General features: G+C 67.9%; 47 protein-coding genes and 1 riboswitch (2 of these 48 running past the window's edge). Of the genes, 27 read left to right on the top strand and 20 right to left on the bottom strand.

Annotated features, from left to right (window positions below):
• The 3 genes in view from Q0P60_RS06240 to Q0P60_RS06230 are tightly spaced (each overlapping or abutting the next) and all read left to right on the top strand, a layout consistent with a single transcriptional unit that may run on beyond the window.
• Positions 1-5,218: the 3' portion of an Hpt domain-containing protein gene (locus Q0P60_RS06240; protein ID WP_294989803.1), read on the top strand. The gene continues 1,391 nt to the left of window position 1, outside the view; the window shows 5,218 of its 6,609 coding nt (coding positions 1,392-6,609); the start codon falls outside the window, past its left edge; its stop codon occupies positions 5,216-5,218.
• Positions 5,205-6,545, top strand: a complete 1,341-nt coding sequence (locus tag Q0P60_RS06235) for a chemotaxis protein CheB (RefSeq protein ID WP_294989800.1) — start codon at positions 5,205-5,207, stop codon at positions 6,543-6,545. The genes Q0P60_RS06240 and Q0P60_RS06235 overlap by 14 nt, the downstream gene beginning before the upstream one ends.
• Positions 6,542-7,006: a chemotaxis protein CheW gene (locus Q0P60_RS06230; RefSeq protein WP_294989798.1), complete on the top strand. Its 465-nt coding sequence runs from the start codon at positions 6,542-6,544 to the stop codon at positions 7,004-7,006. Before Q0P60_RS06235 ends, Q0P60_RS06230 begins: the two co-directional genes overlap by 4 nt.
• Positions 7,007-7,142: 136 nt before the next feature.
• Here the strand turns inward: Q0P60_RS06230 and Q0P60_RS06225 are convergent, their stop codons facing one another.
• Positions 7,143-7,880, bottom strand: coding sequence for a 16S rRNA (uracil(1498)-N(3))-methyltransferase (locus Q0P60_RS06225; protein WP_294989795.1), 738 nt, complete (start codon positions 7,878-7,880; stop codon positions 7,143-7,145).
• Positions 7,871-9,262, bottom strand: coding sequence for an adenosylmethionine--8-amino-7-oxononanoate transaminase (gene bioA / locus Q0P60_RS06220; protein ID WP_294989792.1), 1,392 nt, complete (start codon positions 9,260-9,262; stop codon positions 7,871-7,873). The genes Q0P60_RS06225 and bioA overlap by 10 nt, the downstream gene beginning before the upstream one ends.
• A gap of 77 nt (positions 9,263-9,339) precedes the next feature.
• On the opposite strand from bioA, the gene nudE reads away from it, so the two are divergent.
• From nudE to gcvH, 9 genes are all read left to right on the top strand, one after another.
• Positions 9,340-9,903 carry an ADP compounds hydrolase NudE gene (gene nudE, locus Q0P60_RS06215; RefSeq protein WP_005418435.1) on the top strand — a complete coding sequence of 188 codons (564 nt, stop codon included), beginning with the start codon at positions 9,340-9,342 and terminating at the stop codon, positions 9,901-9,903.
• Entirely contained in the window at positions 9,900-10,703 is an 804-nt protein-coding gene (gene cysQ, locus Q0P60_RS06210; protein WP_294989789.1) for a 3'(2'),5'-bisphosphate nucleotidase CysQ, read from the top strand. Before nudE ends, cysQ begins: the two co-directional genes overlap by 4 nt.
• Positions 10,704-10,716: 13 nt before the next feature.
• Positions 10,717-11,556 (top strand): nucleoside triphosphate pyrophosphohydrolase, encoded by an 840-nt coding sequence (gene mazG, locus Q0P60_RS06205; RefSeq protein WP_294989786.1) that lies wholly within the window; start codon positions 10,717-10,719, stop codon positions 11,554-11,556.
• Positions 11,553-11,879: a YnfA family protein gene (locus Q0P60_RS06200; RefSeq protein WP_294989782.1), complete on the top strand. Its 327-nt coding sequence runs from the start codon at positions 11,553-11,555 to the stop codon at positions 11,877-11,879. Before mazG ends, Q0P60_RS06200 begins: the two co-directional genes overlap by 4 nt.
• A 68-nt stretch (positions 11,880-11,947) precedes the next feature.
• The gene (locus tag Q0P60_RS06195) at positions 11,948-12,250 is read left to right on the top strand and encodes a DUF962 domain-containing protein (RefSeq protein ID WP_294989778.1); all 303 of its coding nucleotides are present in this window, start codon (positions 11,948-11,950) and stop codon (positions 12,248-12,250) included.
• Between the two features lie 66 nt (positions 12,251-12,316).
• Entirely contained in the window at positions 12,317-13,276 is a 960-nt protein-coding gene (locus Q0P60_RS06190) for an SPFH domain-containing protein (protein WP_294989775.1), read from the top strand.
• A 1-nt stretch (position 13,277) separates the two neighbouring features.
• Positions 13,278-13,718, top strand: coding sequence for an NfeD family protein (locus Q0P60_RS06185; protein ID WP_294989772.1), 441 nt, complete (start codon positions 13,278-13,280; stop codon positions 13,716-13,718).
• A 176-nt stretch (positions 13,719-13,894) separates the two neighbouring features.
• Positions 13,895-15,007, top strand: a complete 1,113-nt coding sequence (gcvT, locus tag Q0P60_RS06180) for a glycine cleavage system aminomethyltransferase GcvT (protein ID WP_294989769.1) — start codon at positions 13,895-13,897, stop codon at positions 15,005-15,007.
• Between the two features lie 93 nt (positions 15,008-15,100).
• Positions 15,101-15,496 carry a glycine cleavage system protein GcvH gene (gcvH, locus tag Q0P60_RS06175; protein ID WP_294989766.1) on the top strand — a complete coding sequence of 132 codons (396 nt, stop codon included), beginning with the start codon at positions 15,101-15,103 and terminating at the stop codon, positions 15,494-15,496.
• Between the two features lie 294 nt (positions 15,497-15,790).
• On the opposite strand, the gene Q0P60_RS06170 is transcribed toward gcvH, so the two are convergent.
• Positions 15,791-16,162: a hypothetical protein gene (locus Q0P60_RS06170; protein WP_294989763.1), complete on the bottom strand. Its 372-nt coding sequence runs from the start codon at positions 16,160-16,162 to the stop codon at positions 15,791-15,793.
• 111 nt (positions 16,163-16,273) lie between these two features.
• On the opposite strand from Q0P60_RS06170, the gene Q0P60_RS06165 reads away from it, so the two are divergent.
• A complete protein-coding gene (locus Q0P60_RS06165; RefSeq protein ID WP_100473639.1) occupies positions 16,274-16,792 on the top strand; it encodes a histone in 519 nt (172 codons plus the stop codon).
• Between the two features lie 119 nt (positions 16,793-16,911).
• Here the strand turns inward: Q0P60_RS06165 and Q0P60_RS06160 are convergent, their stop codons facing one another.
• On the bottom strand, positions 16,912-17,805 hold the full coding sequence (locus tag Q0P60_RS06160; protein WP_294989758.1) for a LysR family transcriptional regulator: 894 nt from the start codon (positions 17,803-17,805) through the stop codon (positions 16,912-16,914).
• A gap of 114 nt (positions 17,806-17,919) precedes the next feature.
• Here Q0P60_RS06160 and Q0P60_RS06155 point away from each other — a divergent pair, with 114 nt between their 5' ends.
• Positions 17,920-18,678: an SDR family oxidoreductase gene (locus tag Q0P60_RS06155; protein ID WP_294989755.1), complete on the top strand. Its 759-nt coding sequence runs from the start codon at positions 17,920-17,922 to the stop codon at positions 18,676-18,678.
• Between the two features lie 99 nt (positions 18,679-18,777).
• On the opposite strand, the gene Q0P60_RS06150 is transcribed toward Q0P60_RS06155, so the two are convergent.
• Positions 18,778-20,178 carry a serine hydrolase domain-containing protein gene (locus tag Q0P60_RS06150; RefSeq protein ID WP_294989752.1) on the bottom strand — a complete coding sequence of 467 codons (1,401 nt, stop codon included), beginning with the start codon at positions 20,176-20,178 and terminating at the stop codon, positions 18,778-18,780.
• A gap of 285 nt (positions 20,179-20,463) precedes the next feature.
• Here Q0P60_RS06150 and Q0P60_RS06145 point away from each other — a divergent pair, with 285 nt between their 5' ends.
• Positions 20,464-21,792, top strand: a complete 1,329-nt coding sequence (locus Q0P60_RS06145; RefSeq protein WP_294989749.1) for an MFS transporter — start codon at positions 20,464-20,466, stop codon at positions 21,790-21,792.
• Between the two features lie 76 nt (positions 21,793-21,868).
• Complete coding sequence (locus Q0P60_RS06140; RefSeq protein ID WP_294989746.1) at positions 21,869-22,219, top strand: DUF1304 domain-containing protein; 351 nt, start codon at positions 21,869-21,871, stop codon at positions 22,217-22,219.
• Positions 22,220-22,299: 80 nt separating this feature from the next.
• On the opposite strand, the gene Q0P60_RS06135 is transcribed toward Q0P60_RS06140, so the two are convergent.
• The 3 genes from Q0P60_RS06135 to Q0P60_RS06125 all read right to left on the bottom strand — a co-directional run bounded on the left by Q0P60_RS06135 (position 22,300) and on the right by Q0P60_RS06125 (position 26,240).
• A complete protein-coding gene (locus Q0P60_RS06135; RefSeq protein WP_294989743.1) occupies positions 22,300-22,773 on the bottom strand; it encodes a hotdog fold domain-containing protein in 474 nt (157 codons plus the stop codon).
• A gap of 75 nt (positions 22,774-22,848) precedes the next feature.
• Positions 22,849-25,326, bottom strand: a complete 2,478-nt coding sequence (locus tag Q0P60_RS06130) for an acyl-CoA dehydrogenase (protein WP_294989740.1) — start codon at positions 25,324-25,326, stop codon at positions 22,849-22,851.
• Entirely contained in the window at positions 25,323-26,240 is a 918-nt protein-coding gene (locus Q0P60_RS06125) for an alpha/beta hydrolase (protein WP_294989738.1), read from the bottom strand. Before Q0P60_RS06125 ends, Q0P60_RS06130 begins: the two co-directional genes overlap by 4 nt.
• 141 nt (positions 26,241-26,381) lie before the next feature.
• On the opposite strand from Q0P60_RS06125, the gene Q0P60_RS06120 reads away from it, so the two are divergent.
• Positions 26,382-26,981 carry a TetR/AcrR family transcriptional regulator gene (locus Q0P60_RS06120; RefSeq protein ID WP_005410690.1) on the top strand — a complete coding sequence of 200 codons (600 nt, stop codon included), beginning with the start codon at positions 26,382-26,384 and terminating at the stop codon, positions 26,979-26,981.
• Between the two features lie 231 nt (positions 26,982-27,212).
• Positions 27,213-30,170, top strand: a complete 2,958-nt coding sequence (locus Q0P60_RS06115) for a TonB-dependent receptor (protein ID WP_294989733.1) — start codon at positions 27,213-27,215, stop codon at positions 30,168-30,170.
• 210 nt (positions 30,171-30,380) lie between these two features.
• Here the strand turns inward: Q0P60_RS06115 and Q0P60_RS06110 are convergent, their stop codons facing one another.
• Both Q0P60_RS06110 and Q0P60_RS06105 read right to left on the bottom strand, forming a co-directional pair.
• Entirely contained in the window at positions 30,381-31,196 is an 816-nt protein-coding gene (locus tag Q0P60_RS06110) for a hypothetical protein (protein WP_294989933.1), read from the bottom strand.
• 149 nt (positions 31,197-31,345) lie between these two features.
• On the bottom strand, positions 31,346-32,248 hold the full coding sequence (locus Q0P60_RS06105) for an Hsp33 family molecular chaperone HslO (protein ID WP_294989730.1): 903 nt from the start codon (positions 32,246-32,248) through the stop codon (positions 31,346-31,348).
• Between the two features lie 77 nt (positions 32,249-32,325).
• Here Q0P60_RS06105 and mtgA point away from each other — a divergent pair, with 77 nt between their 5' ends.
• Genes mtgA through Q0P60_RS06090 form a run of 3 tightly spaced genes read left to right on the top strand, consistent with a single transcriptional unit; the run spans position 32,326 to position 34,535 of the window.
• The gene (gene mtgA / locus Q0P60_RS06100) at positions 32,326-33,069 is read left to right on the top strand and encodes a monofunctional biosynthetic peptidoglycan transglycosylase (protein WP_294989727.1); all 744 of its coding nucleotides are present in this window, start codon (positions 32,326-32,328) and stop codon (positions 33,067-33,069) included.
• Positions 33,070-33,124: 55 nt separating this feature from the next.
• Entirely contained in the window at positions 33,125-34,144 is a 1,020-nt protein-coding gene (locus tag Q0P60_RS06095) for a glycosyltransferase family 2 protein (RefSeq protein WP_294989724.1), read from the top strand.
• Complete coding sequence (locus Q0P60_RS06090) at positions 34,104-34,535, top strand: CBS domain-containing protein (protein WP_012511858.1); 432 nt, start codon at positions 34,104-34,106, stop codon at positions 34,533-34,535. Before Q0P60_RS06095 ends, Q0P60_RS06090 begins: the two co-directional genes overlap by 41 nt.
• Positions 34,536-34,942: 407 nt before the next feature.
• Here Q0P60_RS06090 and Q0P60_RS06085 read toward each other — a convergent pair whose 3' ends face one another.
• The 4 genes from Q0P60_RS06085 to Q0P60_RS06070 all read right to left on the bottom strand — a co-directional run bounded on the left by Q0P60_RS06085 (position 34,943) and on the right by Q0P60_RS06070 (position 40,350).
• The gene (locus tag Q0P60_RS06085; RefSeq protein ID WP_294989720.1) at positions 34,943-36,916 is read right to left on the bottom strand and encodes an AsmA family protein; all 1,974 of its coding nucleotides are present in this window, start codon (positions 36,914-36,916) and stop codon (positions 34,943-34,945) included.
• Between the two features lie 83 nt (positions 36,917-36,999).
• Entirely contained in the window at positions 37,000-37,638 is a 639-nt protein-coding gene (locus Q0P60_RS06080) for a hemolysin III family protein (RefSeq protein WP_005418403.1), read from the bottom strand.
• A gap of 156 nt (positions 37,639-37,794) precedes the next feature.
• Positions 37,795-39,399 carry a peptide chain release factor 3 gene (locus tag Q0P60_RS06075; protein WP_294989715.1) on the bottom strand — a complete coding sequence of 535 codons (1,605 nt, stop codon included), beginning with the start codon at positions 39,397-39,399 and terminating at the stop codon, positions 37,795-37,797.
• 66 nt (positions 39,400-39,465) lie between these two features.
• Positions 39,466-40,350, bottom strand: a complete 885-nt coding sequence (locus Q0P60_RS06070) for a M23 family metallopeptidase (RefSeq protein WP_294989712.1) — start codon at positions 40,348-40,350, stop codon at positions 39,466-39,468.
• A gap of 156 nt (positions 40,351-40,506) precedes the next feature.
• Positions 40,507-40,625, top strand: a riboswitch (SAM riboswitch).
• On the opposite strand from Q0P60_RS06070, the gene Q0P60_RS06065 reads away from it, so the two are divergent.
• The 3 genes from Q0P60_RS06065 to Q0P60_RS06055 all read left to right on the top strand — a co-directional run bounded on the left by Q0P60_RS06065 (position 40,619) and on the right by Q0P60_RS06055 (position 44,033).
• Positions 40,619-41,734: a homoserine O-succinyltransferase gene (locus Q0P60_RS06065; RefSeq protein ID WP_345780317.1), complete on the top strand. Its 1,116-nt coding sequence runs from the start codon at positions 40,619-40,621 to the stop codon at positions 41,732-41,734. It overlaps the preceding riboswitch by 7 nt.
• Before the next feature lie 2 nt (positions 41,735-41,736).
• On the top strand, positions 41,737-42,966 hold the full coding sequence (locus tag Q0P60_RS06060; protein WP_294989930.1) for an O-succinylhomoserine (thiol)-lyase: 1,230 nt from the start codon (positions 41,737-41,739) through the stop codon (positions 42,964-42,966).
• On the top strand, positions 42,963-44,033 hold the full coding sequence (locus tag Q0P60_RS06055; protein WP_294989706.1) for a homoserine dehydrogenase: 1,071 nt from the start codon (positions 42,963-42,965) through the stop codon (positions 44,031-44,033). The genes Q0P60_RS06060 and Q0P60_RS06055 overlap by 4 nt, the downstream gene beginning before the upstream one ends.
• A 67-nt stretch (positions 44,034-44,100) precedes the next feature.
• Here the strand turns inward: Q0P60_RS06055 and Q0P60_RS06050 are convergent, their stop codons facing one another.
• Positions 44,101-45,096: an alpha/beta hydrolase gene (locus tag Q0P60_RS06050; protein ID WP_294989703.1), complete on the bottom strand. Its 996-nt coding sequence runs from the start codon at positions 45,094-45,096 to the stop codon at positions 44,101-44,103.
• A 127-nt stretch (positions 45,097-45,223) separates the two neighbouring features.
• Positions 45,224-46,606 carry an L-serine ammonia-lyase gene (locus Q0P60_RS06045; protein WP_294989700.1) on the bottom strand — a complete coding sequence of 461 codons (1,383 nt, stop codon included), beginning with the start codon at positions 46,604-46,606 and terminating at the stop codon, positions 45,224-45,226.
• 99 nt (positions 46,607-46,705) lie between these two features.
• Between Q0P60_RS06045 and Q0P60_RS06040 the strand changes: the two genes are divergently transcribed.
• The gene (locus Q0P60_RS06040; protein WP_294989697.1) at positions 46,706-46,936 is read left to right on the top strand and encodes a glutaredoxin family protein; all 231 of its coding nucleotides are present in this window, start codon (positions 46,706-46,708) and stop codon (positions 46,934-46,936) included.
• 75 nt (positions 46,937-47,011) lie between these two features.
• On the opposite strand, the gene Q0P60_RS06035 is transcribed toward Q0P60_RS06040, so the two are convergent.
• Genes Q0P60_RS06035 through Q0P60_RS06025 form a run of 3 tightly spaced genes read right to left on the bottom strand, consistent with a single transcriptional unit; the run spans position 47,012 to position 48,803 of the window.
• Complete coding sequence (locus tag Q0P60_RS06035) at positions 47,012-47,584, bottom strand: YceI family protein (RefSeq protein WP_294989694.1); 573 nt, start codon at positions 47,582-47,584, stop codon at positions 47,012-47,014.
• A 3-nt stretch (positions 47,585-47,587) separates the two neighbouring features.
• Positions 47,588-48,160, bottom strand: a complete 573-nt coding sequence (locus tag Q0P60_RS06030; RefSeq protein ID WP_294989692.1) for a cytochrome b — start codon at positions 48,158-48,160, stop codon at positions 47,588-47,590.
• A 10-nt stretch (positions 48,161-48,170) separates the two neighbouring features.
• Positions 48,171-48,803, bottom strand: a complete 633-nt coding sequence (locus tag Q0P60_RS06025; protein WP_294989690.1) for a YceI family protein — start codon at positions 48,801-48,803, stop codon at positions 48,171-48,173.
• A 165-nt stretch (positions 48,804-48,968) separates the two neighbouring features.
• Between Q0P60_RS06025 and Q0P60_RS06020 the strand changes: the two genes are divergently transcribed.
• Both Q0P60_RS06020 and Q0P60_RS06015 read left to right on the top strand, forming a co-directional pair.
• Positions 48,969-52,514 carry an ATP-binding protein gene (locus Q0P60_RS06020; RefSeq protein ID WP_294989687.1) on the top strand — a complete coding sequence of 1,182 codons (3,546 nt, stop codon included), beginning with the start codon at positions 48,969-48,971 and terminating at the stop codon, positions 52,512-52,514.
• Between the two features lie 95 nt (positions 52,515-52,609).
• On the top strand, positions 52,610-56,137 hold the full coding sequence (locus Q0P60_RS06015; RefSeq protein ID WP_294989684.1) for a hybrid sensor histidine kinase/response regulator: 3,528 nt from the start codon (positions 52,610-52,612) through the stop codon (positions 56,135-56,137).
• A gap of 280 nt (positions 56,138-56,417) precedes the next feature.
• Here the strand turns inward: Q0P60_RS06015 and mdtD are convergent, their stop codons facing one another.
• Positions 56,418-56,745 carry the end of a multidrug transporter subunit MdtD gene (gene mdtD, locus Q0P60_RS06010; RefSeq protein WP_294989681.1) on the bottom strand. Its footprint extends 1,082 nt past the window's final position, so the window shows 328 of its 1,410 coding nt (coding positions 1,083-1,410); the start codon falls outside the window, past its right edge — the gene reads right to left on this strand; its stop codon occupies positions 56,418-56,420.

Below are 56,745 nucleotides of genomic sequence, written 5' to 3'. Positions count from 1 at the left end.
GCCCGACTTCACTTTCGATCCGCCTGCGACCGCAGCGGCGCCGGCGCGGATCGACGACGGCCTGATGTTCGGCGTGCCGGGTGCGGCTGCACCGCTGGCCCTGCATGACGACAGCGAGGCCCCCCTGGTCTTCGCCGCCTCCAGCGCGCCTGCGCCGGAGGTGCCGCAGTGGGATCTGGCGCCGTTCTATCCGGACGCCGATCCGCACGCTGCGGCCGACGATGAACGCAGCCCGACCTTCGCCAGCTTCGATCCGGTCAGCTTCGAACAGGACGGGGTGGAGCAGGGCGGCGCAACGCAGTGGACGCTGTCGGGGGCTGTACCCGTGGCACCGGCCGATACGGTTGCCGTGGAGGTTGAAGACGCCGCCGTTGCGATCGTGCCTGCCGAGGCCGGCTTCGGTGCCGCGCCAGCGTTCGACCCGGTGGCCGCCGAGCACGATGCCGTGGCCGCAGGCGACGACGTGGTGTTCCGCTTCGACGCCGATGCGCTGGACAACGCCGACGACGTGCTGTCGCTGCACGCGATGGAGACGCTGTCGCTGGAGGATGACGCCGAGCTGCATCCGTTGCTGGAGAGCGTCGACGCGGCTGCGCCGGCAGCGTCGGTCGACACTGCAGTCGTTGCCGATGCCGATGGGGTTGCCGTGGAGGCGTCGCCCGACGTGGCCGCAGCGGTGGCCGACGTCGCCGTGGATGCGCCGGCAGCGGCGGTGTCGGTGATCGATATCGACACCATCGCGCCGATCGATTTCAGTGAAGCCGATGCGCAGTTCTTCGCCGAGCTGAGCGCGGCCGCCGCGGACTTCAATCCGCAGGCAACGGCCGCTGCGGCGCCGGCACCGATCACCGCGGAGACCGCGGCGAGCGCTGAATCCGGCTTCGAGGCGGGCTTCGATGACGATGCCGAGAACATCGACGAGGACATCCGCGAGGTGTTCCTGGAGGAGTTCGACGACGAGCTGGCCAACCTTGGCACGCTGCTGCCGGCGTGGCGCATGCAGCCGGACAACATGGACCGGCTGCGGCCGATCCGGCGCATCTTCCATACCCTCAAGGGCAGCGGGCGCCTGGTCGGTGCACGCACCCTTGGCGAGTTCGCGTGGAAGGTCGAGGGCATGCTCAACCGCGTGCTCGACGGCAGCCGTCCGCCATCGCCGGCGGTGCTGGCAATGGTCGACAACGCGCATGCGGCGCTGCCGCAGCTGAACGCTGCGCTGCGCCACGGCCAGCGGATCACCGTGGACCTGCAGGCGATGCAGGCCATCGCCGATCGCGTCGGTGCCGGTGAGGAAACCTACTACGTGCCGCTACCGGTCGCGGCCGCACCCGCGGCGGCGCCGGCCGCGGCCGAAGGCGAGGACGAGATCAGCCGCATCCTCGAAGCCGAAGCCATCGCATCGGTGCAGGCCGAGGCTGAGCCGGAACCCGCGCCTGACGCGCCGGGAACCCCGGCCAACATCGACAGCGTGCTGCGCGAGATCCTCGAAGCCGAGGTGGAAGTCCACCAGGCGACCCTGCAGGAGTGGCTGCGCTCGGCGCAGCAGGCGCCGCTGCCGGTCAGCGATGCGCTGCTGCGCGCGGTGCACACCATGAACGGCGCCTTCGCGATGACCGAAGTGCCGGAGATCACCGCCGTCACCGGCGGTGCGGAGTCGTACATCAAGCGTGCACTGGCCGCCGAGGTGGTGCCCGGTGACGAGGGCGTGGCCGCACTCGATGCGACCGCGCAGGCGATCACCGCGACCATGGAAGCGCTGCAGGCCGAACAGCCGCGGATCGCGCCGCAGGAAGCGCTGGCGCAGCGGCTGCAGGCGCTCGCCGGTGAACTGCCGGAAGCGCGCTGGCCGATGGTCGGACTCGAAGACGAAGACGAAGCGCTGGAGACCGACGCGGAGCTCGAGCCCATTGGCGATCGGGCAGATGCGATTGCGCCGGCAGATCCAGCGCAGGTGGCCGCCGAGCCGCCGCTGGAAACGCTTGCAGACGATCACGGGACGCTGGAAGCCAGCGCTGTGGTCGACGCCGGCCTCGATGCCGCTGAACTGACCGGCAGCGATGATCTTTCGCGCTACTTCGACGCGGGATGGCCGGCCGTGCCGGGCGAAGGCGAGCCCGCTGCGGCGGACAGCGCAGTGCTTGAATCGATCCAGCCGGAAGCACACGCGGGGGCTGTTGCCGAGGCAGAGGCGAGCGCCACGCTCGCAGGTGTCGAAGACGCCGAGTTGACCGTGGCCGATGACCTGTCGCCGTACCTGGATGCCAGCGCATTGCCGGTGGACGATCGCGACGCGGATGAGCTGCCGGTATCCGAGGTGCTGGACGCTGGCGCGATCGACCTGAATACGGACGTGTCCGTGGACCTGGGCGAGAACGACGACAGCGACTTCGACGACGCTGCTGCACTGCCACTCGACAGCGAGCTGTCGAGCCTGCAGGATGAAATGGCTGCGCCGGGTTTTGCAGAACCGGTCACGCTGGCAGCCGCGCTCGAGGCCGGCCTGCACGTGATCGACGAAGAGCAGACCCTGGCCGACGACGGGCAATGGCCCGTACTCGGCCTGCAGGCCAGCGAACTCGCGCCGGGCGAGGCGGAAGCCTTTGCCGAGGATGCGGACGTCGGCGGGGAGGCGGCGGTCGGCGAAGGAGAGAGCGCTGGCCAGCCGTCCCCGGCGACGGTGGATACATACGCTGCGGTGGCAGCGGCGCAGGACGACGCTGCGCCGGTGCGCTTCTTCGAACTGGAGGAGGCACCGGGGCAGGGCGCTGCTGCGGATGGCATCGACACCGAAGCCGCGCTGGCCACCCAGGCGCCCGAGCAGGCGTCGCCGGTGGCAGAGGCCGACGATGCCGGCGCCGAAACGCTCGACTTCAGCGTGTATGACCGTGAGCTGGTCGACATCTTCGTCGAGGAAGGCAAGGACCTGCTCGACCACTGCGACGGCCTGATCAGCGAACTGCGCGATGCGCCGCAGGACCGCGAAGTGCTGGCCGGCCTGCAGCGTGACCTGCACACCCTGAAGGGTGGCGCACGCATGGCCGGCATCAACGCGATCGGTGATCTCGGCCACAGCATCGAATCGCTGCTGGAAGCGGTGGCCGCTGGCCGTACCGACATCGAACGGCGTGACGTGCAGCTGCTGGAGCGTGGCTTCGATCGCCTGCACCAGCTGCTGACCCGCACCGGTGCGCACCGCGTGGTGGAACCGGCGCAGGACCTGGTCGAGGCCTTCGAGGTCCGCACCACCACCGATATCGCGGCGGCCTCCGCGGCCGCGCGCGCGGCCAGCGAGACCGACGCCGCACCGGTGCAGGGTACCGTTGCACCGGCCACCCCGGCCGACGCACCGCTGTCGGCACCGCTGCCGGCCGAGGGCGCGGTCGATGAAGATCCGTTGGCGCGCCCGCAGCAGGAACAGGTGCGCGTGCGCGCCGACCTGCTCGACCGCCTGGTCAACCACGCCGGTGAAGTGGCGATCTACCGCTCGCGGCTTGAACAGCAGCTGGGTGCCTTCCGCGGCGCAATGGGCGAACTGGAGCGCACCAATGCGCGACTGCGCGACCAGCTGCGCCGACTCGACCTGGAAACCGAGGCGCAGATCGTCGCCCGCTACCAGCGCGAGCAGGACCAGGCCGACCAGAAGTTCGATCCCTTGGAACTGGACCGCTTCTCCACCCTGCAGCAGCTCAGCCGCGCACTGAACGAGTCCGCGGCCGACCTTGGCGGCCTGCAGGGCGTGCTCGATGATCTGTCGCGCCAGTACGATTCGCTGCTGCAGCAGCAGTCGCGGGTCAGCTCGGAGCTGCAGGATGGCCTGATGCGCGCGCGCATGGTGCCGTTCGACGGCCTGGTGCCGCGCCTGCGCCGGGTGGTCCGCCAGTCCGGCATCGACACCGGCAAGCAGGTCCACCTGACCCTGGAAGGAACCCACGGCGAACTCGACCGCAACGTCCTCGACCGCATGGTCGCGCCGCTGGAGCACATGCTGCGCAACTCCGTGGCCCACGGCCTGGAAGCGCCGGAACAGCGCCGCGCCGCCGGCAAGCCGGAGGAAGGCGAGATCGCCATCCGCCTGCACCGTGAAGGCTCGGAAATCGTGCTGGAAGTGGCCGATGACGGTGCGGGCCTGGACCGCGAGGCGATCCGCCGCCGCGCCATCGACCGTGGCCTGCTGGCCGCCGATGCGCAGCCGGGTGAGCAGGAACTGGATAACCTGATCTTCGCCTCCGGCTTCACCACCGCCGACCAGGTCAGCCAGCTTGCAGGCCGCGGCGTCGGCATGGACGTGGTGCGCAACGAAGTGCGCCAGCTCGGCGGCTCGGTCGACATCCAGTCGGTGCGTGGCCAGGGCGTGCGCTTCACCCTGCGCCTGCCGCAGACCCTGGCGGTCACCCAGGCGGTGTTCGTGCAGATCGGCGAAACCACCTTCGCGGTACCGGTGGCTTCGGTCAGTGGTATCGGCCGCCTGTCGCGCGAGCGTTTCGAAGCGGCTGACAGCAGCTACCGTTACAGCGGCGAAGACTATCCGCTGTACGACCTCGGCAGCCTGGTCGGCCAGGCCCCGGCGCGCGCCGATGGCCAGGCCCAGGTGCCGCTGCTGCTGGTCCGCGCCGGCGACCTGCGTGCCGCCGTGGCGATCGACCAGGTGCTGGGCAACCGCGAAATCGTGGTCAAGCCGGTCGGCCTGCAGATCGCGTCGGTGCCGGGCATCTACGGCGCCACCATCACCGGCGATGGCCGCGTGGTGGTGATCCTGGACGTGGCACCGCTGGTGCGCCGCTTCCTCGCCAACCCGACACTGCCGGTACTGGCCAATGCGCCCCGCCAGGAGCGCCAGGTGCCGCTGGTGATGGTGGTCGACGATTCGCTGACCATGCGCAAGGTTACCGGCCGCATCCTCGAGCGCCACAACTTCGAGGTCAGCGTCGCCCGCGATGGCGTGGAGGCGCTGGAGCGCCTGGAAGAACGCGTACCGGACCTGATGCTGCTGGACATCGAGATGCCGCGCATGGATGGCTATGAACTGGCCACGGTGATGCGTGCCGACCCGCGCTACAAGGATGTGCCGATCGTGATGATCACCTCGCGCAGCGGCGACAAGCACCGCCAGCGCGCCTTCGAGATCGGTGTCCAGCGTTACCTGGGCAAGCCTTACCAGGAACTGGACCTGATGCGTAACGTGTATGACCTGCTGGGGATCGCCCGTGTCCGTGAGTGAAGCCCAAGCGGCCCCGGCCGTTGCTCTGCTGGCCCGCCCCGGTGCGGCACGCGAGCGCCTGCGCGAAGCACTGTCGCACGCCGATGTGCAGCTGGTGCTGGAAGATGATCCGAACGGCCTGGAACCGCAGCTGCTGCAGGATGCCCGCCCGCAGATCGTGGTGATCGCACTGGAGGCGGCGATCGAGGATGCACTGGAGCGGCTTGAGGTCGTGCTGTCGGCACCGGGCCTGACCCTGGTGTTCGACGAGGCCGAACTGGCGGCACGCCGCGACGGTTGGGAAGCCCAGCGCTGGGGTCGCCACCTCGCCGCCAAGCTGCATGGTCACCAGCAGGTGCTGCCGCCCGGAGCCGAAGAGGAGCCCAGCCTGCAGCTGGAGCCGGGCCATCCGGCGCCGGCGCCGGCGCCGCGCGAGGAAGCCCTGCAGCCGCATCTGGAGCAGGCACTGAGCTGGGCCGACGAGGTCCCGGCAGACAGCCTGTATTCGCCGCCGGCGCAGCTGCATGAGCCGATCGCGCTGGAACAGGCGCTGGCGGCGCTGCAACCGGTCGTGCCGGAGCCGTTGGCGGCTCCGCCGCTGCCCGCGCAGCCGCTGGCCCCGCCAGCAGCAGAGGCCGCGCCGCCGATCTCCTTCGATCACACCGCATGGTCGCTGGTCGAGGACGTGGTGGACGCACCGGCCGCTGCAGCCGGCGCTACCGCAGCGGAAACTTCGCCGTCTTCCTTCGCCATCGATCATCTGAGCCTGGTCGATCTGGATGCCGCTGCACCCGCAGGCGCACGCGCGGCATCGCTGCTGGTGCTGGCCGGCATCGGCGGACCGGATGCGTTGCGGCGCCTGCTCGGCGCGCTGCCGTCTGCGCTGAGCGTGCCGGTGCTGGTGCACATGCGCCTGGATGGCGGGCGCTACGGCAACCTGGTCAAGCAGATGGCACGGGTGTCGCCGTTGCCGGTGCAGCTGGCCGAGGCCGGCCTGCGCGCGGTTCCCGGTGAGGTGCACGTGCTGGCCGACGACATCGGTGTGCGCGTGGCCAGCGATGGCCTGCATTTCGTCAGCGACGCGCAGGGCATCTCGCTCGCTGCGCTACCGGCCGAAGAGACCGCGCTGGTGCTGCTCAGCGGCGCCGACCTGGCCCATGTCGGCCCGGCGCTGGACCTGGCCGCAGCGGGCGCATGGGTGGCCGGGCAGGTCGGTGAAGGCTGTTACGACCCGGCCGCGGCCACCGCCGTGGTGGCGGCCGGCATGGTGGCCGGCGAACCGCAGGACCTGGCGCAGGCCATTGCTGTGCGCTGGGGCGAGCAGGATGACAACGGAGAAGCCCCATGAGCTACGCCAGCAATGACGAAATCCGCGGCGTCCTGATCCAGGCCGGCAACGAGCGCGTGCTGCTGCCCAATGCCACGGTGGCCGAGATGATGTCGCGGGTGCCGGTGCAACCGGTGGCCGATGCGCCGCGCTGGCTGGTTGGCGAGATCGGCTGGCATGGCTGGCAGGTGCCGCTGCTGTCGTTCGCACGCCTTTCCGGGCTGGGCGAGGAAGCGGTGGGCGGCCACAACAAGGTGGTGGTGCTGAAGGCGCTGAGCGGCAACGCGCAGCGTCCCTACTACGCGCTGCTGACGCAGAACTTCCCGCAGCTGATCTCGGTGCCGCGCGACGGCCTGCTGGCCGATGCCTCCGAGGAAACCCTGCCGCAGACCGTGCACATGCGCGTGCTGCTGGGTGAGCAGAGCGCGCTGCTGCCGAACCTGGACGCGCTGGAAGCCGCGCTGGATTCGCTGGCCGGGTAACGCCGGCCAACGGCCGGCACCGAGCCTACGCTCGGCTGCCGCCCGGGATGCGCGGGTCGGGTAGTGCCGGCCGCTGGCCGGCAACCTCATCATTCCGTGGATGCCGGCCAACGGCCGGCACGACCACGAATCCGCCTTACCCCAGATCCCCCAGCCGCGCCTGCAACGCCGCGATCGCCGCCAGGCCGGCGGTTTCCGTGCGCAGGATGCGCGGCCCCAGCTGCAGTCCCTGGAAGCCCGCTGCCGCCAGCTGTTCACGGTCGCGTGGCGACCAGCCGCCTTCCGGGCCGATCGCAATCACGATGCCGCCGGCCGGAGCGGCCGCCAGCGTCGACAGGCGATGCGCTCCCTGCGGATCCAGGGTCAGCCGCAAGGTATCGGCAGGCAGCACGGCCGCTGCCTGCGCAAGTGACAGCGGCGCCCCCACCTGCGGAATGCGCGCGCGCCCGGATTGGCCGCAGGCCGACGTCACCACGTTGTTCCAGTGCGCTACGCGCTTCTCGGCGCGCGCGGCGTCAAGCTTCACCTCGGTGCGCTCGGCGTTGACCGGCATGATGGCGGCCACGCCCAGTTCGGTCGCCTTCTGCAGGATCAGGTCCATCTTCTCGCCACGGGCGATGCCCTGCAGCAGGGTGATCGCCAGCGGCGACTCCGTGTCGATGGCCTGTACCGCGTCGATGCGGACCTGCACTTCGCGCTTGCCGGCCACGGTCAGCGTCGCGCTGTAATCGTGGCCGTCGCCGTTGAACAGCACGCAGGTATCGCCCTCGCGCAGGCGCATCACCCGCACCAGGTGGTTGGCCGTTTCTTCCGGCAGGGTCACGGTCTGGCCGCTGTGCAGCGCCAGGTCGATGGGGCAGCGGGTCACGCGCATGCAATCGCCTCGTCAATCGCGGCCAGCGTGGTATGCGCCAGCAGCTCCAGTTGTGGGTCGTCCACGCAATAGGGTGGCATCCAGTACAGCACGTCGCCCAGCGGGCGCAGGATCACGCCACGCTTCAGTGCGGCCTTGTAGGCGTGCAGCCCCAGCCGCAGCGCCGGGTCGAACGGCGTGTGCCGGTTGCCATTGCGCGACAGCTCGAACGCCACCACCATGCCGGCCTGGCGCACATCGGCAACGTGCGGATGGTCGGCGAACGGCGCGGCCAGGGTGCCCATCACCGAAGCAATGCCGCGGTTGCGGGCGATCACATCGTCGTCGCGGAAAATGTCCAGGGTGGCGAGCGCGGCGGCGCAGGCCAGCGGGTTGCCGGTGTAGCTGTGAGAATGCAGGAACGCGCGTTCGCGCGAGTCGTCCAGGAAGGCGTCGTACAGTGCCTGCGTGGCCAGCACCGCGGCCAGCGGCAGGAAACCACCAGTCAGCCCCTTGGAGAGGCACATCAGGTCCGGCATCACCCCGGCCTGCTCGCAGGCGAACAGGGTGCCGGTGCGGCCGAAACCGGTGGCGATCTCGTCGGCGATCATGAACGCGCCGTGCGCATCACACAGTTCGCGCACGCGCTGCAGGTAGACCGGATCATGCATGCGCATGCCGCCCGCGCACTGCAGGCGCGGTTCCAGGATCACCGCGCAGATCTCGCCGGGATGCTGGTCGAACAGCGTGGCCAGGCCATCGCCGGCCTGCCGTGCGCGATCGGCCGCGCTCTGGCCCGGCTCGGCCAGGTAGGCATCCGGCGAGGGGGCGAACAGGCCCTCGGCCAGCAGCGGCGCGTACACGCGGCGGTACAGCGGGATGTCACCCAGCGCCAACGCGCCCAGGGTCTCGCCGTGGTAGCCGTTCTCCAGTGCGATGAAACGTGTGCGCCGGGGCTCCCCACGGTTCTGGAAATACTGGAAGGCCATCTTCAGTGCGACTTCCACGCCGGCTGAACCGTTGTCGGCATAGAACACCTTGGCCAGCGGTTCGCGGCCGGGCTGGCGGGGGGCCAGCGCCAGCAGGCGCTCGGCCAGGGTGATCGCCGGTTCGTGGCCGAAGCCGGCCAGCATCACCTGTTCCAGCTGCGTGGCCTGGCTGGCGATGGCGCTGCCGATGCGCGGCTCGGCATGGCCGAACAGGTTGGTCCACCAGCTGCTGACCGCATCCAGGTAGCGGTGGCCGTCGTGGTCGATCAGCCACGCACCTTCGCCGCGGGCGATCGGCACCAGCGGCAGGGTGTCCGGATGCTCGCGCATCTGCGTGCAGGGGTGCCACAGCACCTGCAGGTCGCGCTGCCGCCAATGGCGGGCCAGCGGGGAGGGGGTTGGGTCTGCTAGCATTTCGGGCTCATGAACATGTTGCTGCCTGCACATTCTATCGGCCCCGGCGCAGGCGCCGGCCGCCGCGGAGATTCCGCATGAACGATGACCGTGCCGGCCGTCGCTTGCCGATCATCCATCGGATCACCGACGAGGAGAACGGTCCCTTCCAGCGCCAGCATCTGGACCTGGAGTTCTCCAACGGCGAACGCCGCCGCTTCGAGCGTCTGGTCAGCCGCGGCCACGGGGCGGTGGTGGTGGTGCCGATGCTCGACGACGAGACCGTGCTGCTGGTACGTGAATACGCTGCCGGCATGCACCGTTACGAGCTGGGCCTGGTCAAGGGCCGGATCGACGCCGGCGAGACCCCGGAGCAGGCGGCCGACCGTGAACTGAAGGAAGAAGCCGGCTACGGTGCGCGCCGGGTTGACGTGCTGCGCGCGATGACCCTGGCCCCGACCTACATGAGCCACCAGTCGTGGCTGGTGGTGGCACGCGACCTGTACCCGGAAAAGCTGGCCGGCGATGAGCCGGAAGAACTGGAAGTGGTGCCGTGGAAGCTGGCCGAGCTGGACCAGCTGATGCTGCGCGAGGACTTCTCCGAGGGACGCTCGCTGGCGGCGCTGTTCATCGCCCGCCAGTGGCTGCAGGGAACGCGATGATCAAGCTGACCACGGATCTGCGCGAGACCGCCATCGCCATCGCCCAGCAAGCCGGACAGGCCATCATGCAGGTGTATGCCGATGGCTTCGACGTACAGATCAAGGAAGACAACAGCCCGGTCACCGCTGCCGACCTGGCGGCCAACCAGGTGATCGAGCAGGGCCTGCAGCAGCTGACCCCGGAGCTGCCGATCCTGTCCGAGGAATCGGCCCAGGTGGGGTGGGAGCAGCGCCGCCACTGGGGTGCCTACTGGCTGGTCGATCCGCTCGACGGCACCCGCGAATTCGTCAAGCGCAACGGCGAGTTCAGCGTCAACATCGCGCTGATCTACCAGGGCGCACCCGCGTTCGGTGTGGTACTTGCGCCGGTCACCGGCATCGTCTGGCACGCCATGCGTGGCGAGCTGGCGTACCGCCGGCAGGGCCTGCATGACACCGTGCTGCGCACCCGTACGCCGGCCACCGCACCGCTGCGGGTGGCCGCCAGCCGGTCGCACCGTTCGCCGGAAACCGAAGCCCTGCTGGCACGCATGGGCCGCATCGAGACCATCGCGCAGGGCTCGTCACTGAAATTCTGCCGGATCGCCGAAGGCGGCCTGGATGTCTACCCGCGGCTGGGCCCGACTTCCGAATGGGATACCGCCGCCGGCCAGTGCGTGCTGCACGCCGCCGGTGGCGCGGTACTGTCGGCGGCGACCGGCAAGCCGTTCCGCTACAACCGCCGCGAGACCCTGTTGAACGGCGATTTCATTGCCCTTGGAGATACCAGCCTGCCGTGGCGCGACTGGTTGTCCGATTGACCCTGGAGGCCGCATGAGCGCGCATGACACCCCCACCACCGGCAGCGCCGCCAGCAACGAGCTGGAGCGCCTGCTGGCGATCATGGCGCGCCTGCGTGATCCGCAGGGCGGCTGCCCCTGGGACCTGGAGCAGAGCTTCGCGACCATTGCCCCGTACACCATCGAGGAGGCCTACGAAGTGGCCGATGCGATCGACCGTGGCGATCTCGACGATCTCTGCGATGAACTGGGCGACCTGCTGCTGCAGGTGGTGTTCCATGCGCAGATGGCCGAGGAGCAGGGCGCGTTCGCGTTCGCCGAGGTCGCGCGCGCGATCAGTGACAAGATGCAGCGCCGGCACCCGCACGTGTTTGCCGATGCCAGCGTCGACGATGCCGATGGGGTGATGCGCAACTGGGATGCGATCAAGCGCGCCGAACGCGCGGCCAAGGGCGAGCAGGACAGCTCCGCGCTGGCCGGCATCTCGCGTGGCCTGCCGGAATGGCAGCGGGCGGTGAAGCTGCAGTCGCGTGCGGCCAAGGTCGGCTTCGACTGGCCCGGCCCGCTGCCGGTGCTGGACAAGGCGGCCGAAGAACTGCAGGAACTGCGCGAGGAATTCGAACGCGGCGACCTGGCGGGCAACAAGGTGCGCCTGCAGGAAGAGCTGGGCGACCTGCTGTTCGTCTGCGCCAACCTCGCCCGCCATGCCGATATCGACCTCGGCGCGGCACTGCGCGGTGCCAATCACAAGTTCGAGCGTCGCTTCCGTGCCATGGAGGCGCAGGCCGAGGCGCAGGGCGGCAGCTTGTCCGCGCTGGACCTGGAGGCGCAGGAAGCGCTCTGGCAACACGCCAAGGCAGCGGAAAGGGCATGAAGACGCTTGGCCTGTTCCTGCTGACCGCGCTCGCCGAGATCGTCGGCTGCTACCTGCCGTGGCTGTGGCTGCGCAAGGGCGGCAGCATCTGGCTGCTGCTGCCGGCGGCGGCCAGCCTGGCCCTGTTCGCGTGGCTGCTGACCCTGCACCCGACCGCCAGTGGCCGTGTCTATGCCGCCTATGGTGGTGTCTACATCGGCACCGCGCTGTTCTGGCTGTGGCTGGTCGATGGCATCCGCCCCAGCCGCTGGGACCTGTTCGGCGCAGCGCTGTGCCTGGCCGGCATGGCGGTGATCATGTTCGGGCCGCGCCAGCCGGGCTGACCCGGCAGCGCCGGTCGGAAAGGCGCATGATGCGGGTGCCGGCCCCTGCGGGCCCCCGGAGCACGCGCATGTCCCGCTTCGCCAGCTTCCGCGAGTTCTATCCGTTCTATCTCAGCGAGCACCGTCATCCGGTGTCGCGCCGGCTGCATTTCATCGGCAGCTGCGGCGTGCTGCTGCTGCTCGCCGCGGCGATCCTGCGCGGGCAGCCGCTGCTCCTGCTGGCCGCCCTGGCCTGTGGCTACGGTTTTGCCTGGGTCGGCCATTTCTTTTTCGAGAAGAACCGTCCGGCCACCTTCCAGCATCCGCTGTATTCGTTCATCGGCGACTGGGTGATGTTCCTCGACATCCTGCGCGGGCGGGTGCCCTGGTAGCCGCGCTGTGCAGGCCGCCTTCACGCGCTATGCTGGGGCCTGGACGTCATAGATAAGGAAAGCGCGATGTTCCCGACCATGTTCTTTACCGTGGTACTGGCCTTCGTGGCCGTGGTGATCCTGTTCAAGGCGGTACGGATGGTGCCGCAGGGCTATGAATGGACCGTCGAGCGCTTCGGGCGCTACACGCACACCATGACGCCCGGCCTGCACTTCCTGATCCCGATCGTGTACGGGGTGGGGCGCAAGGTGAACATGATGGAGCAGGTGCTGGATGTGCCCAGCCAGGAAGTGATCACCAAGGACAACGCCGCCGTGCGCGTGGATGGCGTGGTGTTCTTCCAGGTGCTGGACGCGGCCAAGGCGGCCTATGAAGTGGCCAACCTGGAAGTGGCGATGATCGCCCTGGTGCAGACCAATATCCGGACCGTGATCGGTTCGATGGACCTGGACGAATCGCTGAGCCAGCGCGAGGTGATCAATGCGCAGCTGCTGAGCGTGGTCGACCATGCCACCAATCCGTGGGGCGTGAAGGTCAACCGCATCGAGATCCGCGACATCCAGCCACCGCGTGACCTGCTGGATGCGATGGCGCGGCAGATGAAGGCCGAGCGCGAGAAGCGCGCGCAGATCCTCGAGGCCGAGGGCTCGCGTCAGTCGGAGATCCTGCGCGCCGATGGCGAGAAGCAGGCCACGGTGCTGGAGGCCGAAGGCCGCCGCGAGGCGGCGTTCCGCGATGCCGAGGCGCGCGAGCGCCTGGCCGAGGCCGAGGCGAAGGCGACCCAGGTGGTTTCCGCGGCGATCGCCGAGGGTGACGTGCAGGCGATCAATTACTTCATCGCCCAGAAGTACGTTGAAGCCTTCAAGGAGCTGGCCAGTTCGCCGAACCAGAAGCTGGTGCTGATGCCGATGGAGGCCAGCGGCGTGATCGGTTCGATCGCCGGCGTGGCCGAACTGGCCAAGCAGGCGCTGGCGTCGCAGGGCAATGCACCGGCGGCCAAGCGGCCACCGCCGATCGGGGGCTGACATGCGCTGGGAAGTCGTAGGCTGGGGTGCATTGGCGCTGCTGCTGTTCGCCGCCGAGGCACTGGCTCCGGGCGCGTTCATGCTGTGGATCGGCATTGGTGCGGCCGCCGTGTTCGTGCTGGTGGCGGTGTTCAGCGATATTCCCCTGCTGTGGCAGGTGGTGGCCTTCGTCGTGCTGAGCGTGGTCTCGATCCAGTGCTACCGGCGCTGGGGGCGCGCACGGGCCCGCGCCAGCGATGCGCCGCTGCTCAACCGCCGCGCCGAACAGCTGGTCGGCCGCGAGGTCGCCCTGCAACAGGCCATCGTCGCAGGCCAGGGACGGGTCAGCATCGATGACGCGTCCTGGCAGGTGAGTGGTCCTGACCTGCCTGCCGGCACCTGGGTGAGGGTGCTCAGCGTGCAGGGCACGGTGTTGCGGGTCGAGGCCGTCGGCCCGGCCTGAGGGTACCGTGGGTCGGGCCTGTGTCCGGCGCGCGCCGCAGTTTCTGCGGCCGCCGCCGGCGATGGTTGCGCATCTCGTGGGTTTCCAGTGCAGGTCGCCGCTGCGCTGCGGCACGCCTGCGGGCGACCGATCTGGGATAATGCGCGTTCTTGTTTCCTCTGCTGCCGGACCCGGTCATGACCCAGAAGACGCTGCTCAACGATACCCACCGCGCCCTTGGCGCCAAGATGGTCGATTTCGGGGGTTGGGACATGCCCATCCACTACGGCTCGCAGCTCGACGAGCATCACCTGGTGCGTCGCGAGTCGGGTGTGTTCGACGTCAGCCACATGACCGTTGTCGACCTGCGCGGCGATCAGGTCAAGCCGTTCCTGCGCCGCCTGCTGGCCAATTCGGTGGACAAGCTGAAGGTGGTCGGCAAGGCGCTGTACTCGTGCATGCTGAATCCGCGCGGTGGCGTCATCGACGACCTGATCGTCTACTACCTGGGCGACGACTTCTTCCGCATGGTGGTCAATGCCTCCACCCGCGAGAAGGACCTGGCCTGGCTGCGTGAGCAGGCCGCACCGTTCGGCGTCAGCGTCGAGCAGCGCCCGGACCTGGCCATCCTTGCCGTGCAGGGACCGCAGGCACGCGACATCGTGATCGGCCTGGCCCGCGAGGCTGACCGTGAAGCGCTGGCCAAGCTCGGCCGCTTCGCCGCCCTGCAGGTGCAGTCCGATGAGGGCATCGAGCTGTTCGTCGCCCGTACCGGATACACCGGCGAGGATGGTTTCGAGATCCTGCTGCCGCAGGATGCCGTGGTCGGGTTCTGGAACCGCCTGCTGGCGGCAGGCGTGAAGCCGGCCGGCCTCGGTGCGCGCGACACCCTTCGCCTGGAAGCGGGCATGAACCTGTACGGCCAGGACATGGACGAAGCGATCAGCCCGTATGAAGCGGCGCTGGCCTGGACCGTGTCGCTGGACGAAGGCCGTGACTTCATTGGTCGTGACGTGCTGGAGGCGCAGAAGAGCGCCGGCACCGCGCGCCAGATGATCGGCCTGGTGATGGACGAGAAGGGCGTGCTGCGCCACGGCCAGGCAGTCACCACCGCCAGCGGCCAGGGCGAGATCCTGTCCGGCACCTTCTCGCCGACCCTGGCCAAGGGCATCGCCTTCGCCCGCGTACCGGCCGGTGAACTCGGCGAGGTCAGCGTCGACATCCGCGGCCGGCAGGTGCCGGTGCGCGTGGTCAAGTTCCCGTTCGTGCGCGAAGGCCAGGCCCAGCCCGGCGTGCTCGCCGACGCCTGATCCGAAACTGCCGGTCGTCACTGACAGCAGTGGCGGCCGGTTGGTTACACTAGCCCCGTTTTTTCCACCCCTGCATATCTCTGGAGCAGTCCCATGAGCGAGATCCCCGGCGACCTCAAGTTCCTCAAGTCCCATGAGTGGGCCCGTGTCGAAGGCAATGGCCGCGTCACCGTCGGTATTTCCGACCACGCCCAGGGCCTGCTGGGTGACCTGGTCTACGTCGAACTGCCGGAAGTCGGCGCCGACGCCAAGGCCGGCGAGCAGATCGCCGTCGTCGAGTCGGTGAAGGCCGCCTCTGACGTCTACAGCCCGATCAGCGGCAAGGTCGTCGAGGTCAACTCGGCCCTGTCCGACAAGCCGGAAACCATCAACGAAGATGCCTACGGCGAAGGCTGGATGTTCGTGGTCGAACTGAGCAACGCCGAAGAGGTCAACGAACTGCTGGACCCGGACGCGTACGCCGAAGCCCTGGAGAACGACGACCACTGAGTCGTCGTTTCCCGGTTCGGACACGGCCACCTTCGGGTGGCCGTTTTTGTTTTGCCGCACGCGCGCCGGACTCATGACGCTGGGTTCGCTGCACACCCTTGGCGCGGTATCAGCGAACCCGCAAACGGTGCCGACGGGCATGCGCAGTTTTGCGCAAATCCGCGTTTCCACCCCGCGCCGAAGCGATCGGATGTGAAAACTTTTCGCCCCCCGTTGCGGCCCCGTTGTGCTGGCGTTGGCGACGCTGCCGGTGACCACCGGCGATGCACGTGCGCTGTTGTCCGGAACATGTGCCTATCTGCGCAGAGTGCTTATTTCAAGTGTTTTTTGTTCGTAGTGCGCATCGGCGTCGTCGCATGCGACCGGCGTGCGCGCCGCTTCAATGGTCGTTGCCGGACGCGCACGGCGGTGGCGCGGGCGGCGTCCGGGATGGCGCGGATGTGAAAATTTTTCGCGGGGGTTGTTGACAGTAAAAAAAACCGTGATTAGGTTTCGCCTCAGCAGACCTTGCCTGCCCAACCGAGTGCGCAGAATCAATCGTCCGATGCGAAGCAGCCCCTTCAAGACCACCGCGATCCTGCTGACGGTGGACATGGCCCCGCTTCCCCCGGAGAAATGCAAGGCAACTCCCGTTCCGATGCCCGCTCCGCCGATCGAGGCGGGCATTGCCGCATCCGTAACGGCGCGCCTGACGCGCCGGCGGTCCCCGCACGCAGCACCCGCGGGTTTGATCCACCTGGGCGTTTCAACTCCCTATCACTGACGAGGAGCCATCCCATGGCAACCAAGAAAGCTGCGAAGAAGAAGCCCGCCGCCAAGAAAGCGGTGAAGAAGGTCGCGAAGAAGGCCGCTGCCAAGAAGGCAGTGAAGAAGGTCGCGAAGAAGGCAACCGCCAAGAAGGCAGTGAAGAAGGCTGCGAAGAAGGTCGCCAAGAAGACCACTGCGAAGAAGGCAGTGAAGAAGGCGGCGAAGAAGGTAGCCAAGAAGTCCGCTGCCAAGAAGGCCGTCAAGAAGACCGCGAAGAAGGCCGTCAAGAAGGTAGCCAAGAAGGCCACCAAGAAGACTGCCAAGAAGGCCACGGCCCGCAAGCCGGCCAAGAAGGTCGCGAAGAAGGCGACTGCCAAGAAGGCCGTCAAGAAGACCGCCAAGAAGGCAGTGAAGAAGACCGCGAAGAAGGCCACCAAGAAGGCTGCCCCGAAGAAGGCAGCGAAGAAGGTTGCCAAGCGCAAGCCGGCCGCCCGCAAGAAGAAGGCCGCTCCGGTCGCTCTGCCGGCAACCCCGGCGCCGCTGATCTAAGTACTTCCCGATAGCCGCATCCTGAAACCCCCTTCCCCGGCTGCCCAGCGGGGAGGGGGTTTTTTTATGGGCCGTTTGTAGAGTCAAGCCAGGCTCGACTGTTTCTCCGGCGGTCGACGCTAGCGGTGCGGCGCCGGTGGAAAGCGCTCCACCAGGAAGTCCAGGAAGCTGCGCAGGCGGGTCGAGTGGTAGCGCTCGTGGGCGTAGACCACGTGCATCGGTCGACCGGTCTGGCCGTGTTCCGGGAACAGCTGCACCAGGCGCCCGGCGTCGACGTCGGCAGCCAGCAGCAGTGCCGATTGCAGCACGATGCCCAGCCCATGCAGCGCCGCCGCACGCAGCGCTTCGCCGTTGTTGATCTGCAGCCGGCCGCCGGGCGCACGCTCGAGCCCGCCAACATCGGCCTGCAGCCACTGTGCGAGTGCGCTGGGCTCGAAGGACAGGCATTGATGCAGGGCGAGGTCCTGCAGGCTGCGTGGCGTGCCATGACTGGCCAGGTACGCCGGCGAGGCGCACATCATCAGGCGGTACGGCGTCAGTGCGCGTGCGACCAGCGTGCTGCTGTCAGCCAACGTGCCGATGCGTAGTGCCGCTTCGAAGCCCTCTTCGGCCAGGTCCACCACGCGATCGGTCAGCGTGGCTTCGACACGGACCTCGGGGTAGTGCGCCATGTAATCCGCCAGCGCTGGCACCAGCGCATGGGTGCCGAAGATGACCGGTGCGCTGATGCGCAGGGTGCCGGCCGGCGCCAGCTGCTGGTGCTGCGCCTGCGCGTCCGTTTCTTCCACCAGCCGCAGGATCTCCCGGCAGCGGGTGTAGTAGTCCTCGCCGAAGGGCGTCATGTGCTGGCGCCGGGTGGTGCGGCTCAACAGCTGCATCCCCAGCCGTGCTTCCAGCGCACGCAGGTGCTTGCCGGCCATCGTCGCCGAGATATCCATTGCCGCCGCCGCAGCGCTGAGGCTGCCCTTGTCCACGATCAGCACGTAGACCTGCATGCTCTCCAGCAGGTTCATCTGACACCCCAGGTGTTGAATGCTGAAACCTGCGTGGAGTTTATCAATCAGGAGTGATCAAACAGCATGCAGGGCACGGGCCGGATGTACCGGCTGGCGGATTGGGAGAACATCATGGATCTGGGTCTTGAAGGGCGTACCGCATTGGTCACCGGGGCCGGTAGTGGTATCGGTGCCGGTGTGGCCAGGCTGCTGGCGGCACAGGGAGTACGCATGGCGATCAGCGCACGGCGTGCCGAGCCGCTGCATGCGCTGGCGGCGGAGATCGAATCTGCAGGCGCGCCGGCACCGATCGTCCTGCTGGGCGACGTCACCGATGCGGAGCAGGTACGCCACATTGCGGATGCAGCCTCGGCGGCACTGACGCGTGTCGACATCCTGGTCAATGCGGCTGGAGGAGGCCGGCCGACCACGGTGGATGCGGGGGACGAGGTCTGGGAGGAAGCCATGGCCTTGAACTTCTCTGCGGCACGACGCCTGACCCAGGCACTGCTGCCGGCGATGCAGGCGCAGGGCTGGGGGCGGGTGATCAACCTCAGCGGTTCGATGGAGCCGCGCGCGGTGAATGCTGCCACGGCGGCGAAGGCGGCGTTGCATCTGTGGAGCAAAGGGCTGTCGTCGGCGCTGGCCTCTCAGGGCATCACGGTCAATGCGATCGCGCCAGGACGCATCAACAGTGCGCAGATCCGGGACCGGCTGCATCCCACCGAGGAAAGCCGGCGTGAGTTCATTGAACGCAACATTCCGATCGGGCGCTTTGGTGATCCGGAGGAGGTGGCGCCGCTGGTGGCCTTCCTGGCCTCGCCCTTGGCCGGCTACATCACCGGTGCGGTGATCCCGGTGGATGGCGGCATGCACTACTTCGCGCATTAGCCCGGCATTCGTGGAGTCGAGCCATGCTCGACTCCACACCTGCAAACAGAAAGGGCGGCCCGCAGGCCGCCCTTCGCACACACGGTCGAGTCCGCCAGGTCAGCGCGGCGAAGCCACGGCGCGGTTGCCCGAGGCACCCTTGCCCTTGCGCTTGTCCTGCTGTGCCGGGCTTGCACCCTCGGCCATCAGGTTGTCACCGCCGAAGTCGGTGTCCACGTCCAGCCAGCGCTGTGCCGGCAGGCCGAGCGCGGAATCGAGCACGGTCGGCAGCAGGCCGCTGGGCAGGCCGCTTTCGCCGTTCCACAGGATGGCGATGCCGAGGTCGCGTTCCGGCACCAGGGCGACCAGCCCGCGATAGCCCTGCACGGCACCGGCATGGAACACCACGTCGTGGCCGGCGTAGTCGAAGGTGCGCCAGCCCAGCGCGTAGCCGGCCGAGTGCAGGCGCTCGCGGCGCCAGCCCGAACGCATCTCGCCGGGGGTGTTGATCAGGCTGGAGTGCAGGGTCGCCAGCAGCGGTGCCGGCAGTACATCGGGGCGGTGCCCGGTATGGGCCAGCAGCCACTGCGCCATGTCGCTGGCACTGGCATTGACGCCCGCAGCCGGGGCGACGCGGTAGTAGGTCGGCTTCGGCGTCAGCGACACCCAGCCGTTGCGGCTGCGCACATGCGGGCGTGCCCAGCGCGAACTGGCCTGGATGCCGGCCAGGCCAAGGCTGGCATCGTTCATGCCCAGCGGCTTGAAGATGCGGCGCTCGACCGACTGCTCGTAGAAGCTGCCGGAGGCGGCATAGACCACATCGCCGATCAGGCTGAAGGCCACGTTCTGGTAAGCGTAGCAGTCGCCCGGCAGGCACTTCAGGCTGGTGTTGGCCAGCTTCTGGGTCAGTGCGTAGTACTCGGCGTTGCCTTCGATGTCGCGGTCGTAGGCGTTGTAGGGCAGGCCGACGCGGTGGCTGAGCACGTCGGCCACGGTCAGGCGATCGGTGGCCTCCGGCGAGTTCAGGCGGAAGCCCGGCACGTAGTCGGTGACCTTGCTGTCCCAGCGCAGGGTGCCGTCGTTGACCAGCAGGCCGGCCATGGTGCCGGCGAATGCCTTGGACAGCGAGGCCAGGCGGAACACGGTGTGGGCATCGACCGGCAGCGGGTTGTTGACGTCGGTGACGCCGTAGCCGCGCGCGCTGAGGATGCGGCCGCCCTGCACGATCGCCACCGCCATGCCCGGCACGCGCTCGCCATAGGTGAGCTGCTGCGCCATCGACTCGATGTTGGCGACGTTGAAGCCTGCGGCGGGCGCCTGCACATGCGGCACCAGGCCGGTGCGGTAGGCCGCCGGCTGGGTATGGGCGACGGCAGCGGCAGCGGGTGATTCGATGTTGGCCGGCAGCGGCGGCAACGGTGGCGGGGTCTGCGCGGTGGTGGACAAGGCAACGGGCATCAACATGCCCAGCAAACCGGTGGCCGCCGAACGGATCGGACGACGCAGGCTGTTCTTTTTCATCGGTTGGACCCGTGCGCGACTGCTGATGGCGATTCTAGCGCCGCTTTTCCCCTGTGCACAAACAAAGCGAAGATGAATGCGCATCTATTTGAAAAAGTTGGAATTTTGACGCACCGAAAGCGTGTATCGGAACGTGTCATCCGGCCCGATCATGACACTGCATTGCAGTCCGAGGTGTGCCCCGTGCTGGCGATGTTGCAGTGCATTGGCTAACGTACGCGCTTCACTGCCCCCGGAGCCTGCCATGCCGCTGTCCAACCGCCGTCTTCTGGCGAGGGACGTCGCGTGAGTGCGGTACCGGGCAGGGGGCCACTGCGCGGCCTGACGCTGGCGCTGCGCGAGTCGCCGGCACTGTGGTGGTCGTTCCTGTATTTCTTCTGCCTGCTCAGCGGCTACTACGTGCTGCGTCCGGTGCGCGAGGCGATGGCCGCCTCAGCCGACCTGGAAACGGTGTTCCCGCCGGTGCTGATCGCCTGGTTCGACAGCCACGGCATCGCGCTGAAGGACTTCGTGCTGCAGTTCCTGTTCTCCTGCGTGTTCGTGATCATGCTGGTGCTGCAGCCGGTGTATGGCTGGCTGGTCAGCCGCTTCCCGCGGCGGGTGTTCCTGCCGGTGCTCTATGGCTTCTTCATCGTCACCCTGCTGGGCTTCTACGTGCTGTTCGACAGTGGCGTGCCGGGCCGGGGCATGGCGTTCTTCTTCTGGATCACCGTCTTCAACCTGTTCGCGGTGGCGGTGTTCTGGAGTTTCATGGCCGACGTGTTCTCCAACGCGCAGGCGCGTGCCTGGTACGGCTACATCGGCGCGGCCGGCACCATCGGCGCCTTCCTTGGCCCGATCATCACCAGTGCGCTGGTGCAGCGCGTGGGCATCGCCAACCTGATGCTGGTCTCGGCCGGCTTCCTGCTGGTCTGCCTGTTCTGCATCTGGCGCCTGCGGCACTGGGCGGTGCTGCGCGAGCAGGCGCAGCAGCTGGTGTCAGGCGAGCAACCGATGGGCGGCAGCGTGCTCGACGGCCTGAAGCTGATCGTGCGCGAACCGCTGCTGCGCTGGCTGGCGATCATGGTGGTGTTCGGCGTCGGCGTGGGGACCCTGCTGTACAACCAGCAGGCCAGCATCGTGCGGGCGGCCTTCACCGATCCGGCGGCGAGCACCGCGTTCTTCTCGCGCATCGACCTGGCGGTGAATGCGCTGGCGCTGTTGATGCAGCTTGGCCTGACCCGCTGGCTGCTGTCGCGGCATGGCATCGCGCCGGCGCTGTTGATTCCCGGCTTTGCGATCCTGATCGGCTTCTCGGTGCTGGCGGCCTCGCCGATGCCGCTGATGGTGGCGGTGGTGCAGGTGATGACCCGTGCCAGCGAATTCGCGCTGGCCAAGCCGGCACGCGAAACCATCTATACCCGGGTCGACCGGCAGTGGCGCTACAAGGCCGGCGCGGCGATCGATACCGTGGTCTACCGGGGGGCGGACCTGAGCTTCGCCTGGGTGCACAAGGGCCTGTCCCTGTTCGGTTCGCACGTGGTGTTCATCGGTGGCGTGGTGGTTGCCGGCCTGATGACCCTGGCCGCGTTCGGGGTGCTGCGCGAAGAGAAGAAACTGCCGCGCGACCGCTGATTGTCCGGTGTCGGATCCCTGTCCCAACGGGAAAGGGATCCGACCCCATTCTCCATCCCTGTCCAAGGAATCGCCCATGTACTGGATCGCACTCGCCCTGACCCTGCTGGTGGCACTGCTGCACGTTTACTTCCTGGTGCTGGAGATGTTCCTGTGGACCCGCCCACTGGGGCTGAAGACGTTCCGCAACACGCCGGAGAAGGCCGAGACCACGCGCGTGCTGGCGGCCAACCAGGGGCTGTACAACGGCTTCCTGGCAGCGGGCATCCTGGTCGGCCTGGTGACGGCCCAGCCGGCCCTGGTGACGTTCTCGCTGGCCTGTGTGGTGGTGGCCGGGTGCTATGGCGCGTACAGCGTGAGCCGACGGATCTTCATGATCCAGGCGCTGCCGGCGATCCTGGCGCTGGTGCTTCGCGCGTTGGCGTGACCGGTACCTGTAGCGCCGAGCATGGGCTCGGCTCTACAGGAAGCCCGAAGCCGAGCGTGGACTCGGCTCTACAGGTGGGATCAGTGTGATCTGGCCGGGGACAGCCACATGTCGATGACCGCGCTGAACACCTCCGTCCCGGCACGGTCGCGCACGCTCACCGTCACCGGCAGCGCGTAGCCCTCGCTGGCCGGCACGATCGGCTGCGCGGGAAGCGCCACCGCCTGCAGGGTGCCGCGTGCCTTGGCCAGGTACCGCACCTGCATCCCCTTCGGAATCCAGCGCATGCCTTTCGGCAGTGATGCATCAACCATCAGGCCGGCGGTGAGTTCGGCCAGGTTGCACATCGCGATCGCGTGCACCGTGCCGATATGGTTGCGCACGCGGCGGCGGTCGGCCAGCGTGCCTTCGCACCGGCCGTGCTCCAGGCGGGTGATGCGTGGCGCGATGCTGGCGAAGTAGGGCGCCTTGAAGCACACCGCGCGGGAGAACAGCCAGCTGCCGGCAGGCCAGCGCTGCAGGCGGTGGTAAAGCGAAAGCAGGGGCGTGGACATGATCGGTGTTCCATTCGGCGGATAAAGCGACGGCGGGCCGAGGCCCGCCGTCGAGGCAACGCGTGTCGCGGGCGATCAGGCCGCCTGCGAATGCGGGTCCTTGTGCTGGCGGTCGTAGTAGCTGGCCGCGCGCAGCTCGTGGGTGTCGAAGTCGTCCACGGTGATCGTGTCCAGGGTCAGCGTACGCAGCTCTTCCAGCAGGCTGCGCTCGTCCTGGGTGATCACGCCCTCGGCCACGGCTTCGTCCAGCTGGCTCTTGAAGTCCAGCGCTTCGATGCCCTTGCTCTTCAGCGCCTTCAGGAACTTGCGCTCCACCGGCTCGGCCATGATCGCCTTGCTCAGGTAGCTGTTGATGCGGCCGCCCGGGTTGTTCTCGCACGGGGTCAGGAACACGCCGTTGGCGAGGCGGTCGCGGGCTTCGTTCGGCGCCATCAGCAGCGCGGCGACGCGGCGGCTCAGGCGGTCGCCCGGCGCCTCGGCACGGCGGCCGAGCGGGAAGATCAGCGCCCACATCAGCCAGCCGATCGGGCGGATCGGGAAGTTGCGCAGCGCTGCCGACAGCGATTCTTCGATCTTGTGCACGCTGTCGTGGAAAGCCCAGGCCAGCAGCGGCTGGTCGGCCTGCGGGGCGCCTTCGTCGTGGTAGCGCTTGAGCATGGCGCTGGTCATGTAGACGTGGCTCAGCACGTCGCCCAGGCGCCCGGACAGCGATTCCTTGAACTTCAGCTTGCCGCCGAGGGTCATCATCGAGATGTCGGCCATCAGCGCCAGGTTGGCCGAGTAACGGTCCAGCTTGCGGAAGTAGCGGCGGGTGTAGGCATCACCCGGGGCGGCACCGAAGCGTGCGCCGGTCAGGCCGAACCAGAACGAACGCACGGCGTTGGAGATGCCGAAACGGATGTGGCCGAACAGGCTGCGGTCGAATTCCTGCAGGCCGGCACGGGTGTCCGGATCCTGCGCGGCCTTCATTTCCTTCAGCACCCACGGGTGGCAGAGGATCGCACCCTGGCCGAAGATCAGCAGGCTGCGGGTCATGATGTTGGCGCCTTCCACGGTGATCGCGATCGGCGCGGCCTGCCAGCTGCGGCCAGCGAAGTTGCGCGGCCCCAGGATGATGCCCTTGCCGCCGATCACATCCATCATGTCCGAGATCACTTCGCGGCTCATGGTGGTGCAGTGGTACTTGGCGATCGCCGAGGGCACCGACGGCACGTCACCACGGTCCACGGCGGCGGCAGTGGCCTGCGACAGCGCACTGATCTTGTAGGCCTTGCCGCCGATGCGGGCCAGCGCTTCCTCGACGCCCTCGAAGCGGCCGACCGACAGGCCGAACTGCTTGCGGATGCGAGCGTAGGCGCCGGTCACTGCGGCACCTGCCTTGGCACCACCGCTGGCGGTGGACGGCAGGGTGATCGAGCGGCCCACGGCCAGGCACTCGTTGAGCATGTTCCAGCCCTTGCCGGCCATCGCGGCACCGCCGATCAGCTGGGTCAGCGGGATGAACACGTCCTTGCCCTTGATCGGACCATTCTGGAAGGTCGAGTTCAGCGGGAAGTGGCGACGGCCGATCTCCACGCCGGCGGTCTCGCGCGGCAGCAGGCCCAGGGTGATGCCGATGTCGCGGGTGTCACCGATCAGGCCATCCGGGTCATACATGCGGAAGGCCATGCCGATCAGGGTCGCGACCGGGGCCAGGGTGATGTAGCGCTTGTCGAAGGTCAGGCGCACGCCGAGCACCTGTTCGCCGTTCCACTCGCCCTTGCAGACGATGCCGTAGTCCGGGATCGAGGTCGCGTCGGAGCCGGCGAACGGACCGGTCAGGCCGAAGCACGGCACTTCGCGGCCATCGGCCAGGCGAGGCAGGTACTGGTCCTTCTGTTCCTGGGTGCCGTAATGCACCAGCAGTTCGCCCGGGCCCAGCGAGTTCGGCACGCCGACGGTGGAGCTGACCACCGAGGAGACCGAGGCCAGCTTCTGGATCACCTTGTGGTGGGCCAGCGCGGAGAAGCCCAGGCCGCCGTACTCCTTCGGGATGATCATGCCGAAGAACTTGTTCTTCTTGATGAAGGCCCAGAGTTCCGGCGGCAGGTCGGCGTGGACGTGGGTGATTTCCCAGTCGTTGACCATCGTGCACAGCTCTTCGACCGGGCCATCCAGGAAGGCCTGTTCTTCGGCGGTCAGCTGCGGCTTCGGGTAGTTGAGCAGGATGTTCCAGTCCGGGTCACCGGTGAACAGTTCGCCCTCGAAACCGACCGAGCCGGTTTCCAGCGCGATGCGCTCGGTCTGCGACAGCGGCGGCAGAACCTTGCGGAACACCTTCATCATCGGGCCGGTCAGCAGCGGCTTGCGGATGAACGGCAGCAGCAGCGGCACGGCGATCACCGCCAGCACGGCGGCGGCAACGATCGTGGCGGTCTGGTTGACGTAGGGAATGAACCAGCAGGCGGCCAGCAGGGCCACGCTGATCAGCGTCCAGGTAACCAGCCGCATGCGGTGGTAGGCGACGAACGCGCCTGCCAGCAGCAGGGCGAGGAAGGGAAGAACGATGCTCATGAGCGTGCTCCGGTGACGTGCTCGTTTGTGGCGGACGAAGCCGCAGCATCCGCTGCGGGCAACACGTCCAGATAGTCCAACACAGTAGCGGTAAAGGCGTCGTTGTCATCGCCGGCGACCATGTGCGTGGCCTGCGGCAGCTGTACATGGCGCGCGTGCGGCGCCAACGCCAGGAATTCGGCCACGGTCTGTGGCGTGACCAGGTCGCTGCGGCCGCCGCTGACCAGCAGCAGCGGACACTTCACTTGGCGTGCGGCCTCGGCCAGCGCATCCTGGTGCTGTTCGCTGTCGCGGGCCAGTTCGGCCACCAGGCGCGGGTCCCAGTGCCAGCGCCAGCGGCCGTGGCCGTCTTCGCGCAGCAGCGCGCGCAGCGACTGCTCGGATTTGCGCGGGCGGTGCGGCATATAGGCCGAGATCACGTCGGCGGCCTGGGCCAGCGACGCGAAGCCATCGGGATGGGCGGTCATGAAGGCGAGGATGCGCTCGACACCGGCGGTATCCCAGCGCGGGGTGATGTCCACCAGCACCATTGCCGAGAACAGGCCGGGCCAGCGCGATTCGGCCAGCAGGCCGAACAACCCTCCCATCGATGCCGCCACCAGCACCGGCGGCCGCGGCTGCTCGCCGGCCAGCACGATCAGGTCATCGGCGAACTGTTCGCCGTGATAGGGCAGGTCGGTGGCATTCCAGTCCGAATCGCCGTGGCCGCGGGCGTCGTAGGCCAGGGTCTGCAGGCCCGCAGCGGACAGAGCGCTGGCCGTCGCGGTCCAGGCATGACGGGTCTGGCCAAAACCGTGCGCGAACAACACCCGGCGGTGGCGGCCATGATCGCTGGCGGTCGCGGCCAGGCGCGTGCCATGAGCGGCCTCAAGGCGCAGATCATGGAACGCAGCGGGAGTAGGGGACGTAACCATACTTCCTAGTATGGATTGCTGGGAGGGGAAGTCAATACTGCGGGGTATGGTGCGCTGCGGCAGGCGCTTGCACGCGCCCTGCGACGGTTTCGGCCGCAACCGCGTACTGCAACGAACCCCGGCGTATGGTTAAATCAGCCCATGAATCAACCTGACGCTTCCGCCGGCGAACCGCGCGCCGGCCGCAACAGCCGCCTGAGTGCTGAAGACTGGGCCCAGGCGGCTCTCGACCTGATTGCTGAACAAGGCGTGGGTGCCGTCGCGGTAGAACCGTTGGCGCGGCGCCTGGGCGTGACCAAGGGCAGTTTCTATTGGCATTTCCCCTCGCGCGATGCATTGCTGCAGGCCGCGCTGGAACGCTGGGAACTGTTCGAACAGGAGCAGGTGTTCGGCAGCCTTGAGGATGTGCCGGACCCGCGCGTGCGCCTGCGCCAGCTGTTCCAGATGGTGGCGCACGAGGTGCAGCCGCACATCATCTACAGCGAGCTGTTGAAGGCGTTGGACCATCCGATGGTGCGGCCGGTGATCGACCGTGTCTCGCAGCGCCGGCTGGACTATCTGGTCGCCTCGTTCCGCCAGGCCGGGCTCAGCTCCACCGATGCGCGGCATCGCGCACGCCTGGCCTATGCCGCTTATGTCGGCTTCCTGCAGCTTTCGCTGCAGCTGCAGCAGCCGAAGCAGGCCCGCGAGGATTTCGAGGCCTATGTCGAACATCTGATCGAGACACTCATTCCAAGCTGAATGGGAGAAGGGCGCCCTGCAGCAGCCAAACGCGCCTTGCAGGGCGGCTTCAATGCGCCAACGTATGTCGTAGTGAGACCGATTTCACGCGATTTGGGCATTTCCTTAACGACTCTTTAATTCCAGATCAAGTGTGGCTACTATCGAGTCACCAACCGTTTTTTGTGCCGCCCTTTTGTGGCACGTCGGTTGGACTCAGCACACAACCCAAGATCCATGGAGAGAGAGCCCATGAAGTTGAACAGCAACAAGCTGCGCGATGCTGTGTGTGTCGCGCTGGCGGCCAGCGCCGCATCCGTGGCGGGTATCGGCGCGGCGTCTGCGCAGACCGCAACCAACCTGGACCGCATCGAGGTCACCGGTTCGCGCATCCGTACCGTCGACGTCGAAACCGCCCAGCCGGTCCTGACCCTGAACCGCGCCGACATCGAGAAGCAGGGCTTCTCGTCGGTCGCCGACATCCTGCAGAACATCAGCGCGGTGGGTACGCCGCCGATCAGCCGTGCCCAGCCGCTGTCCTCGGGCGAAGCCGTCGGCGGTACCTACATCAGCCTGCGTGACCTGGGCGCCACCCGCACCCTGGTCCTGCTCAACGGCAAGCGCCTGGGCATCACCACCGGTGGCCTGCAGGACATCTCGACCGTGCCGGTCTCGGCCATCGAGCGCATCGAAGTGCTGAAGGACGGCGCCTCGTCGATCTACGGTTCGGATGCCATCGCCGGCGTCATCAACATCATCACCCGCAGCAACTTCGAAGGCGCCACCGGCAGCGTCTACTACGGCCAGTACAGCGAAGGCGATGGTGCCACCCGCACCATGGACTTCACCATGGGCGTGAAGGGTGAGCGTGGCTCGCTGACCATCGGTGCCGAGTACGCCAAGGAAGACAAGGTGGCGGCTGCGGATCGCCCCTACGGCGCCTTCCCGCGCAGTGCCAACCATCCGGATTTCGGCTGGACCACCGTCGGTGAGTTCGGCGGCTTCGTCAGCCGTCCGGCCGATGGCCTGCCGGGCATCACCTATCCGGCCGCCAGCGCTGGCAATCCGAACCGCGAAGTGCGCGTGATCCTGCGTGAGGGTGGCAACCCGAACAACAAGGCCGACTACGTTGCGCAGAACGTCAACAGCTTTGTCACCAAGGACAAGACCAACACCAACCTGCAGACCGACCTGCGTACCCCGCAGGAACGCCGCGCCGTGTTCGTCGATGGCATCTACGACCTGACCGACAACGTGCGTCTGCGCACCAACATGCTGTACAGCTACCGCGATTCGAACCGCCAGATCGCCGGCTATCCGTACCAGGCGCTGGCCTTCACCTCGCCGATGTCGGCCACCAGCGCGTTCAACCCGCTGGGTACCGAGATCAGCAACTGGTGGCGCCGTACCTGGGAAGTGCCGCGCAACACCCGTGCCGAGCTGACCACGTTCCGCTTCAGTGGTGGCCTGGAAGGCAGCTTCGAGTTCGCTGACCGCCTGTTCGACTGGGATGTCGGCTACCTGTACAACAACAACAAGCTGGTCCAGACCAGCACCGGTGACCTCAACCTGACCGCGCTGCGTGCGGCAGTGGGTCCGTCCTTCATCAACAGCAGTGGCGTGGCGCAGTGCGGTACCGCGGCCAGCCCGATCCCGCTGAGCCAGTGCGTGCCGTACAACCCGTTCCTGCGTGCCGGCATTCCGAGCAACGGTGCCAATGGCGCGTTGACCGGCAATGAGGCGCTGCAGAATCTGCTGTTCCCGGCCGCGCACTCCACCGCCGAGACCACCACCAAGGTGATCACCGCCAACCTGGCAGGCAGCCTGTTCACCCTGCCGGCCGGCGACCTGGGCTTCGCCGTGGGTATCGAGCACCGCAAGGAAAGCGGCAGCTTCAGCCCGGACGCGCTGGTGCAGTCGGGCAACACCTCCGGCCTGGCCAACTTCCCCACCGGCGGCGGCTACAAGGTTGATGAAGTCTATGCCGAGTTCAACGTGCCGATCCTGGCCGACCTGCCGGGCGCCCGCGAGCTGAGCCTCAACGCGGCCACCCGTCATTCGGACTACGACACCTTCGGCACCACGCTGAACAGCAAGTTCGGCTTCAAGTGGAAGCCGATCGATTCGGTGCTGCTGCGCGGTACCTGGGCCGAGGGCTTCCGTGCCCCGACCATCGCCGACCTGTACAGCGGTGGTTCGCAGTCGTTCGACTTCTTCACCGATCCGTGTGATGCGGTCTACGGTGCTTCGCGCACCAACGCTGCGGTCCGTGCCCGCTGCGCCGCGGCACTGCCGGCCGGCGTCAGCGCCAATACGTTCCGCCAGCAGCAGCAGGGCTTCACGCCGACCACCGCGGCCTCGTCGCAGACCCCGCTGGCCTTCGTGTCCGGTTCCAACGACAAGCTGACCCCGGAAACCTCGACGTCCAAGACCCTGGGCGTGGTGTGGAGCCCGGGCTTCATCCAGAACTTCAACATGTCGCTGGACTGGTGGGAAATCCGCGTCGAGAACACCATCATCTCCGACACGGCCAACCTGATCCTCAACGACTGCTACATCAACGACATCGCGGCGCGCTGCTCGGCGTTCACGCGTGACCCGGTGACCGGCATCGTCAACAACCTCAAGCGTACCGGCATCAACGCCGGCTACCGCGAGGTGGAAGGTTTCGACCTGGACGTCAGCTACCGCCTGCCGACCGATCGCTTCGGCAACTTCAGCGCGCAGTGGACCAGCACCTACACGTCGCGTGACGACCTGGTCACCACCAAGAACCCGGTCACCCACCCGAACCCCCGCACTGGCGTGGGCTGGGCGGGCGGCGCCTTCCGCGTGCGTTCGAACCTGAACCTGGGTTGGGAAATGGGTGATTTCGGCGCCAGCTGGACCGTGCGTTACTTCTCCGGCATGAAGGAATCCTGCCTGAGTGCGGTGACGTTCCCGGAAGAGTGCAACCTGCCGAACTACGCCTCGCCGAACAACCGGGGCGTGGCCGTGGGTAGCGCGACCAACCAGCGCGGCGCAACCGTGTTCAACGACGTCCAGCTGCGCTGGAGCGCTCCGTGGAATGCGACGGTAGCCGTGGGTGCCAACAACGTGTTCGGCCGCGTGGGCCCGACCATGTACAGCCAGCCGAACGCGAACGTCTCCTACTACGGTGGCTTCGACATCGGTCGCTTCCTGTACATGAAGTACACCCAGCGCTTCTGATCGCGGCGTAATCCGTACCTGTGACATGGCCACGCCCCGAAAGGGGCGTGGCTTTTTTCATGAGGCTGCAGCGCGTTGCGCGGCGTGCGCGTGAACGCGCGGCCGGGCACAGCGCGAACACCGGCACGGCCGGGCGCGGGCCCGGATGCACAGCAGAGGGGAGGGAATGAGGCGTGTCGCAGCGATGCCGCTGCGGCAGGGGCAGCGACCTTAGAGGTCCTGCTCGTAGCGGACGTAGGGCACGGTGCCGTCGTCGTTGCTTTCGTTGCGCGGCGAGAACGGGTTCTTGCCGCGGCTGATCACGTTCTCGGCGCCCACGGTGAGCTGCCCGGACCACGGCGTGCGCCAGGTCAGGCCGATGCCCAGGCCTTCCCACTTGCCCGGCTTGCCTGGCACGTCGATGACGCGGCCGATGATGCTGCCGGTGAAATTGCCGTAGCCGGCGCCGATGCTCAGGCTCTTGCTGTCCCAGCGGTCGACGAGGGCAGGCGAGGCATCGGCCAGCGGCACCAGGCGCGCCTTGGCATAGGTACCGGCGATGGAGACAAAGCCTTCACGGCCGATGTTCTTCTGCGCGAACACGGTCAGATCGTTCTGCTCGGCGCGCAGCGAGGGGGTCTTGTTCGGGCCCGCCAGCCAGGCCGGCAGGGTTTCACGGCCGGTGCCGGCGGTGATGCCCAGGCGGCTGTTGCCGCGGTTCAGCGCGGCGGTGCCGGTGAAGCGGCGGCTGTTGAGGTCATCGTCGTCGCCGAGGCTGGCCAGCATGCAATGACTGGCCAGTCCACTCATGCTGGTTCCGCTGCTGCTGCTGCAGAGCAGCCCCAGCGAATCGCCGGAGGACAGGCCGAAGGCCGCATCCAGCGAGTTGCGGCCGAAGTGCCAGCGGGCGCCGGCAGCCTGTTCACCGGTAGGTTCCAGGTACAGCAGGGCCTCGACCTTGCCGCTGCCCTTGTTCCACACCGGCAGTACGGTGCGGGTGTCCTTGCTCTGCGCGTGCACGCCCGTGATCGCGCCAAGGGCGATCATCAGGGCCAGCGGTAGACGCAGATAGGTACGCATCGGACCAGTTCAGACAGGGACGGACAACGGAAGTTCCCGTGGGTACGGGAACTTGATCCTAGGGTGTTTATGAATTCTTAACAAGCCTTGATCCCCCCAGATGCAAGACCCGCCGTTTACTGAAGCCGTTCAGGCGCCGGTACAGTCCCCTCGGCACCGTGGAACAGTATGCCGAACTCCGTCAAAGGAAAGTGATACTCGCGCCCGCAGAATTCGCAACGGACTTCGACGGCGCCGGTCGCTTCGGCAGCGGCGCGGGCCTCGTCCTCGCCCAGCGACTGCAGCATCGAGGCGACCCGTTCACGCGAGCAGGAGCAGGCGAAGGACAGCGGCTTCTCACCCAGCAGCGCCGGCTTCTCCTCGTGGAACAAGCGGTGCAGCAGCTGCTCGGCCGGCGTGGCCAGCAGTTCGGCCCGACCCAGGGTCTCGAACAGGGCGCTGGCACGGGCCCAGCCGTCCTCGTCGCCCTCGTCGCCCTCGTCGCCGGGCAGCTTCTGCAGCAGCAGGCCGGCCGCACCGTGGCGGTCGGCCGCCAGCAGCAGGCGGGTCGGCAGCTGCTCGGACTGGCGGAAGTAGTCCTCGAAGGCTTCGTCCAGTTCCGCCGCGGTCAGCCCGACCAGGCTCTGGTAGCGCTGTGGTTCGCGCGGGTCCAGGCCCGGGTTCTCGATGGTGATGGCGAGCAGGGCGTCATCGCCCAGGCTGGACAGGTCGCGCGGCGCGTCGGCGCCTTCGCTGAGCTGGGCGATGCCGCGCAGGGTGCCGGCCGCGGTGCATTCGGCGAACAGGGTGCGCAGGGCGGTGCTGCTGCGCAGCTGGATCGACAGGCGGCCGTCGATCTTGGTGTGGCCGGTGAACAGCGCCGAGGCTACGCAGGCCTCGCCGAGCAGTTCAGCTGCAGCGTCCGGGTAGGCGGCGTGGGACAGGATTTCCTGCCAGGTGGCCTGCAGGCGCACATGGACGCCACGGACGCCGGCGTCGGGGAGCAGGAAGCGGATCAGGGAATCGGGGTTGGCGGTCATCGGCTCACATCGCGCGTAAACGAGGGCGGTTGCCGGATAATGCGCCGACAACCAGACAGAAGAAGGATGCACCAGTAATGGGGGCAGGGGGAGAGCAGCACAAGGTAGAGGAGGCGGCGCCGCGCCGTCGCCGCTGGCACTGGAAGCGGCTGCTGTGGCTGCCGGTGCTGCTGGCGGCCTTCAGTTGCCTGCAGGTGCTGGTGCTGCGGTTCATCGACCCGCCGCTGTCCACGGTGATGCTGTGGCGCTATGGCGAGGCGCTGGGCGAAGCCGACTGGTCCTACCGCCTGCACTACCAGTGGCGCGACCTCGACCAGATGGCGGCGAGCCTGCCGATCTCGCTGGTCGCGGCCGAGGATCAGCGGTTCCCGGACCACAACGGCTTCGACCTGCAGGCGATCGAGAAGGCCCGCGACCACAACGCGAAGGGCGGGCGCCTGCGCGGCGCCAGCACGATCAGCCAGCAGGTGGCCAAGAACCTGTTCCTCTGGCAGGGCCGCAGCTGGATCCGCAAGGGCCTGGAGGTCTGGTACACGGTGCTGATTGAAGCGCTGTGGCCGAAGGAACGCATCCTGGAGATGTACGCCAACATCGCCGAGTTCGGCGATGGCGTGTACGGCGCACAGGCGGCGGCGCAGAAATTCTGGGGCAAGGACGCGGCCCGGCTGAGTCCGGCCGAGAGCGCGCGGCTGGCCGCGGTGCTGCCGGCACCGCGGCGTTACAACGCGGCGGCGCCAGGGCCCTACGTGCAGCGGCGTGCGGCGTGGATCCAGCGCCAGGCGCGGCAGCTCGGCGGCGCAGCCTACCTGTCGGAAGAGTGAGGATACGTACCCACGGCGGCGGGCCGCGCGCCCGTCGGCAACGTACAATCCGGGCATGACCCGCGAACGGCTCACTCTTGTCATCGCCGCCTACAACGAGGCCCTGGCACTGCCGTTGCTGCACCCGCGCTTGTGCGCGGTGCTGGAGGCCATGCCCGATATCGACGGCCACATCCTGTACGTGGACGATGGCAGCCATGACGGCACCTGGGAGGTGATCGCCCGGTTGGCTCACGCCGATGCACGGGTCTCCGCGCTGAAGCTGTCGCGCAACTTCGGCAAGGAGGCCGCGCTGACCGCCGGCCTGGACCTGGTGCGCGAAGGTGCGGCGATGATCCTCGATGCTGATGGCCAGGACCCGCCGGAGCTGGTGCCGGGGTTCGTCGCGCGCTGGCGCGAGGGCTACGACAATGTCTATGGCACGCGGATGGCCCGCGATGGCGAAGCCTGGGTCAAGCGTGCCACCGCGGCGATGTTCTACCGGGTGATCGGGCGCCTGTCGCGTACGCCGATCCCGGCCGATACCGGTGATTTCCGGCTGTTGTCGCCACGCGCACTGAGTGCACTGCGCGAGATGCGGGAGCGCCACCGGTTCATGAAGGGCCTTTTCAGCTGGGTGGGTTTCAAGCGCGTCGCCGTGCCCTACCACCGCCACGCACGCGTGGCCGGCACCAGCAAGTTCAGCCTGTGGCGGCTGTGGAACTTCGCGCTGGAGGGCATCACCGGCTTCTCCACGGTACCGCTGCGGGTGGCGACCTACCTGGGCCTGGCAACGGCGGCGGTGGCCTTCGTGTTCGGCCTGTGGGTGATCGTCAAGGCGGCGCTGTATGGCGACCGGGTGGCGGGCTGGCCGACCATGATGGCGGTGATCCTGTTCCTGGGCGGTGTGCAGCTGATCGCGCTGGGGCTGATCGGCGAGTACCTGGGGCGGCTGTACGAAGAGTCCAAGCAGCGGCCGTTGTACCTGGTTGACGCGTGGCTAGCATCTGCCGTGGCAGACTCGGCGCTGCAACCCACCCTCGGAGGGAAGGCAGATGACGACGGTACGGCAGCTGTTGGACGGCAAGTCTCCTGAAGTACACGCGGTCGCGCCGGATGCGGCGGTGATCGATGCGATCCGGTTGATGGCGGAAAAGGGCATCGGTGCGGTGCTGGTGATGGACGGCCCGCGGCTGGTGGGAATCCTGTCCGAGCGCGATTACGCGCGCAAGATCGTGCTGCGTGATCGTTCGTCACGCGATACCGCGGTGGCGGAAATCATGACCGCGCAGGTGGTGACGGTGTCGCCTGGCGAGCAGGTGGAGCACTGCCTGCAGCTGGTGACCGACTACCGCATCCGCCATCTGCCGGTGGTGGAGGGCGCGCAGGTGCTGGGGGTGATTTCCATCGGCGACCTGGTGAAGTCGGTGATCGATGCGCAACGCAGGGAGCTGGATCAGCTGCAGCAGTACATCGTCGCGGGATGAGTCTGTCGCTGGCGGGCCTGCGGCCCGCCGGCCCGCTATTTGAAGCCAGAGCCAGAGCTCAGAGCAGCGCCTTCCTGATACGTCAGGAGGCTGGGGGCATGGCCGTGCCCTCCGCCCCTGGACACGTTGCTGCGAGCGCGGCGCATACATGCGCGGTGGCTCGCCTTTGGTAGCTGCCAACCTTGGTTGGCAACAGCTTTTGACTTTGCATTTTTCTTTTGACTTTGAATTTCCGCTCTCGTTCCGCGCGCTGGAAACTGTCCGGAGCCGGAGCAAGGCGGCAGGCAGGACCGTGAGGCGCATGGATGCGCCGACCGAGCCTACAGGGACGTATTTACGGCGTGTCCTGCCTGTCGCCTTGCTCCGGCTCTACGCGCGGAAAAAAAGAGGCGCCGCGGACAACGCTTCTACTTCGCATATTGCCCCCCGCAGTCGGCATCCTTGCCCGGCCCCAGTTCGATGGTGGCCAGTAGCGCCGCCGGCGGTGCGATGCTGCCCAGCGCCAGTGCCACCGCGCCGCGGATGCCCAGCGCCTTGAAGTCCGGGCGGAAGGACGGGTCCTTGAAGGTGCCGGCGATGTGCAGCGGTGAACGCAGGACCAGGATGCTCTTGTCCTTCGGCCGTGGCTTCAGCAGCAGGTCGAGGGTCTCGTCGCGCAGGCTGACCGTGCCTTCGCCGACGATGATCGTATCGGTGGTATCCACCGCCAGCGCCTGGCTGCTCATCAGGCCATCGCGCACGCCGAAGTCGGCGAACGCACAGCGCAGGGGAATCTGCTTGTCGCCGGTCACCAGGAATTTCAGCGACTCGGTGATGTCCAGTCCGGCCAGTTCCATCACCAGGTTGCCGACGTGGCCGCGGCCCATCGCCAGGCCCACCTTGCCACTGCTGCTGCCCAGCATCGCTGCGATCGAATTGCCGTGGCCACTCAGGTCCACTTCGCCGCCGATTCCGCCCTTGGCCTGCTCGGCCAGCTTGGCATCGGGGAACAGCTTGCCCAGCTGCACGCCGCGCACGCTGGCCTTCAGTGCGGTGCTGATCCGCGGCTGGCGCGCGTCCATGCGGATCGTGCTGCGGATGTCGCCACCGGCGACACCGAAGTTCAGCGGGTCCAGCCGCAGGACACCGTCGTCCAGCAGCAGGTGCGCATCCATGTCGTCCAGCGGTAACGACGGTGCGTTGATGCGATGGGCCTTCCAGCGTACGTCGGCATCCATCGCGCGCAGCTTGCCGAGGTTGTAGGGCGTGTCGGGCAGCACCCGGCTGCTGGCGGCGATGCGCGCGGCTTCGGCCTTCTGCTGTGCGTTCGCGGTTTCACCGCCGCCGGTCTTCGGGGGGGCGCCGACGAAACCGGCCAGGTCATCGAAGTCCAGGCGCCGCGATTCCAGCGTGGCGGTCAGCCGTGGCCGCGCGCCGCCGACCTCGAACTGCAGGTTGCCACCCAGATCGCTGTCGCCGACCTTGCCGGTGAACTGCTGGTAACGCCAGGTGGCGTGGTCGCGCTGCAGGCGGCCATTCAATGCATAGGGCGGTGAAGGTGGAATGGCGATCCCGAGCAGGGGGTAGAGGTCGGCCAGGTCCTGCCCACTGAGTGCGAACTGCAGGTCGAATACGCGCAGCTGGAAGGGGTTGGTCAGCGTGCCGCTGGCCACCGCATGGGTGGCACCGGCGTGGCCATCGAGGTGGATGCGGAACGGATGGTCGCTGTCGGTCAGTTCCAGCGGCGATTCGGTGCCACCGCTCAGGGTGAACGGATTGCCCTGCCAGTGTCCTTTGCCCTGGACCCGCAGTGGCGGCGCCGCATCGGCCCGCTTCGGCTGGCCGCTGCGCACGGCCACGCGGATGTCGGTGCGGCCGAGCGCATCCAGGAACTGCAGGCGGCCGTCGTCGATGCGCAGGCGCTTGAGCTGCGGGCCCGGGCCGCCGGAGCGGTCACCCAGGAAGTCCCAGTTGCCCGGCTCGCCCTTGCGCGGAGCGGTTTCCAGCAGGACGTCCGGCCGGGTCAGGCGGACCTCGGGCAGCTGCACGCTGCCGCGCAGCAGCGGCCACAGCCGGATGTCGATCTCGACGCGGTCGGCACTGGCCATGTCCGGCTGCCTGGACCAGCGGGCGTTGGCGAAGGTGATCGCATCGGCGCGAACGGTGCTGGTGCGGCCGAGGTCAACGTCGAGGTGGCCGATATGCAGTGCGCGGCCGGTGCGGGCCTGTACCGCGCGCTCGACCGGGCCCTTGAACCAGTTCCAGTCCCACAGTGCGACCAGCAGCAGGATCGCTGCAAGCAGGAACACCAGGACGGTCAGCGCGCGCCGGCCGCGTGGGCCCGGGCGGCGGAGGCGCCAGCGCGAACGGCGGGGCGGGGCGGGGGAGGCGGCGGCATTCACGCTGCCATGGTTGCCCCCTCATCGTCGACGGGGCGCGAAGCGTCCATGTGCGTGGCGTGCACAGCCCGCGCGCGGGCAGCGGTTTACAGCACCTGCATGGTGACCGCGACGAAGTGGCAGACGCTGCCGCCAATCACGAACAGGTGCCAGATCGCATGCGAATAGGGGATCGATTCGCGGTGGTAGAAGTACGTGCCCAGCGTGTACGACAGGCCACCGGCCAGCAGCCAGCCCAGCGTCCAGCCGTCGATCGAGGCCAGCATCGGCTTGACCGCCACGATCACCAGCCAGCCCATGGCCACGTAGATGGCGGTGGACAGGCGCTTGAAGCGGCCGGTGTAGAACAGCTTGAACACCACGCCGGCGAGGGCGAGGGTCCAGATCGCGGCGAACAGCCCCCAGCCCCAGGGGCCACGCAGGCCGATCAGGGTGAACGGGGTATAGGTGCCGGCGATCAGCACATAGATTGCGCAATGGTCGAACACCTTCAGTCGGCCCTTGGCGACCGGGTGCTGGATGGCGTGATAGAGGGTGGAGGCGGTGTACAGCAACAGCAGCGCGATGCCGAACACGATGGCACCGGCCAACTGCCAGCCGTCGCTGTAGATGGCGGCCAGGGTGATCAGCACCGCGCCGGCGCCCAGCGCGAGCACGGCGCCGAGGCCGTGGGTCAGGGCGCTGGCGATTTCTTCGCGGATCGAAGCAACGGAAGTCGTGGACATGGCGTAGGCATCGTTCGCGGGGAGGGGGACCCCGCACCCCCCTATCATCGCCGCGATGGCCGGCGCGTGCACGCCCGTCACCGTATGGTGGGTGAACCGCCCTGATTGCCGGGGTCGGATCCCTTTCCTGCCGGAAAGGGCTCCGACCGCGTGGCATCAGCCCACGGAAACCGTATGCGCCGCTTCGCGGGTGGCCGAGAAACGCACATCCGGCGAGCGTTCCTGCGCCAGCTGCAGGTTGACCCGGGTCGGTGCCAGGTAGACCAGGTGGCCGGCCGCATCCAGGGCCAGGTTCAGCGCATTCTTCTCGCGGAACTCTTCCATCTTCTTCTCGTTGCTGCAGTGAACCCAGCGCGCGGTGGTCACGCTGACCGGTTCGAAGGTCGCTTCCACGCCGTACTCGTCCTTCAGGCGGTAGGCGGCCACGTCGAACTGCAGCACGCCGACCGCACCCAGGATCAGGTCGTTGCTGGTCAAGGGGCGGAAGAACTGGGTCGCGCCTTCTTCGGACAACTGCGCCAGGCCCTTCTGCAACTGCTTGAGCTTGAGCGGATCGCGCAGGCGCGCGCGGCGGAACAGTTCCGGAGCGAAGTTGGGGATGCCGGTGAAGGTGACGGCTTCGCCCTCGGTGAAGGTGTCGCCGATGGAAATGGTGCCGTGGTTGTGGATACCGATCACATCGCCCGGCCACGCCTCGGCGGCGATCTCGCGATCGCTGGCCATGAAGGTCAGTGCGTTGGCCAGCTTCATTTCCTTGCCGGTGCGCACGTGGAAGGTCTTCATGCCGGCGCTGAAGCGGCCCGAGCAGATGCGCATGAAAGCCACGCGGTCACGGTGCTGCGGGTCCATGTTGGCCTGGATCTTGAAGACGAAGCCGGTCAGCTTGTTCTCTTCCGGGGCGATCTCGCGGCCGGTGGTGGCGCGCGCCTGCGGCGCCGGTGCGTGCTCGACGAAGAAGTCCAGCAGCGGCTGCACGCCGAAGTTGTTCACGCCCGAGCCGAAGAACACCGGGGTCTGCTTGCCATCGCGGTAGGCCTGCAGGTCGAACGGGTGGCTGGCGCCCTGCACCAGCTCCAGTTCATCGCGCAGGTCGGCCAGCATCTGTGCGCCGATCTTTTCGGCCAGGCCGGGCGCATCGATGGACGGGAAGATGGTCGAATCCTGGCGGGTGAAGTTGCGGCCCGGCTCATACAGGTGCACTTCGCCGGTCAGCAGGTGGACCACGCCCTTCAGGCGCTGGCCCATGCCGATCGGCCAGGTCACCGGTGCGCACTGGATGCCGAGCACGGTTTCCACTTCATCCAGCAGCTCGATCGGGTCCTTGCCCTCGCGGTCGAGCTTGTTGATGAAGGTCATGATCGGGGTGTCGCGCAGGCGGCACACTTCCATCAGCTTGATGGTGCGCTCTTCCACGCCCTTGGCCACGTCGATCACCATCAGCGCCGAGTCCACCGCGGTCAGCACGCGGTAGGTGTCCTCGCCGAAGTCGGCGTGGCCGGGGGTGTCGAGCAGGTTGACGATCTTGCCTTCGTACGGGAACTGCATCACCGAAGAGGTGACGGAGATGCCGCGTTCCTTTTCCAGCGCCATCCAGTCGGAGGTGGCGTGGCGGGCCGCCTTGCGGCCCTTGACCGAACCGGCCATCTGGATCGCGCCTCCGAACAGCAGCAGCTTCTCGGTCAGCGTGGTCTTGCCGGCGTCAGGGTGGGAAATGATGGCGAAGGTGCGGCGACGCGACGCTTCGGTGGCGACTTCGGACATGGCAGTGGCGCCCGCCCGGGGCGCTTTTCAAAGAGATAAGCGCCCGATTATACCGGCCGGGGCCGGTCAGCGCCCGATGCCGCCTTCGGCCTCGGCCTGGCGGGCGAACTGCAGCTGGCCCTGCCCGGCGAAGATGCGTACCGGCACCGAACGCAGGGCCATGCCGCGGTTGACCTGCACCACGAAGTGCAGGTGCGGGGCGCTGCTGTAGCCACTGTTGCCGGACAGGCCGATCGGCTGCCCGGCCTGCACGGCCTGGCCACGGCGCACGCGCATGCCGCCGGCCTGCAGGTGGCCGTAGAGGGCCATGCTGCCGTCGCTGTGCAGCACGCGGATGAAGTTGGCGCGGGTTCCATCGCGATCACGGTCCAGGCCGTTGCCACGGAAGCCATCCTGGATCTGCATCACCGTGCCTTCGCGTGCCGCCAGCACCAGCGTGGCCTCGGGCAGGGCGAAGTCCACCGCGTCGCGGTTCTCCTCGTCGGCGTGGCTGAAGCGACCCTGCGGCGCCTGGTCCACGCGCAGGCGGGCGGCCTCGAACGGCAGGCGGTAGGCGACATCCTCGGCCTGCGCGGCAGGAGTGCCCGGCACCGATTGCAGGCGCAGGTCCAGCATCCGGCCGTTGAGCGGTGCGGGCAGGTGGCCGACCACCAGGCTGCCGCCTCCCTGGATCAGCGACTGCACGGGCAGGCCCTCGACCGGGTGCCCGGGCGCGGCGCGCAGCTCGACCTGCAGCGGTCCGGCCAGGCCGTTGTCGATCCGGGCCTGCCACTGCTCGCCGATCGGCTGCAGGCGCAGCTGGGCCATGGGCGCCGCGTCCTGTGCAGTCCCGCCGCTGGCGCTGGCGGTGGTCTGCGGTATCAGGCCCCAGCCCTGGCGCCAGTCACCCGCATGGGTGGTCGTGCTCGCCAGCAGGAACAGCAGCAGGCAGGTCAGGGGCAGGCGTGGCATCGGCGGTTCCAGCGGGCAGGGATCGCCGTGACTGTAGCCGATCCTGAACAAGGGCAAGGCACCCCGTCGGCCGACCACGGTGTGCTGGACAAAAATATTCATCGCTTTATCCGCATGAAGGGATTGACAGTGCCGGAAGGGGCTGGCATCGTGGCACCACCATCGAGACCGGCAGAGGGACAGGCCCTTTGAAGCCGGGGCAGCCCGCAGGCGCGCAAGCGACTGCGTAGGTGCCAAATCCTGCGGGGACCGTGGCGTCCACCGGAAGATGGTTCGAACCATGCACCGCACGTGCATCTCGAACGCGAGCCCCGCGAAGGCTCGATGGCCGATTCCCCAACCGGATCCCGCCATGAGCTTCGCCGCCAGTACTGCCATCCGCTCCGAACCCTTTGTCCCCGTCAGCGTGCCGGTCGAACACCGCGTGCATGCCGAGCGCGGCGAGTTCGCCGCAGTGCTGTCGATGCGTCACGCCGGCCCCAGCGCGGTGCGCCTGCGCTATGAATGGGTCGGCCCGGCCAACGCGCCGGTGGTGGTGCTGGCCGGCGGGATTTCCGCCCATCGCCACGTGGCCTCCAACGCGCAGTTCAGCGAGAAGGGCTGGGCCGAAGACCTGGTTGGCAGTGGCCGCGCGCTGGATCCGCAGCAGCTGCGGGTGCTGGCTTTCGATTTCATCGGTGCCGACGGCGCACTGGATGTGCCGATCGATACCGCTGACCAGGCCGATGCATTGGCGCTGCTGCTGGATCATCTCGGCATCCGCGCAGTGAAGGCGTTCGTGGGCTACTCCTACGGCGCGCTGGTGGGCCAGCAGTTCGCCATCCGTCACCGCGCCCGCGTGCGCCAGCTGGTGCTGGCCAGCGGTGCGCATCGGCCGCATCCGTACGCCGCGGCCTGGCGTGCCCTGCAGCGCCGCGCAGTCGCGCTCGGCCAGCTGCAGTGCGGCGAGGACCACGGCCTGGCCCTGGCGCGTCAGTTCGCCATGCTCAGCTACCGCACCCCGGAAGAATTCGGCGAGCGCTTCGATGCCGCGCCGGAAGTCATCAACGGTCGCGTGCGCGTGGCCGCCGAGGACTACCTCGATGCAGCAGGCGCACAGTACGTCGCGCGCACGCCGGTGACGGCCTACCTGCGCCTGTCCGAGTCGATCGACCTGCATCGCGTTGATCCCACCGCGATCCTGCCGCCGACCGTAGTGGTGGCCGTGGAGGGTGACCGCCTGGTGCCGCTGGCCGACCTGGTCGGCCTGGTCGAAGGGCTGGGCCCGCGCGGCAGCCTGCGCGTGCTGCGCTCGCCCTACGGCCACGACGCCTTCCTCAAAGAAACCGATCGCATCGACGCGATCCTCACCACCGCCTTCCGCACTTCTGGAGAGTCCGCATGAGCCTGCACGCCCACGAGCCGTCCTGTAGTCGCACCACTGCCGCCGTCCGCGCCGGCATCGATCGGGACACCGCGCATGGAGCGGTCACCCCGCCGATCGTGCTGTCGTCGAACTTCAGCTTTGAAGGTTTCGGCAACAAGCGCCAGTACGACTACACGCGCAGTGGCAATCCGACCCGCGACCTGTTGGGTGAAGCGCTGGCGGAACTGGAAGGCGGCGCCGGTGGCGTCATCACCGCCACCGGCATGGGCGCGATCAACCTGGTGCTCAATGCGCTGCTGCAGCCCGGCGATACCCTGGTGGTGCCGCATGATGCCTACGGTGGCAGCTGGCGCCTGTTCAACGCGCTGGCCAGGAAGGGGCACTTCGAGCTGGTCACTGCCGACCTGACCGATCCGCGCGCACTGGCGCAGGCACTGGCCAGCGGGCCGAAGCTGGTGCTGCTGGAGACTCCGTCGAACCCGCTGCTGCGGATCACCGACCTGCGCTTCGTCATCGATGCCGCGCACAAGGCCGGCGCCCTGGTGGTGGTCGACAACACTTTCCTGTCGCCGGCCCTGCAGCAGCCGCTGTCGTTCGGCGCCGACCTGGTGCTGCACTCCACCACCAAGTACATCAACGGCCACAGCGATGTGGTGGGCGGTGCGGTGGTCGCGCGTGATCCGGCACTGCATGAGCAGCTGGTGTGGTGGGGCAACGCGCTGGGCCTGACCGGTTCGCCGTTCGATGCCTTCCTGACCCTGCGCGGCCTGCGCACGCTGGATGCCCGTCTGCGCGTGCACCAGGAGAACACCGCGTCGATCGTCGCCCTGCTGGACCAGCACCCGGCGGTCGGCAGGGTGTACTACCCGGGCCTGGCCGATCATCCGGGCCACGCCATCGCCGCACGCCAGCAGAGTGGTTTCGGTGCGATGCTGTCGTTCGAACTGGCGCACTGCGCCGGTGATGATCCGCATGCGGCGGTGCGTGCTTTTGTCGACGGGCTGCGTTGTTTCACCCTGGCGGAATCGCTGGGCGGCGTCGAAAGCCTGATCGCCCACCCGGCCACCATGACCCATGCGGCGATGAGCGCCGAAGCGCGTGCGGCTGCAGGTATCAGCGAAGGCCTGCTGCGGCTGTCGGTCGGCATCGAGGCCGAGCGTGACCTGCTGGCCGATCTCGGCGCCGCGCTGCAGCGCGCCGAAGCCGTGATCGATGCGGCGGCCCGCCGCAAACAGGCGGTGGATGCATGAGTGCGCTCGCCGCCGAGATTCCCGCGCTGGGCGCGGGACGCCTGGCATTGCTCGGAACCGGTACGGTGGGCTCGGCCTTCGTGCAGCGCTACCAGTCGCTGCAGGCACGCGGGCTGGAACTGCCCAGCGTGCAGTGGCTGGCCAACTCGCGCACGGCGCTGGCGATCGATCGTGACCTTGCACTGCCGCTGGAACTGGCACGGCGTGCACCGCGCGATGGCCACAGCTCGCCGCCCTGGGCCAGCGCGGAAGGGCTGGAACGCGGCGATGTGGTGGTCGATGCCACGGCCAGTGAGGATGTGGCTGCCCGCCACGTGCAGTGGCTGGCGCGGGGCGTGCATGTGGTGACCGCGAACAAGCTGGGCCGTGGCGCGCAGCTGGCGCGTGCACAGGCCATCGCCGACAGCTGCGCCGACAGTGGCGCGCGCTATGGCGACAGTGCCACCGTAGGTGCGGGATTGCCGTTGCTGAGCAGCCTGCGCGCGCTGGTGGCCGGCGGCGATCATATCCACGCCATCGAAGGCGTGCTGTCCGGCTCGCTGGCATGGCTGTTCCATCGCTATGACGGCCGCTCGCCGTTCTCGGCGGCGGTGCGCGAGGCGCTGGCGGCCGGTTACACCGAGCCCGATCCGCGGCTGGACCTGTCCGGTGAGGATGTACGCCGCAAGCTGCTGATCCTGGCCCGCAGCAGTGGGCTGGCGCTGGATGCCGCACAGGTGCAGGTGGATTCGCTGGTACCTGCTGCGCTGGCCGCGTTGCCGCTGGAGGACGCGGTGGCCGCGCTGGAACAGCTGGATGCGCCGCTGCAGGCGCGCTGGCAGCAGGCCCGCAGCAATGGCCGCGTGCTGCGATTCGTCGGCCGAGTCGATGGCGATGGTGCGCAGGTCGGCCTGCGTGAGCTGCCGGCCGATCATCCGTTGGCGCAGGGCGCGGGCACCGACAACCGCGTGGCCATCCACAGCGACCGCTATCAGCGCCAGCCGTTGTTGATCCAGGGACCGGGCGCCGGTGCGGAAGTCACCGCCGCCGCACTGCTGGATGACGTGCTGCGGATCACGGGCCTGTAGCGCCGGGCGATACCCTGTGGCGTGATGAGCCGAGCGCAGGCTCGGCTCTACAGCGGCGCGCTCCGGCTCAATGCGCCTTCAATACCTTCAACAAGGCGGCGTTGAACTGCTTCGGATCCTGCACCTGCGGCGAATGGCCGAGCTCGGCGAACTCGACCAGCGTCGCGCCGGGAATCGCGGCGGCTGCGGTCCTGCCCAGCACCGGATACTGGCCCAGCGTCGCCTTCACCGCAGGCGGTGCCAGGTCACGACCGATCGCGGTACGGTCCTTCTGGCCGATGAACAAGGTGGTCGGCACCTGCAGGTTCTTCAGTTCGTAAACCACCGGCTGGTTGAACACCATGTCCGAAGCCAGTGCCTGGCTCCATGCAACGGCCTGCCTGCCCGGGCCTTCGTACATGCCCGACTGCATCCGCGCCCAGGTTTCATAGGCCGGCTTCCATTGGCCGTCGTAGTACACGTCCAGCTGGTAGCGGCGGATGCTCTCGTAGCCGATGTTCATCTCGCCGGCGTACCAGGCATCCACGCTGCGCCACGGCACGCCCAGCGCCTTCCAGTCCTCCAGCCCGATCGGGTTGACCAGTGACAGGCTGCGCAGGTCCTGCGGGTACATCAGCGCATAGCGCACCGCCAGCATGCCGCCCATCGAATGGCCGACCAGGTGCACCGGCACGTCGCCCAGCTGCAACTGCTGCAGCAGGGCGTGGGTATTGGCCGCCAGCTGCGCGAGCGTGTACTGGTAGCGCTCGGGCTTGCTGGATTTGCAGAAGCCGACCTGGTCCGGCGCGATCACCCGGTAGCCGGCGTTCAGCAGCGGGGCAATGGTCTGCTGCCAGGTGGCCGCACAGAAATTCTTGCCGTGCAGCAGCACCACCACACCGATGGCGCGGCGTTTGGGCAGGATGTCCAGGTAGGCCATGTCCAGCGGCTGCCGCTGCGATTCCAGCGTGAACGTCTTCACTGGATAGCCGTAGTCGAAGCCCTCCAGCCGCGGACCATAGGTCGGGGCGGCGAGGGCGCACAGCGGCAGGCAGGCAAGCAGGGCGGTAGCGATCACGCGCATGGGACAGTCCGCGGCAGGGGAAGCCCAAGCCTAGCCGGAACGCGGTGACGGTGCTGCCTGATGTGGAGCCGAGCCCACGCTCGGCTACGCGCACCCGATCAGCCGAGCATGGGCCCGGCGCTGCAACTCAGCACTCGATGACGTTCACCGCCAGGCCACCGCGGCTGGTTTCCTTGTACTTGTCCTGCATGTCGCGGCCGGTATCGCGCATGGTCTTGATGACCTTGTCCAGCGAAACCTTGTGCTTGCCGTCGCCGCGCATCGCCATGCGCGAGGCATTGATCGCCTTCACCGCACCCATTGCGTTGCGTTCGATGCACGGAATCTGGACCAGGCCACCGATCGGGTCGCAGGTCAGGCCGAGGTTGTGCTCCATGCCGATTTCCGCGGCATTCTCGATCTGGCTGGGGTTGCCGCCCAATGCGGCGACCAGGCCACCGGCCGCCATCGAGCAGGCCACGCCCACTTCGCCCTGGCAGCCCACTTCGGCGCCGGAGATCGAGGCGTTCTCCTTGTACAGGATGCCGATCGCCGCCGAGGTCAGCAGGAAGTCGAACACGCGCTGCTCGTTCGCGCCCGGGCAGAAACGATCGAAGTAGTGCAGCACCGCCGGCAGCACGCCGGCCGCACCATTGGTCGGTGCGGTCACCACACGGCCGCCGGCCGCGTTTTCTTCATTCACCGCCAGTGCGTACAGGTTGACCCAGTCCAGCGTGGTCAGCGGATCGCGCATCGCCGCTTCCGGCTTGGACGACAGCTCGCGGTACAGTGCCGGTGCACGGCGGCCGACTTTCAGGCCGCCCGGCAGCACGCCTTCCTCGCGGATGCCGCGCGCCACGCACGACTGCATCGCGCTCCAGATCTCGCGCAGCTGGGCGCGGATCTCGTCCTCGCTGCGCCAGCACTTCTCGTTCTCGAACATCAGCTGGGCGATGCTCAGGCCGCTGCGCGCGGTCTGCGCCAACAGCTCGTCGCCGCTCTTGAACGGATAGGGCAGCGGGGTCTCGTCGGGCACGATGCGGTCATCGGCCGCGTCGTCCTGGTTGACCACGAAGCCGCCGCCCACCGAGTAGTAGTCGCGGGTGGCGAGCACTTCGTCTTCGGCGTTGTACGCGGTGAAGCGCATGCCGTTGGTGTGGTAGGGCAGTTTCTGGCGCTTGTTCATGCCGAGGTCGCGCTTCTCGTCGAAAGCGATCTCGTGCTGGCCCATCAGCTGGATCCGCTTGCTGCTGCGGATGCGCTCCAGGGTGGCCGGAATGATGTCCGGATCGATCAGGTTCGGCCGCTGGCCTTCCAGGCCCAGCAGGATGGCCTTGTCGGTGCCGTGGCCACGACCGGTCAGCGCCAGCGAGCCATAGACATCGGCGCGGATGCGGGCGACTTCATGCAGGCGGCCCGGGTCGAGCAGCCAGCGATGGATGAACCGCTCGGCGGCCTTCATCGGCCCGACGGTGTGCGAGGAGCTCGGGCCAATGCCGATCTTGAAAACGTCGAACGTGCTGACAGCCATGGATGCCAAACTGCGGGTACCGGACAAGCCGCTATTCTAGCGGCTTGCCGGGCCATCCGATGGCTGCGGCGCAGCATTTCCGTCCTGGGAGCCTGACCGGTGTTGACCCTGATCCAGCGTGATGACTGTCACCTGTGCGACATGGCCCTGGCCGAGCTGGCCAAGGCGCGGGCGCCGGAGTTCGAATCGGTGTTCCTGGATGATCAGCCGGCGCTGGAGGCGCGCTACGGCGCGCGGGTGCCGGTGCTGCGCGACGAGCGTGGCGATCGCGAGCTGGACTGGCCGTTCGACGCGGCCGCCGTGCAGGCCTGGCTGGCTGCAGGCCCGTAGGTAGTGCCGGCCGCTGGCCGGCAACCACCCGATGCCCGTTGATGCCGGCCAGCGGCCGGCACTACCAGAAGCCTTTTATTTCGCGTCGAACTTCACGACCGTGCTGATCGCGGTTTCGTCCGGGATGGTCTTGGTGTCGGCCCAGTCGCCGCCGCCAACGCCGAAGTCCAGGCGCTTGACCGTGGCCTTGCCGGTCAGCACCGGGTGCGCGCCCGGCTTCCAGGTGAAGGTCAGGGTGACCGGCTTGCTGACGCCGCGCAGTTCCAGCGTGCCATCGGCGGCGAACTGGTCGTTGCCGACCGCGCGGAAGCCCTTGGCGGTGTAGCGTGCGGTGGCGAACTTGCCGACGTTGAAGAAATCGGCGGTCTGCAGGGTCGAGTCGCGGTCGCTGTTGCCGCTCTTGGCGCCGGCCAGCGGGATCACCACGTCCAGCGAGCCGGCGGCCGGATTGGCCGGATCGAAGCTGAGCTTGGTGGCAAAGCCCGGGAAGCTGCCGGTGAACACCTCACCATCGTACTTGGTGGCAAACACCAGGATCGAACCGGCGCCGGGCGCCTGCGCGTAGTCGGCGGCGAGCACCGGGGCGGTGGCCAGCATGCCGGCCAGGGCGGCGGCCACGGCGGCCGGGGTGGTCAGTTTCAGGTTCATCGGTCAGTCCTTCTGAGGGGAGGCGAGCCAGCCGCGCGGCAACATGCGGGACAGCGTTGCATCGCGCTGGAACAGGTGGTGGTAGAAGGCGGCGCCGGCATGCGCCAGCACCACCGCGATCAACAGCCAGAAGCCGTATTCGTGGATGGCATGCGACACCGCGACGACCTGCGGGTCCGGACCGCTCAGCTTGGGCACGTCGACCAGGCCGAACCAGCGGAACGGGCGCAGGCCACTGGCCGAGTCATACAACCAGCCCGACAGCGGAATGGCGAACATCAGCACGTACAACAGCACGTGGGTGGCACTGGCGATGCGTTCCTGCCAGCCGGGTACGCCGGGCACCGGCTTGGGGGCGCCGGCATACACGCGCCAGCCGAGGCGGAACAGCACCAGGGCCAGTACGGTGATGCCGATCGACTTGTGCGCGGTGTAGACCCAGAAGTACTTGGGGGTCTTGGGCAGTTCGCCCATGGTCAGGCCGACCACGCCCAGGGCGAGGATCAGCAATGCGATCAACCAATGCAGGATCTGGCTGACACTCCCCCAGGCGGCGGGGGTGTTCTTGGCGGTCATGAAAGGTCCTCTAGCGGGCCGTCTTGGGGTCGGAGTGGGGAACGGGAGCGGGAGTTCCCGGGGTATCGCTGCGGTCGAGGGTGGCTTCAGCCTCGATCCTCAGTTGCACGGCATCACCGATGACGCCCGGCCAGGCGGTGATGCCGAATGCGCGCCGGCTCAGCGTGGTGCTGGCGGAAAAACCGGCGGTGCGCCGGAACGGCGGCAGTGGGTAACGCTTGATGGCGTTGAGGGTGACGTCCAGGGTGACTTCCTGGCTGACCCCGCGCAGGGTCAGGGTGCCAACCACGCGAGCGTGCCTGGCATCGATGGGTTCGACCCGGGTGGAGACGAATCGGGCACTCGGGAAGCGTTCGCCATCGAGCAGGCTGCGCGCCAGCGTGGCCTGGTTCCACTTGGCGTCACCCAGGTCCAATCGCGCCACCGGGACTTCGACGTCCAGGCTGGCGTCGCGCCAGTTGTCGGGATCGAACTGCAGGTGGCCTTCACTTCCGGAGACCGTGCCCATGGCCTGTGAATACCCCGCGTGGTCGATGGTGAACAGCACCCGTGTGTGCACCGGATCCAGGCGGTAGGTGTCTGCATCCGCCCAGGCGGGCGCGGTGGCGAGCAGCATCGGCAGCAGGGCCAGGCAGGGACGCATCGATGGCGGGCTCCGGAAGGGGGACGTTGCGATCATACGCACAGGCCCCTGCCAACGATGCGTGCATGGCTGCAACAGTTCGTGGTGGGGCCGCCCGCGGAAACAGCCTGTTGCAGCCATGAACCCGGCCCTGTGTGACAATCGGGACAGGACAGGGGGTTCAGGATGACGAGCGGCTGGCGCCTGTGGTGCCTGGGCATCGCGGGAACGGGGCTGCTGCTGATGGCGTTCGCCGCGGCGGCTGCGGCCCTGGACATGGCAGAAACACCACGCCTGCGCCGCTTTGGCGCCGCCGAAGGCATGCCCTCGCGCATGGTGCTGGCGCTGGCCGAGGACCGCCAGGGCCACATATGGGCCGCCACCGATGGCGGCCTGGTGCGTTACGACGGCAACACCCTACGGGTCTGGGAGCATGATCCGGACCAGCCGGGCTCGTTGCCCGGCAACGAGATCGAAACCCTGCTGGTCGATCCGCTCGATCGCGTCTGGGTGGGCATCAACGGCAAGGGCGTGGCCCGGCTGGATGCGGACCGTGAGCGGTTCAAGACGTTCGATGCGGTCAATGGGCCCTGCCTGAGCCAGTTCTGGACCCTGGCCTATGCCGGCGATGCGTTGTGGATCGGCACCAGCAGCCAGGGCGTCTGCCGCTTCGGCGAGGACGGCAGCCTGCGCTTCTTCAAGCACGACCCGGCGCGCACGGACGGCCTGCCCAGCAACACCATCTACAGCAGCCTGGTCGATGCACAGGGGCGCCTGTGGATCGGCACCGAGGCCGGGCTGGCACGCTGGAATGGCAGCGCATTCGAGCGCGTGGCGCCGCACGAGCTGGGCGCGTTGAGCGTGCTGCGGCTGAGCCGTGATCCGGATGGCTCGATCTGGATCGGCAGCCAGAATGACGGGCTGTACCGCATCGATGCGCAGGACCGGGTCAGTCGCCCGCGCTGGAGTGGCAGCACCGGGCTGCGTTCGGCGCTGGTGCTGGCCGACCGCCAGGGCGGCTACTGGGCAGGTACGTCCGACGGTCTGCTGCGCGGCGATGCCGCTGCGCTGTGGCGGCTCGAAGGCGACCGTGGCAGTGGCTTCCTCACCGCGCAGAGTGGGGTGCTTGATCTGTTGCAGGACCATGAGGGCGGTCTGTGGGTGGCGCTGCTGACCCAGGGCCTGGCCTACCTGCCACCGGACTGGCGCCGTTTCTCGATCTGGAACCAGCTCGATGGCAAACCGCTGGACAGCCAGTACCTGCTGAGCGCGGCCAGCGACGGCCTGAACTACTACGTAGGTTCGGCGCATGGCGTGTACCAGCTGGATGCCCGGGGCACGCTGCACCTGCTGGCCAGTGAGCGCGAGATCGGCAGTGGTGCGGTGTGGTCGGTGCTGCCGCGGCCGGACGGGCGCCTGTGGCTGGGCCGTGCCGGCCGTATCAGCGTGTATGACCCGCGCACCGGCGCGCTGCACGATTGGCATATCGATGGCGGCGCGGACCTGCGCCAGCGCATCGACCTGATGCGGCAGGCGCCCGATGGCACGGTCTGGCTGTCGGTGATGAACCTGGGCCTGCAGCAGCGCAACGCGGAGGGCCGTGTGCTGCGCAGCTACCCGCTGGACGACTTCCGCAAGGCGGCCGACTCCCCGATCGAGCAGATCCGCTTCGATGCCCACGGCAAGGCCTGGGTGATGGGAGACATGGGGCTGTGGCGCGAACAGGCGGGGCGCTTCGAGGCGGTGGCGGGTGTCTCGCGGGGGTTGATCTACGATCTGGTGTGGGTTGATCCACAACAACTGTGGCTGGCCCGCCAGGGCGCGCTTGAACGTTACCAGTGGGATGGCATGAGCCTGCGCCTGATCCAGCGCATCGATGGCAGCGCCGGGGTGCCCCCGGTCAGCATGGGCGGCCTGGCGCTGGCCGACAACGGCCGGCTGTGGGCGACCACGCCGCGTGGCCTGCTGCGCTGGGACCCCAAGGCACGACGCCTGCAGCTGTTCAACGAGCGCGATGGCCTGTCCGATGCCGAATTCACCAGCCGGCCGCCGGCGGTGAGTGCCGATGGTCGCGTACTTGCGGTGGCCCAGACCGGCCTGGTTGCCTTCGATGTGAATGCCGCCGACGTTGCGCTGCCCGCGTCGTCGCTGGTGATTGCCGAGGTGCGCGTGCGCCGCGACGATGCACGCGGCTGGCAGCCGCTGCCGGGCACCGGCACCCTGTTGCTGGGGCCGGATGATCGTGATCTGCAGATCGACGCACGCCTGCTGTCGTATGCCAACCCGCAGGGCAACCGTTACCGGTTCCGGGTGCGCGGGTATGACCAGAACTGGGTGGAGCAGGGCGGTGACGGCCAGCGCACGCTTTCGCGCCTGCCTACCGGCAGCTACATCGTCGAAGTGCAGGCGGCCACCGCAAGTGGCACATGGACGCCTTCGCAGCGGTTGCAGGTGAAGGTGCTGCCGCCGTGGTGGCGCAGTGGCCTGGCGATTTTCGGCTACATCCTGATCGGTTCGCTGCTGCTGCTCATCCTGGCCTGGTCGATCCGCGCGCGCCTGCGTCGTCGCCAGCAATGGCAGTTGACGGTGCACAAGCAGGAGCTGGCCGAGCAGGCCTCGCAGGCCAAGAGCCGGTTCCTGGCCACGCTGGGCCACGAGGTGCGTACGCCGATGACCGGCGTGATGGGCATGAGCGAGCTGCTGCTGGCGACGCCGCTGGACGCGGTGCAGCGCGGCTATGCGGGGTCGATCCAGCAGGCCGGCAGCCATCTGCTGCGGTTGGTCAACGATGCGCTGGACCTTGCGCGCATCGAGGCGGGGCGGCTGGAACTGGACCTGCGCCCGTTCGATCTGGCCGGCCTGCTCGACCAGGTGCAGGCGCTGACGCAGCCGATGGCGAAGCAGCGCGCGCTGGAATTCCAGCGCGGCGAGGATCCTGCGGGGCCGGTCAGCATCAGCGGCGACGAGATGCGCGTGCGCCAGATCCTGCTGAATCTGCTTGGCAATGCGATCAAGTTCACCGAGCGCGGCCATGTCGGGCTGGCGGTGCGGCTGGAGGACAACGGCGCCGGTCTTTGTTTCGAGGTGTACGACAGCGGCCCGGGCATCAACGCCGAGCAGCAGGAGCGCCTGTTCCACCGCTTCGAGCAGGCCGAAGGGCCGCGCACGGCATCGCGCTATGGCGGCAGCGGGCTGGGCCTGGCGATCTGCCAGGAACTGGCCGTGGCGATGGGCGGGCGTATCGAAGTGGACAGCCAACCGGGCAAGGGCGCGCGCTTCCAGGTGTGCCTGCCGTTGCCCTGGACCCGGCAGGCGGCCAGCGCTGCGGGGGAGGCTCCGGCGCTGCCGGTGCTGCCGCCGCTGCGCATCCTGCTGGTCGAGGACGATGCCACCGTGGCCGAAGTCATCGCCGGCCTGCTGCGTGGCCGTGGGCATGACGTGGTGCATGTACTGCATGGCCTCGGCGCACTGTCGGAAGTTGCCACCGACGGCTTCGATGTCGGGCTGCTCGACCTCGACCTGCCGGCGCTGGACGGCACCGCCATCGCCCGCCAACTGCGCACGCTGGGCTATGAGCTGCCGCTGGTTGCCGTCACCGCACGGTCTGATGCCTATGCCGAGACGCAGGTGCTGGACGCCGGTTTCGACGGTTTCCTGCGCAAACCGGTGACCGGTGACATGCTGGTGGCCGCCATCGCCCAGGCCCGCACCAAACGCCAGACCGCGACTTGAACACCGTGCGGCCGGGCGTGAACGGCGGGACTTTCGGTTTACCATGCCGACGCCCGCAGCGCGGGAATGATCAGGGCAGCGTGAGGAGGCAATCGGTGGCGTATCTGCGGGCGGCAATGCTGCTGCTGGTCCTCCTGTGCTGCCTGTCACCCGCCGCCGCACAGCCGGTGCCGCCGAGCCCGCGGCAGGTGACGGTGTTCGATGGCCTGCCGTCCAACACCGTCAACCGCATGGCCGAGGACCGCTACGGCTACCTGTGGATCGCCACCAACGATGGCCTTGCCCGCTACGACGGCCGCAACTACCGGATCTGGCGTTCGGAGGATGGGCTGCGCGACAACCGCATCTGGACGGTGCTGGTCGATGCGCGCAACCAGCTCTGGATCGGTACCGAGAATGCCGGCCTGGTGCGGATGTCGGCCGACCGCCGGCAACTGCACTTCTACGACCGCAGCAGCCAGCCGCTGATGGGGACCAATACGGTCTGGAGCCTGGCGACCACGCCGGATGGTTCGATCTGGTTCGGGACCCATGAGGGCGGCCTGTACCGGCTGGACAACCAGGACCGGCTGCAGCGCTTCCTGCCGGAGGCGAACAATCCGCGCAGCCTGCCGGCCGCGTCGGTTCCGTATCTGGCGACGCTGGCTGACGGCAGCCTGTGGATCGGTACCAAGCATGGCGTCGCGCGCTGGACCGGCACCGATTTCGAGCGTATCGGTGCCGATGTCATTCCCAGCCTGCTGATCAATGGCCTGACCGCCGAGCCGGACGGCAGCCTGTGGATCAGCACGATGGCTGGCGCCACCGTGCGCCGCCCCGACGGTCACTTCGAAGCACCGCCGTGGAAGCTTCCCGAAGGGGAGCAGGTGCTGGGCATGATGCTGCGCGACGAACAGGGCGGGAACTGGCTGGATACCCGCACCGGCCTCGGCCGCGCGGTCGATGGCCAGTACCAGACCGTGCCGCTGTACAGTGCGGTGGCACGTGGTCCGGTGCGTCCGAACTGGACCGGTGCCTACGAGGATCGTGAGGGCGGTATCTGGCTGGCCAGTACCAATGCCGGACTGTGGCACCTGCTGCCGCGCTGGTGGCAGTTCTCGGTGCTGTCGCGGCTGGAGGACGATCCCCGCTCGCTGCGCAATGCCTTCGTGCTGGGCACCAGCCCTTCCAGCAATGGCGGGATCTGGACGGTCGGCAGCCACGGTGCGCTGGACCGGTTCGATCCGAAGACCGGCAGCATCGAACAGCACCGCACCTGGGTCAACGGCATGCACTGGCTGACCTCGGTGCGCGAGGACCGCCGCGGGCAGGTCTGGATCGGTTCGAACGACGCGCTGTTGCGCTATGACCCGAAGCATCGCGATCTGCGCCGCTGGGGCCGCGATGCCGGTGCCGATGCGACCATGGAAGGGGTCATCGAATCGATGATGACCTGTGATGGCGACAGCCTGTGGCTGATGCTGCCATCGGGCCTGCAGCAGCGCGACCTCGACGGGCGCCTGCGCCGCCAGCTGGAAAATGGCCAGCGCGGCCTGCAGCAGGGCCAGCTCAACCTGGACGTGGAATGCGGGCCGCAGGATCACATCTGGCTGGCGAGCAGCCGGGGCCTGCTGCAGTGGTTGCCGGAAAGCGAGCGCTTCCAGCCCGTGCCGGGGGCGCCAGCAACGCCGATCCACGCACTGCATGTGGGCCGCGATGGCCAGGTCTGGCTGTCCGAGGATGGCCGCGTTTCGCGCTACCGCTGGAGCCAGGGCCGGCTGGAACGGCAGGCGGTGATCGGCGCCGAGCAGGGCTATCCGGCGATTTCCGCGTCCGGGCTGGTGGTCGATGCCCAGGGCGTGGCCTGGGCCACCAGTGCGCGTGGTCTGGTGCGGATTGGCGCCGATGGCCAGAGCGTGCGCCTGTACGGCGTGCATGATGGCCTGCCCAGCCAGGAATTCCGCGAGCACACCCTGGTGATGTCGGGTGATGGCCACCTGGTGGCGGGCACCCCGGCCGGGGTGGTGGTGTTCGACCCGGAGCAGGTGCGGCCGTCGGTGCGTCGCGCGCCGCTGGTGATCGAACGGGTCGAGGTGCGCCGCAACGAGCAGGTGCTCGACCTGACCCACGACACGCCCCTGCAGATCGCCGACGGTGATCGTGATCTGCGCATTGTCGCGCGCTTGCTGTCGTTCGCCGATTCGGCGTCCAACAGCTACCGCTACCGGCTGGCCGGCTACGATCCGGACTGGGTTGAAGTGGGGCCGGCCGGCGAGCGCCTGTTCTCGCGCCTGCCGCCGGGCAGCTATCGGCTGGAAGTGCAGGCACGTTCGGCCGACCACGTCTGGTCGCGGGTGCAGAGCCTGGAGTTCCGCGTGCAGCCGCCGTGGTGGCGCAGCCTGTCCGGATTGCTGGTGCTGGCCTCGATCGCGCTGTTGCTGACCAGCTGGTTCGCCTGGCTGTACCGCCGTCGCCTGCAGCGCCGGCACGCCTACCAGCTGGCCCTGCACAAGCAGGAACTGGCCGAACAGGCCTCGGCGGCCAAGACCCGGTTCCTGGCCAACCTGGGCCACGAGATCCGCACGCCGATGACCGGCGTACTCGGCATGAGCGAACTGCTGCTGGCCTCGCCGCTGGACCCGCAGCAGCGCGGCTATACACAGTCGATCCGCCACGCCGGCGAACACCTGCTGCATCTGGTCAACGATGCGCTGGACCTGGCGCGGATCGAATCCGGCCGCCTGGAGCTGCAGTCCAAGCCGTTCGCACTGAGCTGCCTGCTGCAGGACCTGGCCGCGCTGATGGGGCCGCTGGCCGCGCAGAAGGGCCTGCGCTTCACCCTCGACAACCAGCTGCCGCCTGGCCTGCAGGCCACCGGCGATGCGATGCGGGTGCGACAGATCCTGCTCAACCTGCTCTCGAACGCGGTCAAGTTCACCAGCCGCGGCACCATCACCCTGCATGCGCGCAGCGATGCCGAGCTGCGCGCGCTGCAGTTCGAAGTGCGCGACACCGGGCCGGGCATCAGCCAGGAACAGCAGCAGCGCCTGTTCCGCCGCTTCGAACAGGCCGACGGCGCCCGCACCGCCGCGCAGTACGGCGGCAGTGGCCTGGGCCTGGCGATCTGCCGCGAGCTGGCGCAGGCGATGCAGGGCCGCATCCAGGTGGAAAGCCAGCTGGGCCGTGGTACCTGCTTCGGCGTGACCCTGCCGTTGCCGCTGGTGGTCGATGCCAATGCCGGCGCGGAGGAAGCGGCGCATCGCGAGGAGGCCGCCAACATGCCGCCGTTGCGGGTGCTGCTGGTCGAGGATGACGCCACCGTGGCCGACGTGGTGCGCGGGCTGTTGAACGCGCGCGGGCACGAGGTGGTGCACGCCGGCCATGCCCTGGCAGCCCTGCGCGAGATCAGTGCCGGTGACTTCGATGTCGGACTGCTCGACCTGGACCTGCCGGGCCTGAGTGGCTTCGAACTGGCCCAGCACCTGCGCAACCAGGGCTACATGCTGCCGCTGCTGGCGGTGACCGCACGCACCGATCCCGACCTGCAGCAGCAGGTGGAAGCGGCCGGCATCGGCGGCTTCCTGCGCAAGCCGGTGACCGGTGAACTGCTGGTGGAAGCGATCGCCAGGGTGATGGGACGGTAGGTGCATCGGTAGGCTCCCCCAGACCTGTCCCGGTGGCCAGTAGATCCACGCCATGCGTGGATGCATTTCGATTTCAATTCGAAATATTCGATTCCGACGGAGATTCCTCCACGCATGGCGTGGATCTACTGGCTACCGGGAAACCGTCGAAGGCGGGGTGCTGTGGGTTTACGGCGGCCCCGCACACCCACAGCACCTCGCCAACCCGCAGGAAGCCTGCTGTTGCTTCAGCAGTTGCCGTTGCCTGTAGCGGGTGCAGGGCCGCAGGCCCTGCCGAACCTCACTCCGCCACGTGTTCGACCTGCCGCGGCTCGGGCTTGGTATCGGGCAGCTGCCAGAAGATCATCGTCGACGTCAGGGTGATCGCACCCACGCACAGGAACGTCGCGTGCAGCGCGGCGGTCGCACTGTTGCTGTCCAGGTGGCTGCCGAACGCGGCCAGCAGGCTGCCCGCTGCGGCGGCACCGAAACCGGCGGCCAGCATCATCACCATCGACAGCAGGCTGTTGCCGGAACTGGCGAACTCGCGGTCGAGATCGCGCAGGGTCACGGTGTTCATCACGGTGAACTGCAGCGAATTGACCGCGCCGAAGAACGCCAGCTGCAGC

Origin of the sequence: uncultured Stenotrophomonas sp., from assembly GCF_945952405.1 — a bacterium.
Classification (GTDB): Bacteria; Pseudomonadota; Gammaproteobacteria; order Xanthomonadales; family Xanthomonadaceae; genus Stenotrophomonas.
Note: the sequence above shows the minus strand (reverse complement) of the source record. Positions and strands in the feature narration are given on the sequence as shown.

Excerpts from the sequence above, each read along its gene's own strand:
- Q0P60_RS06230 (WP_294989798.1), top strand. The coding sequence starts at position 6,542 with ATGAGCTACGCCAGCAATGACGAAATCCGCGGCGTCCTGATCCAGGCC.
- Q0P60_RS06225 (WP_294989795.1), bottom strand. The coding sequence starts at position 7,880 with ATGCGCGTGACCCGCTGCCCCATCGACCTGGCGCTGCACAGCGGCCAG.
- bioA (WP_294989792.1), bottom strand. The coding sequence starts at position 9,262 with ATGCTAGCAGACCCAACCCCCTCCCCGCTGGCCCGCCATTGGCGGCAG.
- nudE (WP_005418435.1), top strand. The coding sequence starts at position 9,340 with ATGAACGATGACCGTGCCGGCCGTCGCTTGCCGATCATCCATCGGATC.
- cysQ (WP_294989789.1), top strand. The coding sequence starts at position 9,900 with ATGATCAAGCTGACCACGGATCTGCGCGAGACCGCCATCGCCATCGCC.
- mazG (WP_294989786.1), top strand. The coding sequence starts at position 10,717 with ATGAGCGCGCATGACACCCCCACCACCGGCAGCGCCGCCAGCAACGAG.
- Q0P60_RS06200 (WP_294989782.1), top strand. The coding sequence starts at position 11,553 with ATGAAGACGCTTGGCCTGTTCCTGCTGACCGCGCTCGCCGAGATCGTC.
- Q0P60_RS06195 (WP_294989778.1), top strand. The coding sequence starts at position 11,948 with ATGTCCCGCTTCGCCAGCTTCCGCGAGTTCTATCCGTTCTATCTCAGC.
- Q0P60_RS06190 (WP_294989775.1), top strand. The coding sequence starts at position 12,317 with ATGTTCCCGACCATGTTCTTTACCGTGGTACTGGCCTTCGTGGCCGTG.
- Q0P60_RS06185 (WP_294989772.1), top strand. The coding sequence starts at position 13,278 with ATGCGCTGGGAAGTCGTAGGCTGGGGTGCATTGGCGCTGCTGCTGTTC.
- gcvT (WP_294989769.1), top strand. The coding sequence starts at position 13,895 with ATGACCCAGAAGACGCTGCTCAACGATACCCACCGCGCCCTTGGCGCC.
- gcvH (WP_294989766.1), top strand. The coding sequence starts at position 15,101 with ATGAGCGAGATCCCCGGCGACCTCAAGTTCCTCAAGTCCCATGAGTGG.
- Q0P60_RS06170 (WP_294989763.1), bottom strand. The coding sequence starts at position 16,162 with ATGCCCGCCTCGATCGGCGGAGCGGGCATCGGAACGGGAGTTGCCTTG.
- Q0P60_RS06165 (WP_100473639.1), top strand. The coding sequence starts at position 16,274 with ATGGCAACCAAGAAAGCTGCGAAGAAGAAGCCCGCCGCCAAGAAAGCG.
- Q0P60_RS06160 (WP_294989758.1), bottom strand. The coding sequence starts at position 17,805 with ATGAACCTGCTGGAGAGCATGCAGGTCTACGTGCTGATCGTGGACAAG.
- Q0P60_RS06155 (WP_294989755.1), top strand. The coding sequence starts at position 17,920 with ATGGATCTGGGTCTTGAAGGGCGTACCGCATTGGTCACCGGGGCCGGT.
- Q0P60_RS06150 (WP_294989752.1), bottom strand. The coding sequence starts at position 20,178 with ATGAAAAAGAACAGCCTGCGTCGTCCGATCCGTTCGGCGGCCACCGGT.
- Q0P60_RS06140 (WP_294989746.1), top strand. The coding sequence starts at position 21,869 with ATGTACTGGATCGCACTCGCCCTGACCCTGCTGGTGGCACTGCTGCAC.
- Q0P60_RS06135 (WP_294989743.1), bottom strand. The coding sequence starts at position 22,773 with ATGTCCACGCCCCTGCTTTCGCTTTACCACCGCCTGCAGCGCTGGCCT.
- Q0P60_RS06130 (WP_294989740.1), bottom strand. The coding sequence starts at position 25,326 with ATGAGCATCGTTCTTCCCTTCCTCGCCCTGCTGCTGGCAGGCGCGTTC.
- Q0P60_RS06125 (WP_294989738.1), bottom strand. The coding sequence starts at position 26,240 with ATGGTTACGTCCCCTACTCCCGCTGCGTTCCATGATCTGCGCCTTGAG.
- Q0P60_RS06120 (WP_005410690.1), top strand. The coding sequence starts at position 26,382 with ATGAATCAACCTGACGCTTCCGCCGGCGAACCGCGCGCCGGCCGCAAC.
- Q0P60_RS06115 (WP_294989733.1), top strand. The coding sequence starts at position 27,213 with ATGAAGTTGAACAGCAACAAGCTGCGCGATGCTGTGTGTGTCGCGCTG.
- Q0P60_RS06110 (WP_294989933.1), bottom strand. The coding sequence starts at position 31,196 with ATGATCGCCCTTGGCGCGATCACGGGCGTGCACGCGCAGAGCAAGGAC.
- Q0P60_RS06105 (WP_294989730.1), bottom strand. The coding sequence starts at position 32,248 with ATGACCGCCAACCCCGATTCCCTGATCCGCTTCCTGCTCCCCGACGCC.
- mtgA (WP_294989727.1), top strand. The coding sequence starts at position 32,326 with ATGGGGGCAGGGGGAGAGCAGCACAAGGTAGAGGAGGCGGCGCCGCGC.
- Q0P60_RS06095 (WP_294989724.1), top strand. The coding sequence starts at position 33,125 with ATGACCCGCGAACGGCTCACTCTTGTCATCGCCGCCTACAACGAGGCC.
- Q0P60_RS06090 (WP_012511858.1), top strand. The coding sequence starts at position 34,104 with ATGACGACGGTACGGCAGCTGTTGGACGGCAAGTCTCCTGAAGTACAC.
- Q0P60_RS06080 (WP_005418403.1), bottom strand. The coding sequence starts at position 37,638 with ATGTCCACGACTTCCGTTGCTTCGATCCGCGAAGAAATCGCCAGCGCC.
- Q0P60_RS06075 (WP_294989715.1), bottom strand. The coding sequence starts at position 39,399 with ATGTCCGAAGTCGCCACCGAAGCGTCGCGTCGCCGCACCTTCGCCATC.
- Q0P60_RS06070 (WP_294989712.1), bottom strand. The coding sequence starts at position 40,350 with ATGCCACGCCTGCCCCTGACCTGCCTGCTGCTGTTCCTGCTGGCGAGC.
- Q0P60_RS06065 (WP_345780317.1), top strand. The coding sequence starts at position 40,619 with ATGGTTCGAACCATGCACCGCACGTGCATCTCGAACGCGAGCCCCGCG.
- Q0P60_RS06055 (WP_294989706.1), top strand. The coding sequence starts at position 42,963 with ATGAGTGCGCTCGCCGCCGAGATTCCCGCGCTGGGCGCGGGACGCCTG.
- Q0P60_RS06050 (WP_294989703.1), bottom strand. The coding sequence starts at position 45,096 with ATGCGCGTGATCGCTACCGCCCTGCTTGCCTGCCTGCCGCTGTGCGCC.
- Q0P60_RS06045 (WP_294989700.1), bottom strand. The coding sequence starts at position 46,606 with ATGGCTGTCAGCACGTTCGACGTTTTCAAGATCGGCATTGGCCCGAGC.
- Q0P60_RS06035 (WP_294989694.1), bottom strand. The coding sequence starts at position 47,584 with ATGAACCTGAAACTGACCACCCCGGCCGCCGTGGCCGCCGCCCTGGCC.
- Q0P60_RS06030 (WP_294989692.1), bottom strand. The coding sequence starts at position 48,160 with ATGACCGCCAAGAACACCCCCGCCGCCTGGGGGAGTGTCAGCCAGATC.
- Q0P60_RS06025 (WP_294989690.1), bottom strand. The coding sequence starts at position 48,803 with ATGCGTCCCTGCCTGGCCCTGCTGCCGATGCTGCTCGCCACCGCGCCC.
- Q0P60_RS06020 (WP_294989687.1), top strand. The coding sequence starts at position 48,969 with ATGACGAGCGGCTGGCGCCTGTGGTGCCTGGGCATCGCGGGAACGGGG.